Genomic DNA, 57,671 nt, shown 5'->3' with positions numbered 1-57,671 from the left:
AGGTCGTCGAGTTCGCGGGCGCCGCGACCGGCCACCGGGGTGCCGATGGCGATGTCGTCGGTGTGCGCGAGCCTGCTCAGCAGCACCGCGAACGCGGCGTGCACGACCATGAACTCCGAGGCGCCGCTGCGCTGGGCCAGCGTGGCGATCGCGGTGTGCACCTCGGCCGGGATCCGGAAGCCGAATTCGGCGCCACGGCCGGTGAACACCGGCGGGCGCGGGCGATCGGTGGGCAGGTCGAGCCGGTCGGGCAGCCCGGCCAGGGTGTCGCGCCAGAAGCCGATCTGGGCGGTGGCGACCGAGTCGGGATCGTCCTCGGCGCCGAGCAGTTCCCGGTGCCACAGCGTGTAGTCGGCGTACTGCACCGGCAGCGGCTGCCAGCTCGGCCGCGAGCGGTTGCGCCGGGCCAGGTAGGCGCCGAGCAGGTCGCGCAGCAGCGGCGCGACCGAGGCGCCGTCGGCGGTGATGTGGTGCAGCGCCACCGCGAGCACATGGTCGCGCGGACCGAGTTCGGCCAGCGCCACCCGCAGCGGGACGCCCTCGGCCACGTCGAAGCCGGTGGTGGCGAATTCGCCCAGCCACAGCGGCAATTCGTCCTCGGTGAGCTCGTCGACGAGCACATCGGGCACGGCGTCGGCCATCGGCAGCACCACCTGGTGGCCGACACCGTCGATCGCCGGGTAGTAGGTGCGCAGCGACTCGTGCCGCTGCACCAGGTCGGTCAGCGCGGAGTGCAGGGCACGCGCGTCGAACGGGCCGGACAGCCGCAGCGCGAACGGGATCGTCTCGGCGACCGAGGCCGGGTCGAACTGGTTGAGGAACCACATCCGCTGCTGAGCGGGCGAGAGCGGGATCAGCTCCGGCCGCTCACGGCGCGTCGGGGCGGACTGGCCGCCCGCGCCCTTGAGCGGCTCGAGCAGCTCGGCCAGACCGGCCACCGTCGGCCGTTCGAAGACATGACCGGCGGGCACCCGGGCCGACAGCTCGGCGCCGAGCCGGGCCGCCGCCCTGGTGGCCAGCAGCGAGTTGCCGCCGAGCGCGAAGAAGTCGTCGTCGGCGCCGATCGCGCGCTCGGGGGCGAGCAGCTCGGTGAAGATCTGCGCGACCAGCTCCTCCATCGCGCCCGACGGCGCGCGGAATTCCTCGGTACGCAGGGTCGGTGCGGGCAGCGCGGCCCGGTCCAGCTTGCCGACCGGCGTCAGCGGGATGGTGTCGAGCACGGTCAGCGCGGTCGGCACCATGTGCGCGGGCAGTCCGGCCCTGGCATGGGCGAGCAGCTCGTCGGAGTCGACCAGCGCGCCCGGCGCGGCGTGGACGTAGGCGGCGAGGATGGTGGTGCCGTTGTCGAGCTGGTGCCCCACGGTCACCGCGAAGTCGACGCTGTCGTGCGCGGAGAGCACCGCGTCGATCTCGCCCAGCTCGATCCGGAAGCCGCGGACCTTCACCTGGAAGTCGTTGCGGCCGACGAATTCCACCGCACCGTCGGCGCGCCTGCGCACCAGATCGCCCGTGCGGTACATGCGTCCGCCGGCGGGATCGAACGGGTCGGTGACGAAACGGGCCGCCGTCAGCGCCGGTCGCCCGTGATAGCCGCGGGCCAGCTCGTTGCCCGCGATGTACAGCTCGCCGATCATCCCGTCCGGCACCCGGACCAGGCGCTCGTCGAGCACGTACTCGGTGACCCCGCGCAGCGGCGGGCCGAAGTTCACGGCCGCGCCCGGCGCCAGCGCGGCGCTGATGTTGGTCATGATGGTGGTCTCGGTCGGCCCGTAGCCGTTGTGGAAACGCCGGGTGCCCGAGGGTAGTTCGATGGCCCAGCGGCGAACCATGGCGGGCGGGACGTCCTCGCCGCCGCTGGCGATCACGACCAGGTCGTCCAGCCCGGCCGGGTCGAGCGCGGCGAGCGCGGCGGCCGTGATGAACATGTGCGTCACCGACTCGCGGCGCAGCACCTCGGCCAGCTCGGCGCCGCCGAGCATCCCGGCGGGCGCGACCACCATGGTCGCCGCCGCCCCGACCGCCATCAGCAGTTCGAGCACGGCGCCGTCGAAGGAGGGCGAGGCGAAGTGCAGGGTCCGCGAGGTCGGCTCGACGTTGTAGAGCGCGCGCTGTTCGGCGCTGAATCCGGCCAGGCCGGCGTGGGTCACCACGACGCCCTTGGGCAGGCCGGTGGAGCCCGAGGTGTAGGTGATGTAGGCCGGGTGCGTCAGCCGCAGCGGGCGCACCCGGTCGGCGAAGGTCACCGGGTCGCCGGGCTGCTCCTCGGCGGCGCGGCGCACGGCCGGATCGTCGAGGCACAGCCAGTCGACGGTGCCGGGCAACCGGTCCAGCGCGGCGCCGACGGCGAGGCCGAGGACCGCGCCGGAATCGGCGAGCATGTGGGTCACCCGGGCGGGCGGATAGTTCGGGTCGACGGGCAGGAACGCGGCGCCCGCCTTGGTGACCGCCCACATGGCCAGCACGGAGTCGGCCGAGCGCGGGATGCCGATGGCGACGATGTCCTCCGGGCCGACCCCGCGCGCGATCAGCAGCCGGGCCAGCCGGTTGGCGCGTTCGTCGAGCTCGGCGTAGCTCCAGCGGACGGGCGCGGACACGCCGTCGTCCCAGGACAGCGCGACGCCGCCGGGGTTGGATTCCACGGCGACGGACAGCAGTTGCGGCAGCGACTTCCCCCGCTGCCTGGCACGGGCGCCGGACGCCCTGCTGGCCCGGGTCACGCCCGTTCCCTCCGCTCGACGGAGTCGACTAGCCGTTCCCCGGTCATGCGCACCTGCACCTATCCATCCATCCCGACCGCCGCTCGCCGCTGCTGCGGCACTCCGGCGTTGCCGATCATCTCACTCAAAGCCACGATCGTCGCACCGGTGCCGTCGCCCGGCGCGGCCACCGCGACCGCCGACTCGGTGAACACATGGCTCACCTCGTCCCCACCACCGTCATCCGGCGCCAGCACCAGCGTCGCGCCGGCAATTCCGGCCGCGACGATCTCCAGCACTCCGGCCACCGAATCCGGCCTGCCCGCCGCCCTGGTCCGCGACTCGAAATTGAGCCCGGTGCGCTGGGCCACCCGCTCGGCGGCACCGGCCAGCTCGTCGTAGCTGAGCGTGCGGCCGCCGCCGATGAAGGCGACATCGTCACCGCGCAGCGCCCTGGTGCGGTGCGCGTAGCCGATCGGGCGCGGCGATTCGGCCGCCAGCTCCGCGATCAGCGCCGGATCGGCCAGGTCGTACCAGTCCAGGCCGTCGGGCGCGTCGAGGATATCGATGGTCAGGCCCAGTTTCACCTCGAGCCGGTCGGGTAGGCCCGCGTCCAGCGTCATCAGCGGCACCACCGCGGCACCGGCCTTGAGCACCGCCCAGGTGGCGATCGCCGCGTCGACGCCCCGATCGAGGCGCACCGCGACACCGGTGCCGGGACCGGCGCCGCGCGCGATCAGCGACCGCGCCAGCTGCGAGGAGCGGGCGTCGAATTCGTGGTAGGTCAGCTCGGCGTCGCCCAGGTCGAGCGCGGGCGCCTCCGGGTCCTCCTCCACCGCGGCGGCCAGTTCCTGGGCCAGTGCGGCGCCGTTGGCCGACGGGGCCGGGGCGTACGCCGCCGCGGTCAGCTCGCGTTCGCGTTCCCTGGCGTCACGCAGGTCGATGTCGCCGATCCGGACCTTCGGGTCGGCCGCCACCGCGGCGACGATCTCGACGAGTCCGCGCGCGAAGGCCGCGACGGTCTGCTCGTCGAACAGGTCGGTGGCGTAGGTGAACACCACGCCGAGCTCGTCGGGCTCCCCGGACGCGGTGAGGCGCGGCTCCACATTGACCTGGAGGTCGAACTTGGCGGGCCGGGCCGCCAGGTCCATCGCCTCGACGGTGAGCCCGGGCAGCCGCAGGACCGGCGCCTCGGTGTTGTGGAACGACAGCACCACCTGGAACAGCGGGTTGTGCGAGACGGCGCCGCTGGGCGCCACCTCGTCGACGATCCGCTCGAACGGCAGGTCGGCGTTGGCGAACGCGGCCAGGTCGACCTCGCGGGCCAGGGTGACCAGCTCGTCGAAGCCGCGCAGCGGCGAGACCTCGGTGCGCAGGGTCAGGGTGTTGACGAACATGCCGACGAGGTCGTCGAGTTCCGGTTCACCGCGCCCCGCGATCGGCGTGCCGATCGCGATGTCGGTGCTGCCGGAGATGCGCGCCAGCAGCACCGCCAGCGCCGCGTGCACGACCATGAACAGCGACGCGTTGTGCGCGCGGGCGATCTCGGCCAGCCGCGCGTGCACGTCGGCGGGCAGGATGGTGGTCACGTCGGCGCCGCGCAGCGAGGCGTGCGGCGGCCGCGGATGATCGTGCGGCAGGTCGACGGTTCCCGCCTGGCCGGCCAGCGTGTGCCGCCAGAAGTCGAGTTGCCGTGCGGCGGTGGAGGTCTCGTCGGACTCCTCGCCCAGCACCGCGCGCTGCCACAGCGCGTAGTCGGCGTACTGCACCGGCAGCGGCGCCCAGCTCGGCGAGCGGCCCTCGACCCTGGCCCGGTAGGCGATCACCAGGTCGCGGGCCAGCGGCGCGAGCGAGGCACCGTCGGCGATGATGTGCTGCACCACCACGGCGAGCACGTGCTCTTCCTCGGCCAGCGGATCGGTATCCGGGACGGTGAACAGCCCGGCCCGCAACGGAACTCGCTCGGCGACATCGAATCCGCCCGCGAGCAGCCACATCACGCGATCGCGCGGATCGGCGCACTCCTCGATCACCAGCCCGGTCGGCAGCACCGCGCTGACCGGCAGGATCTCCTGGTACGGAGCGCCGTTCGCGTCGGCGGGGAACCGGGTGCGCAAGGCCTCGTGGCGTTCCAGCACGTCGGCGACCGCGTAGCGCAGCGCCGAGGTGTCCAGCGCGCCGCGCAGCCGCAGCACCAGCGGGATGTTGTAGGCGGGCGAGTCCGGGTCGATGCGGTTGAGCAGCCACATCCGCTGCTGGGCGGGCGAGAGCGGGATGACGCCCCGATCCTGCGCCGGGATCAGCGGCGGGCGCGGCGCGGTCACCGCGCCGGGGCGCACCCGGGCGGCCAGCGCGGCCACGGTCGGCGCCTCGAACAGGTCGCGGACCACCAGATCGGCGCCGAGCGCCTGATCGATGCGGGCGATGGCCCTGGTGGCCAGCAGCGAGTTGCCGCCACGGTCGAAGAAGTCGTCGTCCAGGCCGACCTCGGGGACGCCGAGCAATGTGGCGAACACCTCGGCGACGCTCAGTTCGATCGGCGTCGTCGGTGCCCGGAACGCCGCGGCCGCGGTGAACTCGGGCGCGGGCAGCGCGGCCCGGTCGAGCTTGCCGTTGGCGGTCAGCGGCAGCGCCACCAGCACCACGACGGCGTCGGGAACCATGTAGCCGGTGAGGAATTCGGCCACGGCGGCCCGCACAGCCACCGGGTCGAGGGCGGCACCGTCGATCGGGACGACATAGCCGATCAGCCGGTCGCCCGCGTGCTCGTCGGCCCGCACGACGACCGTGGCCTGGCCGACCCCGGGCACGCCGAGCAGCGCGGCCTCGATCTCGCCCGGCTCGATCCGGAACCCGCGCAGCTGCACCTGTTGATCGCCGCGGCCGCCGTATTCCAGTGCGGGCGTGCCGCGGAAGCCGATCCAGCGGCCGAGGTCACCGGAGCGGTAGCGGCGCGCACCGGGCGGGCCGAACGGGTCGGCGACGAAGCGCGTGGCGGTGAGCCCCGGCTTGCCGAGGTATCCGCGCGAGACCTGACCACCGGCGATGTAGAGCTCACCGGCGACACCGAAGGGCACCGGCCGCAGCCGGTCGTCGAGCACCGCCACCGACAGGCCGGGCAGCGCCCGCCCGATCAGGCTGCTCGGCAGCTCGGCGGCGCCCGCGTCCATGGTCAGATGCGAGACGTGCACCGTGGTCTCGGTGATGCCGTACATGTTCACCAGTCGCGGTGCGCCGGGCCCGGTTCCGTAGCGCGCGTACCAGCGGTTGAGCTTGCGCGGGTCGAGCGCCTCGCCGCCGAACACGACGTAGCGCAGCGGCAGCGGCGCGGCACCGGCGGCCTGGGCGGCCCGGTCGGCCTCGTCGAGCTGGGCGAACGCGGTGGGGGTCTGGCTCAGCACCGTCACCTGTTCGCGGGCGAGCAGTTCCCGGAACTCGATCGGCGAGCGCGAGGTGAGATGGTCGACCACGACCACCGACGCGCCACCGGCCAGCGCGCACCACAGTTCCCAGATCGAGAAGTCGAAGGCGAAGGAGTGGAACACCGTCCACACGTCGTCGACGTCGAACTCGAAGAGCCGATGAGTGTTGGCGAACAGCTCCAGCACATTGCGGTGGCTGACGCCGACGCCCTTGGGCAGGCCGGTGGAGCCGGAGGTGTAGATGACGTAGGCGAGGTGGTCGGGCCGCAGCGGCGCGCGCCGTTCGGCCGGACGCAGCGGCGCGGTCGAATACCCCAGCTGCTCGTCGAGCAGCACGACCGGCAGATCGGCGGGCACCAGCCCGCGCTCGGCCGAGGTCGTCAGCAGCACAGCGGGTTTCGCGTCGGCGAGCACGTACTCGAGTCGCTGCGCGGGATAGCCGGAATCGATCGGCAGGTACCCCGCGCCGGCGAGCAGCACCGCCAGCAGGGCGACCGGCAGCTCCTCGGTGCGCGGAACCGCCACGGCCACCAGGGTTTCCGGGCCTGCGCCGTTGGCGATCAGCGCGCGGGCCAGCGCCGAGGCGCGGCCGAGCAGGTCGGCGAAGGTCAGCGAATACCCGCCCGCCCTGACCGCGATCGCGTCCGGGCGCTGCTGGGCCTGCATGCAGATCAGGTCGGCCAGGGTCACCTCGGGCACCGCGATGCCGGGCGAATCCCCTTCGCGCAGTACGAGTTCGCGTTCACCGGGGGCGAGCACGTCGATATCGCCCACTGGCACCGACGGATCGGCGACCACCGCGGCGAGCACCCGCGACCAGCGGTCGGCGAAATCGGCGACGGTGGCGTGGTCGAACAGATCGGTGGCGTAGACGAACGCGGCGGTCAGGCCCTGCGGCGCGCCGTCGGCGCCGATCCGCTCGGCCAGTTCCACCTGGAGATCGAACTTCGCCAGCGGCACCGCGAAGTCGGCCGCCGAGACGGCGAGGCCGGGCAGCGCAAGATCGGAGCGGGCCAGGTTCTGGAAGGTCAGCATCACCTGGAACAGCGGGTGCCGCGCGGTCGAGCGCACCGGCTCCAGCAGTTCCACCAGACGCTCGAACGGCACGTCGGCGTGGCCGAAGGCCGCCAGGTCGTCGGCCCTGACCTCGCTGAGCAGCGCGCCGAAGCTCGCCGCCGGGTCGACCTGGGTGCGCAGCACCAGGGTGTTGACGAACATGCCGATCAGCTCATCGAGCGCCTGCTCGCCGCGCCCGGCGACCGGGGTGCCGATGGCGATGTCGCGGGTGCCGGAGAGCCGGGCCAGCAGCAGCGCCAGCGCGGTGTGCACCACCATGAACAGGGTGGCGTTGTGGTCGCGAGCCAGCCCGGACAGGCCGGCGTGCACGGAGGCGGGTATCTGCACGGTCAGCGTGCCGCCCGAGCGGCTGGCGACGGCGGGACGCGGCCGGTCGGTGGGCAGTTCCAGCTGTTCGGGCAGCCCGGCCAGGGTCCGCCGCCAGAACGCGACCTGCGCGGCCAGCAGCGACGACGGGTCGGTCTCGACGCCGAGCAGCGCGCGCTGCCACAGCGTGTAGTCCACGTACTGCACCGGCAGCGGCGGCCAGTGCGGCGCGCCGCCACCGCGACGCTCGGCGTAGGCGGTCAGCAGGTCCCTGGTCAGCGGCGCGAAGGAGAAGCCGTCGGCGGCGATGTGGTGCACCACGCAGACCACGACGTGCTCGGATTCCGACAGGGCCAGCACCCGCACCCGCACCGGCGGGGCGGCGGTGACGTCGAAACCGGTCAGCGCGGCCGCGGCGATGGCGTCGCCCAGCTCGTCCTCCGCGATCTCGACGACCTCGAACTCCGGCGCCGCAGCCGGATCACCGGGGGCGAGCACCACCTGATGGCCCTCACCGTCGAGCACCAGGCCATCGGCGGCCAGGCCGTCCGACACCGGGTACACGGTGCGCAGCACTTCGTGCCGGGCGATCAGGTCGGCGACGGCCGCGCGCAGGGCGGGCAGATCGAGCCGGCCCGACAGCCGCACCGCGACCGGGATGTTGTCGACCGCCGAGGCGGGATCGAAACGGTTGAGGAACCACATCCGCTGCTGGGCGTAGGACAGCGGGATCTGCGCTGGCCGCTGCTGCCTGGTCAGCGGCAGCGCGTGCGCCGAGACCCGCTGCTGTTCGGCCTTGTTCGCCAGCGCGGCCACGGTCGGCGCCTCGAAGACGGCCTGCACCGGCACCCGCACGTCGAGGGCGGCGCCGATCCGGGCGACGGCCTGCGCGGCGAGCAACGAGTCACCGCCGAGCTCGAAGAAGTCGTCGTCGGCGCCGACGCGGCCGGAGCCGTCGCGCAGCAACAGCGCGGCGAACACATCGGCGACGACCTGTTCGGCGGGCGTCGCCGGGGCGCGGAACCCGCGCGCGGTGAACACCGGCGTCGGCAGCGCGGCCCGGTCGAGCTTGCCGACCGAGGTCAGCGGCAGCGCGTCGAGCACCATGATGACGGCCGGAATCATGTACGCGGGCAACGAGGTGGCCAGGAATTCCGCCAGCGCCCCGGTGTCGACCGTGCGCCCGACACGCGGCAGCACGTACGACACCAGCGCGGTCGCGCCCGAGGGCATGGTCTTGCCGAGAGTCACCGCGTAGTCGAGATCGGGATGCGCGGTGAGCGCGTTGTCGATCTCGCCCAGCTCGATCCGGAAGCCGCGCACCTTGACCTGGAAGTCGGTGCGGCCCAGGTATTCCAGCGTGCCGTCGTGTCCGAGCCTGCGCACCAGGTCACCGGTGCGGTAGAGCCTGCCCGGCCCGAACGGCGAGGCGACGAACCGCTCTGCGGTCAGCCCCGGCCTGCCCAGATACCCCTGGGCCAGCGCGGGACCCGACAGATACAGCTCACCGACGACACCCGCGGGCACCGGCCGCAGCCGGGCGTCGAGGACATAGAGGCCCATGCCGGGCACCGCGTTGCCGATGGTGATCGGCGCGCGCGGATGCAGCGGCGCGGTGCTGGTGGCGAGGATGGTCGCCTCGGTCGGGCCGTAGCCGTTGTAGAAGGCGCGCCCGCCGGTCGCCCAGCGGCCGACCAGCTCCGGGCCGAACCGGTCACCGGCCACGACCACCGTCCGCAGGTCGGGCAGCCCGGCCGGGTCGACCGACTCCAGCGCGCCCGGCGTGATCAGCACATGTGTGATGCGTTCGCGCCGAAGCAGATCCGACAGCTCGAAGCCGCCGAAGATCCGCGGCGGCGAGATCACCAGGGTCGCGCCGGTCGCGAAGGTCAGCAGCAGCTCGAGCACCGACACGTCGAAGTTCGGCGAGCAAACGTGCAGCACCCGCGAATCCGGTTCGACGCCGAAGTGTTCGCGTTCGGCGGCGACCAGCGCGCCGAGCCCGGCGTGGGTCACGACGACGCCCTTGGGCTTGCCGGTGGAACCGGAGGTGTAGATGACATAGGCCGGGTGGCGATCGTCGATCTGCCGGACCCGGTCGGCGTAGCTCACCGCGTGCGCCGGGCGCGCGCCGATCCGCTCGGCGACCACCGGATCGTCGAGTTCGATCCAGTACAGGCCGGTCCCGAGCGCGGCCCGGTGGGTGGCGGTGGTCAGGCCGAGCGTCGCGCCGGAATCGGCGACGATGTGCGCGATCCGGTCGCTCGGATAGGCCGGATCGACCGGCACGTAGGCGGCGCCCGTCTTGGCGATGGCCCAGACCGCGAGGACCGACTCGATGGAGCGCGCGATCGCGATCGCGACCACGTCGCCGGCGCCGATGCCCCGGTCGATGAGTTCACGTGCCAGTCGCGAGGATTCCGCGTCCAGCTCGGAGTAGGTGAGCTGCCGCTCACCACCCGGCATTCCGGTCGGGTTGTAGCGAACAGCTATCGACCCGGCCGCGGATTCGACCGCGGCCGTGAGCAGTTGACCGAACAGCGGTGCGCCGGTCGTTCGTCGGCGACCGGCACGGCCAGTGCGGCGGGGGGTTTCCACAGACCAATACACCTCTCGCGTCCGGCAGCCGAGTCGGACACAGCATAGTCACACCTATATCGCTGTCGCCGACCGTCGCCGAGGTGTGCGCCACGACACACCAACTCTCTGCAACAGAATCGTAATCTGCGCGGAGCCTGTTACGTGGAGCTATCGATGGACCGCCCGGAAATGGCGATGACCTGCGCCGTTACCGGGCCGACTGTGGTGACTGCCACCGGGCCGAGCATCTGCTGATGACTCGCGTCGACCGGATGATCGGTGATGACCCCACTGAAATAGGGGCGCCAGCGCGACGCGCCACCCGGCGCTTTCCCGGCCGTTCGCAGGGCGGTGAAGAAGGTGAGATCACCCACGAATCGATCCGGCATCAGTTGGGTAACCAGTTCGACAGTCCGCAGCGCACCCCGGTACATCCCGACGAAGCGCGGCAGCGAGATCGGCGTCGACCCGGCCAGCGCGCCGTGCAGCGCGGCCAGGGCGTCGTCGCCGAGACCGACCAGTCGGTCTGCGTCGGGCAACTGCTGGTCGGGGATGCCGAGTTCCTGGAACGCCGCCCGCAATTCGGCGCCGAAATCGGCCAGGTCGGCGCCGGGCACGCTGTCCAGCAGGGTCAGCGAGGCCACCGTCTCCCCCGCCGCCTGCAACCGGGTGGCGACCGCCTGCGCGAGCACGCCGCCCAGCGACCAGCCGAGCAGGTGGTACGGCCCGTGCGGCTGGGTCGCGCGGATCTCGGCGAGGTAGTGGTCGATCAGCGCGTCCACCGTGGCGGGCCGGAAGTCCGGGTCGCTCAGGGCCGGCGACTGGATGCCGATGATCGGGCGGTCCTCGGGCAGGTGCGGGGCCAGACCCGCGTAGGCCCAGGCCAAGCCGGAGACCGGGTGCAGGCAGAACAGCGGCTCCCGGTCGCCGCCCCGGCGCAGCGGCAGCGTGGTGGCCAGCGCCGCGTCGAGGTCACCGCCGAGCCCGGCCGGACCGGCGGTGAGCCGGTCCGCGAGCCCGGCGACGGTCGGGTCGGCGAAGAAGGCGGCCACGGTCAGCTCGGTGCCGGTGCGCTCGCGCAGCCGGTGCACCACCCGGGTGGCCAGCAGCGAGTTGCCGCCGAGGGAGAAGAAATCGTCGTCGAGACCGGGCCGGGCGACACCGAGCACCTCGGTGAACACCTCCGCCACCGCGATCGCGCTGTCCCCCACCGGTTCCCGGTAGCGGCGCGGTTCGAGCACCGGCGCGGGCAGCGCGGCGCGGTCGAGCTTGCCGTTCGCGTTCAGTGGCAGGCGATCGAGGACGACGAAGGCGGCGGGCACCATGTACGACGGAAGCACCTGCGCCACCGCGGCTTTGGCCGCGCTCGCGGTGAGCTCGGTGTCCGGCGCGGGCACCACATAGGCGACGAGCCGGTCGCCGAGCTGCGCGTCGGACTGCGCGAGCACGGCCGCCTGCGCGACCTGCGGCGCAGCCAGCAATGCCGCCTCGATCTCACCGAGTTCGATGCGGAAGCCCCGGATCTTCACCTGGAAGTCTGTGCGGCCCCGGTATTCCAGCTCGCCGTCGGCCGTCCAGGCCACCAGGTCGCCGGTGCGGTACATCCGGGCGCCGTGGGGGGACCGCGTCTCACCACCCAAGTTCTCGGCGGCCCGACCGGACATGGCGAACGGGTCGGCGACGAAGCGGTCGGCGGTCAGGTCGGGGCGGCCGAAGTAGCCGCGCGCCAGCTGCGCGCCCGCGAGGTAGAGCTCACCCGAGACGCCCACCGGCACCGGACGCAGACGCGCGTCCAGGACGTAGACCCGGCTGTTCCATTCCGGCGCGCCGATCGGCACCGTCGCCCGGTCGGCCGTGGTCACCCGGTGATCGGTGATCGAGACGGCGGCCTCGGTCGGGCCGTACAGGTTGTGCAGCGCGGCGGAATTCGTGGCGACGAAGCGTTGCGCGGTCGCGGCGGGCAGGGCTTCGCCGATGGCGAGCACCCGGCGCAGCGCGGGCGGCAATGCCCCACCGGACTCGGTGAGCAGCGCGTCGAGCATCGACGGGACGACGTGCAGCGTGGTCACCGACCGACCGGCGAGCACGCTCAGCAGGTACGCGGGGTCGCGGTGCCCGTCGGGCGCGGCGATCACCAGCGTGCCGCCGCACACCGCGGCCGACCAGAACTCCCACACCGACAGGTCGAAGGTGGCGGCCGTCTTCAGCAGCACCGAATCCTCGCGGCCGAGCCCGAACGCGGCGGCCTTCCACCGCAGCTGGTTCACGATCGCGCCGTGCGAGACGGCGACACCCTTCGGCTTACCCGTCGACCCGGACGTGAAGATCACGTACGCCGTGTTCTCCGGGCGGAGCACGCCACGGCGCTCGTTCGCCGCGATCGGCTGATCCGAGAGCGCGGACAGATCCAGCGCGTCGACGACGACCACCGGCACCGCGCCGAGTCCGGCACCAGCGGTAGAAAGTTCACCACCCTGCGCGCCGTCGGCGGCAGACGACCCACCGGCCGACGTGTCCGCAGCGGCAGGCACGTTTGCAGCGGTGGCGGTGAATCCCGCCGCTGCCGTGGTCAATACGCAGACCGGGGCGGCCGTGTCGAGCACGTGCCCGATCCGGTCGGCCGGTTGCGACGGGTCGACCGGCACGTAAGCGGCACCGGTCGCTGTCACCGCGTACATCGCGACGACGAGGTCCACAGATCGTGGAATCGCCAGCGCGACACGGTCTTCCACGCCGACGCCCTCCGCGATCAGGTGTCGTGCCAGCCGATGAACGCGCGCGGCGAAGTCGCGATAGGTCAGGGGCGCGCCATCGGGATCGATCAGCGCGACACCGTCGGGGTGCCCGGCGGCGGTCTCGGCGAACAGCGAGGCCAGGGTGGCGGGCGGACACGGATGCCCGGTCGCGTTCCAGCCGTGCAGGATTCGCTCCCGCTCGCTGTCGGAGAGCAGCTCCAGCTCGTCGGCGGGCCGGTGCGGCGCGGCGGCCACGGCCGCGAGCACGCGCGCGAAGCGGTCCGCGTAGCCGGCCGCCGTCGCCTCGTCGAAAAGGTCGGTGGCGTAGGTGAAGACACCGCTGATGCCCTGGGCGACCCCGTCGGCGTCGTAGGTGTCGGCGACGACGGCGTGCAGATCGAACTGCGACACCGCCAGATCCACATCGACGCCCTCGACCGCCAGTTCACCGAGCTCGAGCCCGGTGCGGGTCAGGTTCTGGAAGGACAGACCCACCTGGAACAGCGGGTGCCGCGCGGTCGAGCGGGCCGGGTTGATCGCCTCGACGAGCCGCTCGAACGGCAGGTCGGCATTGGCGAACACCTGCAGGTCGGTGTCGCGCTGCCGGGCGAGCAGCTCGGTGAACGGCTCCCCCGGCCGCAGCGTGGTGCGGAAGACCAGGGTGTTGACGAACATGCCGATCAGGTCGTCGAGCGCGGCCTCGCCCCGGCCCGCGATGGGCGTGCCGATGGCGAGGTCGTCGGTGCCCGCCAGCCGGGCCAGCGTCACCGCGAGCGCGGTGTGCACCACCATGAACAGGGTCGCGCCCCGCTCGTGCGCCAGCGCGAGCAGCGCGCGGTGGGTCGCGGCGTCGATCTCGATCGGCACCCGGCCACCGGCGAAGGTCTGCACGGCCGGGCGCGGGCGGTCGGCGGGCAGGTCGAGCTGATCGGGCAGCCCGGCCAGCGCCTCGCGCCAGTAGGCCAGCTGGGCCGAGGCCAGCGATCGCGGATCGTCCTCGCTGCCGAGCAGGGCGCGCTGCCAGAGCGCGTAGTCCGCGTACTGCACGGCCAGCGGCGCCCACTCCGGTGCCGCGCCCGCCGAGCGCGCCGCGTAGGCGAGCATGAGATCCCTGGTCAGCGGGGTCAGCGAGGAGCCGTCACCGGCGATGTGGTGCACCACCACGGCGAGCACCGACTCGTCCGGGCCGAGCTCGAACAGCGCGACCCGCAGCGGCACCTGACCGCGCACATCGAAGCCGGACGAGCCGAGCGCATGCATGGCCGCGCCCAGGTCGGCGGGCTGGACCCGGCGCACCTCGAGCTGCGGCGTCGCGGCCGACTCGGACAGCACCCGCTGGATCGGGCCATCCTCGGTCTCGGGGTAGACGGTGCGCAGCGTCTCGTGCCGGGCGACCAGATCGCCGACCGCGGCCCGCAGCGCGTCCACGTCGATCGCGCCGCCGAGCCGCACCGCCATCGGGATGTTGTAGGCGACCGACTCCGGGTCGAACTGGTTGAGGAACCACATCCGCTGCTGCGCCAGCGACAGCGGAATCCGTTCCGGCCGTTCGGTCGCCACCAGCGCGGGACGCGCGCCCGCACCCGCGGACTCGGCGAGCCGCTGGGCCAGCGCCTCCACCGTCGGGGCCTCGAACAGCAGCCGGACCGGGAAGTCGGTATCGAGCGCGGCGCCGAGCCGGGCGGCGACCTGGGTGGCCAACAGCGAGTTGCCGCCGAGGGCGAAGAAGTCGTCGTCGAGGCCGAGCTGGGTGTCTTCGCCGAGGTCGAGCACCTGGGCGAAGGTCCCGGCGACGATCTGTTCCACCGGCGTCGCGGGCGCCCGGAACGCTGCGTGCTCGAGCACCGGCGCGGGCAGCGCCCGGCGGTCCAGCTTGCCGACCGGAGTCAGCGGGATGGTGTCGAGCTCCATCAGCACGGTCGGCACCATGTGCGCGGGCAGGCTGCGCTCGGCGAACGCCGTGAGCGCGGCGGTGTCGATCGTCGCGCCGGGCGCCGCGTGCACGTAGGACACCAGAATCGTGGCGCCGCTGTCGAGTTCGTGCCCGACGGTGGCGGCGAAGTCGAGGCTCTCGTGCGCGGAGAGCACCGCGTCGATCTCACCGAGCTCGATCCGGAAGCCCCGGATCTTGACCTGGAAGTCGTTGCGGCCCACGTATTCCAGCGCGCCGTCGGCGGTCCAGCGGACCAGGTCGCCGGTGCGGTAGAGCCGGGAACCCGCCGGATCGAAGGGATTCGGGACGAAGCGCGAGGCGGTGAGACCGGGCCGCGCGTGGTAGCCGCGGGTCAGCTGGGCACCGGTGATGTAGAGCTCGCCGGTGACACCGGGCGGGACCGGGCCGAGCCGGTCGTCGAGCACGTACTCCGCGACGCCGCGCAGCGGACCACCGATGGTCAGCGGGTCACCGGGCTTGAGCGGCACACTGATATTGACCACGATCGTGGTCTCGGTGGGCCCGTACACATTGTGGAACTGCCGCAGGGTGCCGTCGGCGAGCGGAATCGCCCAGCGCCGCAGCAGATCCGGCGGTACCGCCTCGCCACCGACCGCGACCACCCGGAAGTCGTCGAGGCCGTCGGGGTCGATCGAGGCCAGCGCGGCGGGGGTGATGAACGCGTGGCTCACCCGTTCCCGGCGCAGCAGCGCGGCCAGGTCGTCGCCGCCGTAGACACTCGGGTCGACGATCACCATCGTCGCGCCCGCGCCCACCGCGAGCAGCAGCTCCAGCAGCGAGGCGTCGAACGACGGCGAGGCGAAATGCAGGGTGCGCGAACCGATCTCGATGCCGTAGTGCAGCCGCTGTTCCTCGCAGAACCCGGCCAGCCCGGCCTGGCTCACCGCGACGCCCTTGGGTAGACCGGTGGAACCGGAGGTGTAGATGAGGTAGGCCAGGTCCTCGGCGCGGATCTGGCGCAGCCGGTCGGCATTGGTGACCGGGTCGCCGGAGACCTCGTCGAGCAGCGGGGCGAGGCCCGCGTCGTCGATGGCCAGCCAGTCCACCTGGGTGGGCAACCGGTCGGCGACCGCCGTCACGGTCAGCCCGAAGACCGCGCCGGAGTCGGACACCATGTGCGACACCCGATCCGGCGGATAGTTCGGGTCCACCGGCACGAACCCGGCACCCGTCTTGGCGACCGCCCAGACCGCCAGCACCGACTCGATCGAGCGCGGGATGCCGATGGCCACCAGGTCACCGGCCCCGATGCCGCGCTCGATCAGCAGCCGCGCGATCCGGCTGGAGCGCTCGTCGATCTCGGCGTAGCTCAGGCTGCCCAGCGTGCTCGCGGCGTCGGCGAGCACCACCGCGACACCGTCGGGATTGGTCTCCACAGCGGTGGCCAGCAGCTGCGGCAACGCGGTCACCCTGGCGCGGCGAGTCCGCACCGGACGTGTTCGTACCGGTCGTGTCATCGCGATTCCACCTCACCCATCACCGGAACTCGTCGCCCCGTCACCACGGTCACGGCTCAGGACACCGACGGACGCGGGTCCCCGAGCACCAGTACGACTTCGGCCGGGCCGGGGTTGCCCGGCGCGACCTCGTCGGCGATCAATGCCTGCAGGTCGTCGAGCCCGGCGGTGTCGACCGCCTCGAGACCGGCTCGATCACCGAACAGGTGGCTCACCCACTCCTCGGCCAGTACCGCCGACAGGTCGTCGCCCGCCGCGGGTGCCAGCACCATCGACGCGCCCGCGACACCGGCCGCGACCGGCTCGACGAGCACGGCGAAGCTGTCCGCCGCGCCGTTGCCGAAGGTGCGCGACTCGAAGGTCAGCGCGGCGTCGGCGCGCACGCGCGCACCCGCCGTGGCGAGTTCGTCGTAGCTGCGGACACCGTCGACGCCGACGAAGGCCGGGTCGCCGCCGCGCAGCGCCCTGGTGCGGTCGGCGTAGGTCACCGGGCGGGCCGACTGGGTCGACAGCTCGGTGCGGATCGCCGGGTCGTCCAGGACCACCCACTCGAAATCGCCGTCCGGCGTCGCGCCCGCGGTGATGCCGATCTTGGCGGCCGGTTCGGTGGGCGCCGCGCCGATGCCCGGCGCCGGCAGCACCGCGGCACCGGACTTGAGCACGGCCCAGACCGCCACCGCCCAGTCGACACCACGCGGAAGATCAACGGCCACACCGGCACCCGGCCCGAAGCCACGGCCGATCAGCAGGCGCGCCAACCGCGAGGAACGGGTGTCGAGCTGCTCGTAGGTGAGCGAGTCGTCGCCCCAGACCAGCGCGGGCCCGTCCGGATCGTCCTCGGCCGCGGCGGTGAACGCCTGCGCCAGCGTGGTGCCGCCCGACGGCGCGACCGGTGCCGGCGCCTGGGTGGCGCCCGCGAGCAGCCTGGCCCGCTCCTGCTCGTCGAGGATGTCGATATCGCCGACCCGGATCTGCGGATCGGCGGCCACCGCGGTCAGGATGCGGGCGAAGCGCGCGCCGATGGTGCGCACCGTGGCCTCGTCGAACAGATCGGTGGCGTAGTTGAACAGCGTGACCAGCTCGTCCGGCGCGCCCTCGGCGGTGAACCGGGGCTCGACGTCGACCTGCAGATCGAACTTCGCCGCCACCGCGGTCTCCAGCGCGGTCACGCTGAGACCGGGCAGTTCGAGCGCGGCCGCTTCGTTGTTGCTGAAGGTCAGCGCCACCTGGAACAGCGGGTTGTGCGCGCTGCCCTTGCCCGGCGCGACCACCTCGACGACCCGCTCGAACGGCAGGTCGGCGTGCGCGAAGGCACCCAGGTCGGTCTCGCGGGCCAGGTCCACCGCCTCGTCGAAGGACCCGGCCGGGTCCAGGGCGGTGCGCAGGGTCAGGGTGTTGACGAACATGCCGACCAGCTCGTCGAGGGCCCGCTCACCGCGCCCGGCGACGGCGGTGCCGATGGCGATGTCGGTGGTGCCCGAGAGCCGGGCCAGCAGCACGGCCAGCGCCGCGTGCACGACCATGAACAGCGACGACTTGTGCTCGCGCGCGAGGTGGTTCAGCTGCGCGTGCACCTCGGCGGGCAGCCGCAGCTCGGTGGTGGCGCCCCGCAGCGTCGGCGTCGCGGGACGCGGGCGGTCCTGCGGCAGTTCCAGCAGCGGCGGCACGCCGGCCAGCTGGGTCCGCCAGTAGTCGAGCTGCGCGGCGGCGACCGAGTCCGGCTCGTCGTCGGCGCCGACGACCGCGCGCTGCCAGAGCGCGAAGTCGGCGTACTGCACCGGCAGCGGCGTCCAGGCCGGGGCCTGCTGTCCGGCGCGGGCGACGTAGGCCGTCATCAGGTCGCGGGCCAGCGGGGCCAGCGACGCGCCGTCGGCGGAGATGTGGTGCACCACGAACACCAGCAGCCAGTCGGCCGCCGATCCGTCGGTGAGCAGCCGCGCCCGCACGGGCACTTCCCTGGTGACGTCGAAGCCGGCCTCGGCCAGCGCGGCGGCGCGGGCGAGCACCTCGGTCGTGGTCTCCACCTCGAGCCCGGCGGGCAGCACCTCGGCGACCGGCAGGATCTCCTGGACCGGGGTGCCGTCCTGTGACGGGAAACGGGTGCGCAGGGATTCGTGGCGGGTGAGCACGTCGGTCACCGCGGCGTCGAGCGCGGCCACGTCGAGCGCGCCGGTCAGCCGGATGGCGAACGGGATGTTGTAGGAGCCCGACGCCGGGTCGAGCTGGTTGAGCACCCACATGCGCTGCTGGGCCAGCGACAGCGGAATGCGTTCCGGCCGTGCGGTGGCCACCAGCGCGGGCCGGGCCGCCGCGCCGCCGAGGGCGCCGACACGCGCGGCCAGCGCGGTGACGGTCGGCGCTTCGAACAGGTCGCGAATGGTCACCTCGGCGTCGAGCGCTTCGTTGATCCGGGCGATCGCGCGGGTGGCCAGCAGCGAGTTGCCGCCGAGTGCGAAGTAGTCGTCGTCGGCGCCGACGCGCGCCATGCCGAGCAGCTCGGCGTAGACGCCCGCGACGATCTCCTCGGTGGGCGTGGCCGGTGCGCGGAACTCGCCCGCGGTGAACGTGGGCGCGGGCAGCGCCTTGCGGTCGAGCTTGCCGCTCGGGTTCAGCGGGAACGCGTCCAGCTCGACCAGTGCGGCCGGAATCATGTACGCGGGCAGCGAATCACCGATCGCGGCGAGCAGGGCCGCCTGCTCGATCCGCTCCCCCGGCTTGGGCACCACGTAGGCGACCAGCTGTTCACCGGCGGGCGAGTCGGCGACGACGGCGACGGTCTGGCTGACCGACGGCTGCGCCAGCAGCGCCGTCTCGATCTCGCCCAGCTCGATGCGCTGACCGCGGAACTTCACCTGGAAGTCGGTGCGGCCCAGGTATTCCAGGACCTGGCCGGTATCGGCGGGCGTGCGCCAGACCACCAGGTCACCGGTGCGGTACATCCGCGCGCCGGGCGTGAACGGGTTGGCCACGAAGCGATCCGAGGTCAGATCCGGCCGGGCGACGTACCCGCGCGCGAGCTGATCGCCCGCCAGGTACAGCTCGCCGACCACCCCGGCGGGCACCGGCCGCAGCCGCGCGTCCAGCACATAGACCTGGGTATTCCACTGCGGCACACCGATCGGCACCGAGCCGCGGTCGGTCTCGCCCGCGGGCCAGTAGGTCACCGACACCGCGGCCTCGGTCGGGCCGTAGAGGTTGTGCACCTGCGCGGGCGAGACCGCACGCAGCGCCGCGACGGTCTCCGGCGGCAGCGCCTCACCGATGGCGAACACGTCGCGCAGGGTGGGGATGGCGCCGGGCGCGGTGTGCGCGGCGAACACCGTGAGCATCGACGGCACGAAGTCGGTCATCGTGACGCCCTGCGCCGCAATGGTTTCGGCGATGTAGGCGGGATCGCGATGGCCGTCGTGGGTCGCGACGACCAGCTTCGCGCCGGTGCGCAGCGGCATGAAGTAGCCCCACAGCGACACGTCGAAGGTGGTCGCGGTCTTCTGCAGGTACACGTCACCGGGCGCCAGCGGGTACTCCGCCAGCATCCACGCGATCTGGTTGTCGATCGCCCGGTGCGAGACCGCGACGCCCTTCGGGCGGCCGGTGGAACCGGAGGTGAAGATGACATAGGCCGGGTGCTGCGGCAGCACCGGACGGACCAGCTCGGCCTGGCTCAGCGGCGCACCCGAGAAGCCGTCCAGCGCGACGGTGTCCATGGTGATCACCGGCGTCGACACCGGCACCTCGACGGCGTCGGCGGTGGTTGTCAGCACGCACACCGGCCGCGCGGTGTCGAGGATGTGCGCGATCCGCTCGGCCGGATGATCCGGGTCGAGCGGCACGTACGCGCCACCGGCGGTGACGATCGCGTACATGCCGACGACCAGATCCAGCGACCGGCGCACCGCCAGCCCGACCAGCGACTCCGCGCCGACCCCGCGCCGCACCAGCAGCCGGGCCAGCCGGTTCACCCGCTCGTCGAACTCGCGGTAGGTCAGCTCGGCGCCCTCGAAGGACAGGGCGATCGCGTCGGGCCGCGCGGCGACGGCGGCGCGGTAACCGTCGAGCAGCAGCGCGGGCGCGAGCTCGTGCCCGGTGTCGTTCCACCGCTGCAGGATTCGCTCGCGCTCGACGGTTTCGAGCAGCTCGATCGCGCCGACCGGGCGGGCTGGATCGGCCACGACCTCGGTCAGCAGACGCACCAGCCGGTCGGCGAACCCGGCGACCGTGGCCTCGTCGAACAGGTCGGTGGCGTAGGTGAAGGCCGCCGACACCCCGCTCGCGACACCGTCGGTCTCCAGCGGGACGAGGGTGAGCTCGAGGTCGAACTTGGCGAACGGCACGGCCAGATCGACACCGGCGACCGTGAGGCCGGGCAGTGTCAGCTCGGCGCCCGCGAGGTTCTGGAAGGTGAGCATCACCTGGAACAGCGGGTGGCGCGCCATCGACCTGGCCGGGTCGAGCAGCTCGACCAGCCGCTCGAACGGCACGTCGGCGTGCCCGAAGGCGGCCACGTCGGTGCCGCGGACGCTGCCGAGCAGTTCGTCGAAGCTGCGGGCCGGGTCCACCTCGGTGCGCAGCACCAGGGTGTTGACGAACATGCCGATCACGTCGTCGAGCACCGCTTCGCCACGACCGGCGACGGGGGTGCCGACGGCGATGTCGGTGGTGCCCGACAGGCGCGCCAGCAGCACGGCCAGCGCGGTGTGCACGACCATGAACAGCGTCGAATTGTGTTCGCGGGAGAGCCGATCCAGCGCGGCGTGGGTGTCGGCGTCGATCCGGAAGTCGTAGCTCGCGCCGCGGTTGCTCATCGCCGCGGGACGGGGCCGGTCGGCGGGCAGGTCCAATTGCTCGGGCAGCCCGGCCAATTCGTCCCGCCAGAACGAGATCTGCTGGGCCAGCAGCGAATCCGGGTCGGACTCGGCGCCGAGCGTGGCCCGCTGCCACAGGGTGAAGTCGGCATACTGCACCGGCAGCTCACGCCAGGCGGGGGCACTGCCGCGCAGCCGGTCGGAGTAGGCGGCGATCAGGTCGCGGGTCAGCGGCGCCATCGAGAAGCCGTCGGCGGCGATGTGGTGCACCACGCACAGCAGCACGTGTTCCTCGGCGCCGAGGCGGAACAGCCGCACCCGCACCGGCGGCGCGACCGCGACGTCGAAACCGGCCACCGCCTGCTCGGCGATCAGGCCGGGCAGCTGCTCGGGAGTCGCCTCGACCACGTCGACCTGCGGGACGGCACGCGGATCACCCACCGGCAGCACCAGCTGCACGGCGTCACCGTCGACCTCCGGGTAGATCGTGCGCAGCACCTCGTGCCTGCCGACCAGGTCGGCAACGGCGGCGCGCATGGCGGCCACGTCCAGCGCGCCGGACAGCCGCACGGGCAGCGGAATGTTGTTGGCGCCGCTGTGCGGATCGAAGCGGTTGAGGAACCACATCCGCTGCTGCGCGTAGGACAGCGGGATCTGCTCGGGCCTGGTCTGCGCGGTCAGCGGGTTACCGGTACCGGCGCCGACGTGCGATTCGACGCGCGCGGCCAGCGCCGACACCGTCGAAGCCTCGAACACCAGCTGCACCGGCACCCTGGCGTCGAGCGCGGTGCCGATCCGGGCCACAGCCTGGGCGGCCAGCAGCGAGTTGCCGCCGAGCTCGAAGAAGTCGTCGTCCGCGCCGACCTGCTGGTTGTCGTCCGACACCAGCAGCGCCGCGAACACCTGCGCGACGATCTCCTCGATCGGCGTGCTCGGCGCGCGGAACTCGCGGGCGGTGAAGGTGGGCTCCGGCAGGGCCTTGCGGTCGAGCTTGCCGACCGGGGTCAGCGGGATCTCGTCGAGCAGCACGATCGCCGCGGGCACCATGTACGCGGGCAGCAGACCCGACAGGTGGTGGGCCAGATCCGCCGGGGTCACCGCGGCGCCCGCGCGGGGCAGCACGTAGGCGACCAGCGAGGTCACGCCGTTGGTCAGGGTGCGGCCGAGGGTGGCCGCGAAGTCGACGTCCGGATGGGTCGTCAGCGCGTTGTCGATCTCGCCGAGCTCGATGCGCAGGCCGCGGATCTTGACCTGGAAGTCGGACCGGCCCAGGTACTCGAACTCACCGGAAGTGTTGCGGCGCACCAGGTCACCGGTGCGGTACAGGCGTCCGCCGGGCGCGCCCGCGTCGGCGCCGAACGGGTTGGCGACGAAACGCTCGGTGGTGAGCTCGGGGCGGTCCAGGTAGCCCTGGGCCAGCGCGGGCCCGGCCAGGTACAGCTCGCCGACGACACCGGCGGGCACCGGGCGCAGCCGCGCGTCCAGCACGAAGGCCGCGACACCCGGGATCACCGAACCCAGCGTCACCGCTTCGCCCGCGGTCATCTCGCCGGTGGTCACCATGACGGTGGCCTCGGTGGGACCGTAGGCGTTGAACACCGAACGGCCCTGGGCCGCCCAGCGATCCACCAGTTCGGGGCCGAGCTTGTCACCGCCGGTGACCACCACGCGCACGGTGTCGACCCGGGTGGAGTCGACCGATTCGAGCGCGCCCGGGGTGATCAGCAGATGCGAGACCTGTTCGCGGCGAACCAGATCGGCGAGTTCGTCGCCACCGAACACGGTCGGCGGGACCACGACCAGGGTCGCGCCCGCGGTGAAGGTGAACAGCATCTCCATCAGGGAGAAGTCGAAGCTGGGCGAACTCAGGTGGGTCACCCGCGAACCCGCGTCGACCCGGTACTGCCTGCCCACCGCGGCCATCGTCGACAGACCGGCCTGGGTCACCACGACGCCCTTGGGCAGACCGGTGGAACCCGAGGTGTAGATGACATAGGCCGGGTGCCGCTCGTCGAGCGTGCGCACCCGGTCGCTGTAGGAGATGGCGTGCGCGGGCTGGGCCGCTACGCGCGCCGCGACGGCCGGGTCGTCGAGCTCGAGCCACTCGGTCGACGTGCCGAGGGCGGGCCGGTGCGCGGTGGTGGTGACGCCGAGGACGGCGCGTGAGTCGGTGACGATGTGGGCGATGCGCTCGGCCGGGTAGGCCGGGTCGATCGGCACGTAGGCGGCGCCGGACTTGGCCACCGCCCAGACGCTGAGTACCGATTCGATCGAGCGGGTGATCGCGACGGCGACGATGTCGCCGGGGCCGACGCCGCGGGCGATCAGTTCCCTGGCCAACCGGGAGGATTCCTCGTCCAGCGCGCGGTAGGTGAGTTCGCGCTGGTCGGCCTGGTCGCCGGTGGGGTTGAACCGGATGGCGGTGGCGTCGGCGGCCGATTCGACGGCGGCCGTCAGCAACTGACCGAATGTCGGACTGCTCGACCGGCGACGGCGGTTACCGCGGGCAGAACGACGGGCGGTTTCCATTCGGGTTCATTCACCTCTCATCGAGCATGGACGCGCCGACAGCCGCCCCGTGCAGATCGAGCCATCATATCGAGCGACCACAGACCGGCCGAACGTCGTGCCGACAGCCCCCGATTACGGGGCCCCCGGTTCCACGGGCCCTGAGGAGTATCGGCCCGTCGATCAGGCGTGTTGCCGGATCACACAGCAAAGTGACGGGGCTCATACTGAACCACCGTCACTCGGCTTTCGCGGAGAAGTCCGCGACTCGAAGAACTCAGTGCGCGGACGGGCCCCACTCGAGCGGCACACCCTTGGCGGCGAGGTAGGGAATGGGGTCCATCTTGCCGCCACCCTGATCCCAGATCTCCAGGTGCAGGTGCGGGCCGGTGGACTGGCCGCGGTTGCCGACGGTCGCGATGACATCGCCCGCGTTGACCCGCTGACCCTGGGTCACCAGCATCTCGTTGACGTGGCCGTAGACGGCGGTGGTGCCGTCGTCCTGCAGCACGCGGACCCACAGGCCGAAGCCGGAGGCCGGGCCCGCCTCGATGACGGTGCCGCTGGACACGGAGTGGATCGGGGCGCCGATCGAGTCGGCGAAGTCGACGCCGTAGTGCATGGCGCCCCAGCGGGCGCCGTAGCCGGAGCTGATCGGGCCCGCGACCGGACGGGCGGCCTGCGGCGGCGCGACCTGGTGCTGGATGCCCTGGATGATGTCCTCGACCTGGGCCAGCGGGCCCGCGATCTCGGGCGGCAGGTTGCCGATGCCGAACGGGGCGGCGACCGGGGCCGCGATCGGCGCGGCGACGGCGTCGACCTGCGCGGGCGCCTCGGCGGGCGCGGTGACCTGCTTGGCGGCGACGAAGTTCACGTCGGCGGCCTGGCGAGCGGAATCGGGGACGACGGATTCCTCGACGTCGTCGTTGTGCGTCGGTAGCAGCGGGGCCGCGTAGGCGATCGTCGGAGCGATCGAGGCGGCGGTGCCGACGATGGCGCCCGCGGCGACCGCGGCGCTGGCGGCGACCCGCATCCGGTCGGAACGCGACGGTTCGGCGCGGTGCCGGCTCGGGCGCCCGGCGCCTCCGTCACCCAGCAGGGCCTTGACGGAGATGGATTCGGGGCCCATACGGTGCTGCGACAAAGTCTCGTCCTAGCGTCCGACAACAAGGAAACGAAACCGGCTTGCGACCGGCCCGGAATCCGCCTGAGCGGTTCCCGCCACCTCACCGTGTGTAACGGTTCGGCATCCGTTGTGACGGGAACTCTACCCCGTCGTGATCATTCCGCAACCTTCTGGATCGAACTCGCAGGTGGGAGGCCCGTCGCACAGTAACGATCCCGTTGCCGAGCGGGTCACACGCGCCCATCCGAGCGCCGCACCCGGCGCCGACCGGACAGACTCGGGACATGGTGATCGAGAGCTTGCGTGTCCCCATCGTCGCCGCGCCCATGGCGGGCGGCCCGTCCACCCCGGAGCTGGTGGTCGCCGTCTCGAACGCGGGCGGGTTCGGCCAGCTGGCCGCCGGCTACCTCGCGCCCGCGGCGATGGCCGACCAGATCGCGGCGACCAGAGCCGTGACCGCCGCGCCGTTCGGCATGAACCTGTTCGCACCCGGCCCGGTCGCCGAGCCGGCGACCTACGCGGCCTACCTGGCCGAACTCGGCGAGGAGTACCCGCTCGGCACGCCAAGGCACGACACCGACGGCTGGGCCGAGAAGATCGACCTGTTGGTCGCCGACCCGGTCGCGGTGGTGTCGACGACGTTCGGCTGCCCCACCGCCGTCGAGGTCGACCGGCTGCACGCGGTCGGGACCGAGGTCTGGGTGACGGTCACCTCCCCCGCCGAGGCGGCGATCGCCGTCGACGCGGGCGCCGACGCGCTCATCGCCCAGGGCGCCGAGGCGGGCGGGCACCGCGCGAGCTTCCTCGACGATCCCGCCGACGACCAGGTCGACCCGCTGAGCCTGCTGGCCCTGCTCCAATTGCTCACCGCGAGCACCGATCGTCCGATCATCGCCGCGGGCGGCATCGCCACCGGCGCGGGCCTGGCCGCGGTGCTCGCCGCGGGCGCGTCAGCCGGGCAGCTGGGCACCGCGCTGCTGCGCTGCGCCGAGGCGGGCACCAACGCCGCGCACCGCGGCGCGATCGGGTCGCCGGAACCGACGATGCTCACCCGCGCCTTCACCGGACGACGTGCGCGCGGAATCCGCAACCGTTTTCTTCGGGAGCACACCGCGACCGCCCCGGCCGCCTACCCCGAAATTCATTACGCCACCGCACCGTTGCGGGCCGCCGGACGGGCCGCGGGCAACACCGACGATGTGAATCTGTGGGCGGGGCAAACGCATTCACTGGCGACCGAGCTATCGGCAGGCGAACTGATCGCCGACCTGGCAGCCGACGCGAAAAGCGCACTACGGAAAGCACTTTCAGAATGAATCCAGGGTTATTGACAACGGATTTCGTTTAGACTCGAAGGGGCATCGCATCCCGCCGACCACCACCAAGCAGGAGGAGAGCGCCATGTCCCTCGATGTTCCCGCAGCATTGCTCGAGCGCGCCGAACAGGGCGATATCGACGACGCCGAATTCGTCGAATGCGTCCGCACATCACTGCCCTACGCCTGGGAAGTGGTGAGCCGGGTAGCCGGCGACCTGCGGGCGGGCGACGCGGAATTCGCCGACAACGTGGTGCCGCCGCCGGACGAGGTCGCTCGCGGCCAGCTGCTGCGCGCCCTGGCCTCCGACGCGATCCGCGGCGGGCTGGAACGGCACTTCGGCGTGAAACTCGCCTTCCAGAACTGCCATCGGGTCGCGGCGTTCCCGCTCTCGGCGGTCGGCGGCGAGACCTACAGCCGCTACATCAGCCCGCGCGCCCAGCTCCTCAACCAGAGCCCGGAACTCCGGAACTGTTGAGCACCAGCGTTTCTGTCGACAACTGAATATCGACAACTGCATCGCACAACAGGATCCGACAACAGAACAAACAACTGAATGAGAACGGCGGGCGTGGAAGTGATTCCACGCCCGCCGTCGTTCTTCCGGAGGGGTCAGCCCACCGTCGTCACGTCCAGCTCACCCTCGGCGTACTGCGCGCGCAGCCGCTTCTTGTCGAACTTGCCGACGCTGGTCTTGGGCACCTCGGCGATGAAGGTCCAGCGCTCCGGCAGCTGCCACTTGGCGAACTTGTCGGCCAGGAAGTCACGCAGTTCGACGGCCTCGGCGGCGGCACCATCGGCCAGCACGATCGCGACCAGCGGGCGCTCGTCCCACTTCTCGTCCGGCACACCGATCACGGCGGCCTCGGCGACGGCCGGGTGGCCCATCACCGCGTTCTCCAGGTCCACCGAGGAGATCCACTCGCCACCGGACTTGATGACGTCCTTGGAGCGGTCGACCAGGGTGAGGTAGCCGTCGGGGCTGATCTTGCCGACGTCGCCGGTGCGCAGCCAGCCGTCGTCGAACTTGTCCGGGTCGATCTCCGCGCCGGTCGGCGAGTAGTAGGAGCCGGTGATCCACGCGCCGCGGACCTCGAGCTCGCCGAGCGACTCACCGTCGTTCGGGACGACCTTGCCGTCGTCACCGACGAGCCGGGCCTCGACATTGGCCGGGAAGCGGCCCTGGGTGTAGCGGTAGGCCCAGGCCTCGTCGCCATCGACACCGGCGGGCGCGTGCGCGACGCTGCCCAGCGGGGAGGTCTCGGTCATGCCCCACGCGTGCAGGATGCGCACCCCGTGCTTCTCCTCGAACGCGCGCATCATGGCGGGCGGCACCGCGGAACCACCGACGACGGCGGTGCGCAGGTGCGAGATGTCCTGCGGCTGCGCGGCCAGGCCGGCCAGCACGCCGCCCCAGATGGTCGGCACGGCGGCGGCGAAGGTCGGCTTCTCGGCCGCCATCATCTCCAGCAGCGGGCCCGGCTGCAGGAAGCGGTCCGGCATCAGGATGTTCGCGCCCGACATCAGCGCCGCGTACGGCAGGCCCCACGCGTTGGCGTGGAACAGCGGCACGATCGCGAGCACGTAGTCCGAGCCCTGGAAACCCATGCCGTTGGGCTGATTCACCTGCATGGCGTGCAGCCAGTTGGAGCGGTGCGAGTAGACGACGCCCTTCGGGTCGCCGGTGGTGCCGGAGGTGTAGCACATCGCGGCGGCCGACCGCTCGTCCACGACCGGGAAGTCGAATTCGGCGGGCTGGCTGTCGAGTAGCTCGCGGTAGGAGTGCACCTGCACCCCCTCGGGCGCGGTCAGCGCGGCCGCGTCACCGTTGACGACGATCACGTGCTGCACGGTCTTCAGGTTCGGCAGGTACTGCGCGAACAGCGGCACGAGGGTGCCGTCGACGAGGACGACCTTGTCCTCGGCGTGGTTGGCGACGAAGACCAGCTGCTCCGGGAACAGGCGGATGTTGAGCGCGTGCAGCACCGAGCCCATCGCGGGCACCGCGATGTAGGCCACCATGTGCTCGTTGTTGTTCCACATGAAGGTGCCGACGCGGTCACCCTCTTCGACGCCGAGACCACGCAGCGCGTTGGCCAGCCGCGCGGCGTCCGCGCCGAGCTCGCGGAAGGTCATGGTGCGCACACCGTCGCCGGTCCAGGTGGACACGGTCGAATTGCCCTGGAAGGTGGCGGCATAGTTGAGCAGTTTGGCCAGCGACAGCTGGTCGTCCTGCATGGTGCTCAGCATCGAAAACTCCTTCGGTCCCGCCGCGGCATGAGCCACGTCACAAGCGGATGCTACCGAAGGGAGAGCGGGCGGCAACCGTTTCCCAGCGTAACTTTTCCTGGTGAACGGCGTGTTCAGCGTCAGCCCTCTTGCGCCCGGTGCGGCGGCTGCGCGTCGGGTCCGCGATGATGCGCCGGCACGCCCGGACCCGCGTGCTCGGCGTTGTACACCGCGTCGAGGACCAGTTGGCGGACATGATCGTTCTCCAGGCTGTAGAAGATCGTGGTGCCCTCGCGCCGGGTCCGCACCAGCCGGGCCATCCGCAACTTGGCCAGATGCTGCGACACCGACGGCCCCGGCTTACCGACCGCGGTCGCCAGTTCGTTCACCGACAATTCACCGTCCGCCAGCGCCCACAGCACCTGGACCCGGGTCGGATCGGCCAGCATCCGGAACACCTCGACGACGAGTCCCACCTGGTCGTCGGCCAGCGGCGCGCGGCCCGGTCCGCCGTCTGCGTTCATGCGCAGATGATAGGCCCGCTCAGCGCAGGGCGAGGTCGGCCAGCGCGGTCCAGTCGGCCAGCACCTGCTTGCGCCGGACCCGGTCGCGCCCGACCATCTCGTCGAGGGTGGCGCCGCGGACCAGGTTGATGGTGAGCCAGAAGGTGCTCTCCAGCCGCTCGCGGGTGATCGCCGGGTCGATCAGCCCGGCGCAGCGGTCGAGCAGCTCGACGGTCAGCTCGTGCTGGACCCGCAGCATCTCGCGGCGCAGCGGCGGGTCGTTGGCGATGCCGACGTAGAGCTCGACGGCGGCGCGACCGAGCTGCCCGGCGAACGTCGCGGTGACCAGTTCGACCAGCACCGCGCCCGCCGCGCTGTCGCCGGGCAGGGCTTTCGCCTTGCGCTGCATAGCCTCCCGCTGCCGCTCGGTGAGATGACCGATGGTCTGCGCGAACAGCTCGCTCCTGGTGTGGAACTGGTGCAGCTGCGCGCCCCGGGTGACCCCGGCCCTGGCGGTGATGTCGGCGATCGAGGCGCCCGCGTAGCCGACCTCGGCCAGGCTCTCGATCGCGGCATCGAGCAGCAGCGTCCGCGTTCGCAGACTCTTCTCCTGATGCTTGTTCGGTGGCAGCTCGGGCATCGACCCAGTATAGGGGGTGAAAATTCCGTGCTGCCTTGCACGCAATTCAATGCTGGACGTACTGTGTCGAGCATGGCTGTTGACCGGATGCTGCCCACCGACGAAGCGCGCGAGCTGATCGAGCTGACCCGCGACATCGCCGACAAGGTGCTCGAGCCGCGCGTCGCCGAGAGCGAGAAGACCGGCGTCTTCCCCGACGGCGTCTTCCCCGCCCTCGGCGCGGCCGGGCTGCTGAGCCTGCCGTACCCGGAGGAGTTCGGCGGCGGCGCGCAGCCCTACGAGGTGTACCTGCAGGTGCTCGAGGAATTGGCGAGCCGCTGGGCCGCCGTCGCGGTCGCGGTGAGCGTGCACGGCCTGTCCTGCCACCCGCTGTTCACCTACGGCACCGACGAGCAGAAGCAGCGGTGGCTCGCGGGCATGCTCTCCGGCGAAACCATCGGCGCCTACAGCCTGTCCGAGGCGCACGCGGGTTCCGACGCCGCCGCCCTGCGCTGTCGCGCCACCCCGGTCGACGGCGGCTACCGGCTCACCGGCACCAAGGCGTGGATCACCAACGGCGGCCGCGCCGACTTCTACACCCTGTTCGCCCGCACCGGCGAGGGCTCGCGCGGCATCTCCTGCTTCCTGGTCCCCGCCGACACCGCGGGCCTGAGCTTCGGCAAGCCCGAGGAGAAGATGGGCCTGCGCGGCATCCCCACCACCACCGCCGCCTACGACGACGCCTTCCTGCCCGCCGAACGCCGCGTCGGCGACGAGGGTCAGGGCCTGTCGATCGCCTTCAGCGCCCTGGACGCGGGCCGCCTCGGCATCGCCGCGGTGGCGACCGGCGTCGCCCAGCGCGCGCTCGACGAGGCCGTCGCCTACGCCAAGGAGCGAGAGGCGTTCGGCCGCAAGATCATCGACCACCAGGGCCTCGGCTTCGTGCTCGCCGACATGGCGGCCGCCGTCGACACCGCCCGCGCCACCTACCTCGACGCGGCCCGGCGCCGCGACGCCGGTCTCCCGTACTCGCGCCAGGCCAGCGTCGCCAAGCTGGTCGCCACCGACGCCGCGATGAAGGTGACCACCGACGCGGTCCAGGTCTTCGGCGGCTACGGCTACACCCAGGACTTCCCGGTGGAGCGCTACATGCGCGAGGCCAAGGTCATGCAGATCTTCGAGGGCACCAACCAGATCCAGCGGCTGGTGATCGCCCGCCACCTCGCGAGGTGAGCTACCCCGCAACGCGCTGATCAAGCAGCCTCAGCCCGATCCGGCAACCGGCCAGTAAACTGGACGGCGTCTCGAGACCTCGGGCGAAAGAGGTGCGCGATGCTGTGGTGGTTGATCGTGATCGTCATCGTGTGCGTGGTGGCACTGCTGTATCTGCGCGCCGAGCAGAACAAGCGGAACGCGCGCGAACTCGACGAAGCGCAGGCCGACGCGCGAGTGACGATCGAACGGCTCGGCGGCCAGGTGTACCAACTGTCGCCGCGCAACGAAGCGGCCCGGCAGGCGCTGGCCGACGCCTCCGAACGCTACAACGCGGCGGGCGGGCAGATGGACAGGGCGAACTCGCCCGCCCAGGCCCGCCTGGCCAAGCAGACGGCGATGGAAGGGCTGTACTACATCCGGGCTGCGCGCACCGCGATGAATATGGACCCGGGCCCACCGGTACCGGCCCTCGATGGTCAGGACATCGCGGGACAGGTCGACGAGCTACGGGTCGTCGAGCACAACGGCCGCCGCATCGCGGCTTCCCCCGCCCCGTCCCAGGGCACGCCGAACTACTACCCCGGCGGGCGGGTGGCCGGTCGGCCGGTCCCCGCGGGGTGGTATTCGGAGCCGTGGTGGAAGCCCGCGCTGATCGCCGGCGCCTGGGGCGCCGGTTCGGCACTGCTGTTCACGACATTGTTCGCCGGGATGTCCGGAGTCGGCTACGACGCCCAAGCGTTCGAGGACGGCACCGGCGAGGCGGCGCTCGACCAGGATGCCGGTCAGGGCGAGGTCGGCCAGGATCCGGGGTACGACCCGGGTCAGGATTCAGGTGGGTGGGGCGGCTCCGAGGGTTTCGACGGTGGTGGATACGACAGCGGCGGGTTCGACGGCGGCGGACTCGACTCGTTCTGAACCAGCCGGTGGTCCGGGACCGGCTCTGGCGCCGCCGAGATAGCCGGGGCCGTGGAGGGTGAGGGGTGTCTCGCGGTGGTGAGTCGGGTTGTCGTCCGGGGCTCGGCCTTCGGCCCAGTTCACGTGACGCCGGTGCCGACCGTCGGCGCGACTGATCGCCGGCTCTGCCCGGATACCGGGGAACAGCCGGTGGACCCCGGCGACCAGGTCACCTCGATCCACCCAGGGCAGGGGCACACCGCTCACCGATGGACCGACCTGCGCCGGAATCTTCCAGAGTCCGCCTGGGCCGAGGTCGATCGCATCAACGCCGACCTGGCCTCGCTCGATCCCGCCGAACCCGATCCGGCCAGAGTCGATCGCACCGAGGCAGACCGGTCCGCCGGCCCCGATCGGCAGCTGACCCAGCCGACCGTCAACCGCCAACGGCCTCGATCCACCCTCGATCCCCGCCCGGGCAACTCCCGCATCCCGGGCCGACTCCGCCGGACCATCCCTGACGGTCGACCCAGAAGGCCCGGCCCCCGTTGCCGTCCCGTCCTCGCGCGTCGGCAACGTACGACAGCCCGCAATCGATAGCTCGGCCCCGATCGGCTGCCCTGCACCTGCCCCGGCCGCCGACTCCACAGCAACACCCTCGGCCACCCCCGCAGGTCCAGCCCCGACCGTCGACTCGGCAGGAGCACCCTCGATCGTCGGATCCGCGGAATCGCCCCCGGCAGGCGGGTCGGCAGGCTCGGTTCTTGCACGGGGTCGGGGCGGACCGTCCTTGGATGCCGGTTCGGCATAGCCAGGTCCGGGACCACTCTCGGTCGACGGCTCGGGCGACTGGGCCTCAGCCGCGGGCTCGGATGAATCGGCGCCGGGAGCGGGCTGGTCAGGGTCGGCCTGGTGCGGTATTGCGATGCCGAATGTGTTGAGCAGCGACAGGATCGGCTCGATCGGCGATGGGCCGACAGGGAGGATCTGGTCCAGTGCGGGGCCGGAAACCGGCGGTCCGAGTTCCGATGGCGGAATATCTTCCGCTGTCGCGTCTTCCGTGCGTCCGGGCTCCGGAACGATGGGCACGATCGCGTCGACGATCGGCGGCGACAAAGACGGACCGAACGCGGTGACCAGCGCAATGGTCGGAGTGTGGTCGTCGGCGGCGGCCACACCGGCCACCGACAGGGCAGCGAACACCATGCCTGCCAGCAGCCCGCCACGGAGGAAACCGGCTGCGCGCATCACACACTCCTTCCTTTCTCCTCAGGACTGGTTCTCTCGGGCTATCGACAGACCACGCTCAGCTGGGCGTCCGGCACTCGGTCAACTCCCCCGCGTCCCGCCGCACCTGCTTGGACGCGGGTAGCCGCTGGGCGACGACCCGGATGCGCGGGTTCTCGTTCTCGATCTGCTGCGCCGAGGCGGCCAGTAGGTCGCGGGCGACGCCGCGCAGCCGGTCGGTATCGGCGAGGTCGGCACCACCCATCTCCCCCGCCCGCACCCGGTCCGCCTGTCCGAGCCGATCGAAGAGCCCAACCAATTCGCCCTGCGCGGAACGCCATTCATCGGGAAACAGATCCGGGATCGGCAAGCGGTTCGCGGTGTCGCGCGCACCGTCGGCCGCGGCGGCCCGGCCACCGAGGATCATCGCGGCAACGTCGCGGTACTGCGCCGGGGTGAGGGTCCCGGCGTCCCGGTCGGCGGCTTTGAGGTCCGCGCGATATCGCGTCTGCAGGGCACAGGCAGACCGATAGAACGCGAGCATCGTCGATTGCGTCGCCGCGCTCGCGCCCTCGATCTCCTCGGTCCGCGCCGCGGCCGCCCGATCCGCCTGCGCCGACGGCGAATCCGCATCGACCAGCCCACCGTCGACCGCGCACCCGGCCAGCCCGGCGCACACCGCCGCGGCCAGCACGAGCGCCCTCACCACCTGCGCACGTCGAGCACCGTCTTCGACACGAACAACCCCGGCGGCACGGCGCGCCTCAACACGCCGTGCCGCCGTAAGCGGAACCCCACAACCATGACCACGTACTCCTCTAACGAAGGCAGAAAGTCATTGCGTGCACGAATGCCCGGCCGGCCGGGCGGAAACCACCGGGAACGCTAGAACACCGAAACCCCACCTCAGGGGCCCACACCCGTTTCAGATCAGCGTGTCGCCAGGATCCCCACCAGGATGGGTAGATGTTCTTCGAAGACCTCAGCGAGTACACCTACGAAGACGAGGATTCGTTCATCGATATCGAGTCCGGCTACAAGGCCGCCTGGTTCCGCCCGACCTACACCCGGCTGAACGTCGGCTGGCTGGAATTCGGCCGCCCGTATCCGACCGGAACGGTCCCGCACGAGTTCGTCGAGAAACTACACGCCGTGCAGCGGGTCCAGATGATGAACTACTGCCTAGGCCTGCACGCCTGCGACCTGTGCCCGGCAGCCGGGGCCCCGGAGCACTCGGGCGAGGTCCGCATCCCCGGCGCCCCGGGCACCACCTACGCCCCCCGTCCATGATCCGGCACTACATCACCACCCACGCCTACCGCCCACCCCGGGCCTTCATCGACGCCGTCCTCGCCATCGACCTCACCACCTGGCCCACCGCCCGCTGGCCCGACCTCCCCTTCCCCTGGATCCCCGCCGACGCCGAACGCCAGCTCGACTAGCCATCCCCAGCTTTGCTTCCCCATACCCCCCGCACGCTATACTCGGCACGGTCGAACCGGGCCCAACCCGACCCCGACCAACCCCGCCTTCGTAGCTCAGGGGATAGAGCACCGCTCTCCTAAAGCGGGTGTCGCAGGTTCGAATCCTGCCGAGGGCACTTACCTGTCGCCGCGTAACTACAGCTCAGAGCTGGTTTTGCGCCGCACATTGGATTCCCCGATGGCTGCCGTTCGTCTGCGATTTCCCCAAGCGAAACGATGGCCATCCTGAGTTGATCTCCGCATCGCCGTATTGCGCAGAACCCTACCTAACTGGATCAGAGCGGCACCAGCACCAACTGGGAGCAAGGGTGGGTGAGGGACAGTCCTGAGCGCGGTTCGGGAACTTACCTCCGGGTTAACTGCCCGGTGAGCGACGCAGACACGCGCCGCGACGGCGATGATCCCGAACTACATGACTCCGGATCCCGAAGCTGAGATTCAGACCGCGGAGCCAACCGAGGTTTCGGGCGGTAGGCTCCAGCCATACGTCCGTTGATACATAGGATCGCGCACGAGGGGTAGTCGAACACGTTGAGCGAGTTTAAAAGTGAGATCCGACAGAGCGACATCGATGACCTGGCAGCGAAGGTTTCCAAGGGCAGCTATGGCAAGTACCTCAAGCGAGTTACGTTGCGACGGATTCGCGGTTTCATCGATCGCGAGGTGACCTTCGACTTCCCGGTGACTGCCTTGGTCGGACCCAACGGAGGCGGGAAGACGACGGTCCTTGGATCTGCCGCTTTGGTATACCGCGATGTGCCGCCTAGTAGGTTCTTTGCAAAGAGTGGCAAATACGACGCCAGTATGCAGAACTGGTCCGTAGAGTTCGAATTGATCGACCGAAGCCTCAATCCGCGACTGCCAATCGCACGCACCGCCAGCTTCAAGCAGTTGAAGTGGAACCGCAATGCGGTCGAGCGAGACGTCTTGATCTTCGGCGTTGAGCGAACCGTCCCTGCCACCGAACGACAGAATCTCAAGAAGGCTGTCGGTGGTTCGTTCCAGGCAGCCAAGGAAGTTCAGTTGCCATTGGAGGTAACCGGGGAAGTCGAGAAGATTCTCGGCAAGCCGATCGCCGGATTCCAGCAGTTGTATCTTGATTCAGCCGACCGGGTCAGCATGTTCTCTGGGATCACAGGCCTCGGCGAGGGTTACTCGGAGTTCCACTTCGGTGCGGGTGAAGCCAGCGTCATCCGAATCGTCGCGGAGATCGAGGCCGCCTCCGACAATGCGATCATCTTCATCGAAGAGATCGAGAACGGACTGCATCCGGTAGCCACGCGCCGGATGGTCGAATACCTCATACTTGTTGCACGCCGAAAGTCTTGCCAAGTTATCTTCACAACGCACTCTAATGATGCTCTCGCCCCGCTGCCCCCTGTCGCCGTCTGGTCAGCGCTCAGCGGCGACGTCCTTCAAGGCAAGCCAGATGTCAGGGCGCTCCGCACAATAACCGGGCAGATCGAAGCCGAGCTGGCTATCTTCGTCGAGGACAAATTCGCCGAGACTATGGTTCGTACGATCTTGCGTACCCACGGAGGCATCGAGATGGACGCAATCAAGATCCACGCGATGGGCGGAGCCTCACCAGCAATGAAGGTGACCGAGCAGCACAACGCCAACCCAACGACCACCTTCCCCGCGATCTGTCTTCTCGATGGCGATCAGGCCGAACATGTCGATCCAACGCGAAAGGTCTACGCGCTGCCGGGTACCGCAGCGCCCGAGGCTCACGTCTTCCAGCAGGTCCTCGACAGTCTCGATGAGCTCGCCGCGAAACTGACTGTGGCACTTCATCTTCCGATCAATCGACAGGAAGAAGTGATCGCGGCGGTGCAGAACCGCGCATCGACCAATCGCGACAGGCACGTCATCTGGGAACAGATCGGCGAAGACCTGGACTTCCTCTCCGGGCACACAGTGGCCACGGCTTTCTTGGCCATTTGGGCTCAGGCACAACCCGCCCAGGTGTCCGAATTGGTCGATTCAATTGGCGATGCACTCCCACGGCGTGGACGTCTCACCTAGTCATCCGAACTTCGCCAGGCACACGTTCAGACATCGCCAAAATTTCGACCACCCGTCGCCAGATCGTGCGTTCGGGGCTCAGATGACGTAACCCATGACGATGGACACGGTGACCGTCAGCCGAGGCGGTAGGCCAGGGTCGCCGCGAGGGTGACGACGGTCAGTGTCAGGAAGGCGGAGACGGGGCCCAGCGCGTAGTCGCGGACGCGGAGGTGGGCGATGACGGCGCCGAGGAAGTACAGGACCAGACAGGTCGAGGCGGCGATGCCGAGGACCGGAACGGTGAGGCCGGCGAGCAGGCCGAGGGCGCCCGCGCCGAGGAGGGTGCCCATGACGGGAATCCAGGACTGGGGCACCTGGACCACCTTCGCCGCGGCGACCGGGATGGGGTGGCGGGCATAGTTCATCCAGCACCCGACGAAGGCGGCGGTCGCGGTGAGCAGGGTGCAGACGACGTAGGCGGCGAACATCGGGTCTCTCCTTCGGTGGTGCGAAAACGGTTCAGCCGGGCGAGCACTCGTCGCGGGACGGCGCGCCGACCGCGCGGACGAACGCCTCGGCGAGTTCCCTGGCGATCGGCTCGAAGTCGGCTGACGACAGCGGCTGACGATTCACGATGTGGGCCATGTTGAACAGCACGATCGGGCCCGCGAACAGGCTCAGCAGCACCGACGGTGGCAGGGGCCGGATCCGGCCGGACTCCAGGAACGGGCGCAGCCACGCTTCGAGTGCGGCGGCCGAGCGGGGCGCGTAACTGGACCGGAGGTAGTCGGCCATCGGACCGTCGGGGCGCGACAGCATCTCGGCGATCAGGGCGATCACCACCGGCGGGTCGCCGAACACCGATTCCATGATCCGGCGATAGCGGGCCAGCGCCCCGGAGGCCAGGTCCGCGGCCGGCTCGGCCAGCGCCCGCTCGATCTCCGGTAGCGGGCTGTACCGGTCGGCGACCGCGAGCAGCAGCGCTTCCCGACCACCGATCTGCCCGTAGATCGCCTGCACGGTGCAGCCGGCCTCGGCGGCGACATCGTCCAGGCTCACCGGGCCGACACCACGTTCCGCGTACAGCCGCGCCGCGGCCGCGATCGCCCGGTCGGCGGCGGTGCTCCGCCGACTCGCCTCGCCCATTCCCCGCGCTCGCAGCGCATCCTCCAGCGCGCCCCGGCTACCGATCCGCCGGATGAGCGTCGACCGCGAAACGCCCGCCGCCGTGGCGATCTCCGCCAGGGTGAGGTCCGCGACGGGGCGGTTCAGCCGCTCGGCTTCCCGGACCGCGCGCTCGGCGATCTCGTCCAGCGTGGTCATGACACTGACCCTATAACTTGAGTGAACCTAAAGTCCAGTGTCACACCCGGGGTGCGCGCGGTGAAGCAAACGGTGCGCGGGATTACCCCGCGTGGAAGACTGCTGAACATGCGATGTTCGGCATCGGTGGCGCTGAAAGCGGTTGAGACCGTGCGGGTTCGACCCGGTACCGCGGGCGTCGACACGTCGCGTTGCGAGTTCTTTGCGATGGATCGAGGGTTTGATGAACGTAGGGCATGCGGTCAGATGGGCGGCTGAGCACGGGTTGCCGCGGCTGGGGCTGATGGCGCTGCACCGCAAAGGTGACACGTTCGCGCAGTTGCTCAGCGGCGACGAGGGACGCAACGATCCGTACACGCTGATCGATCAGCTGCGCGGGGAGGGCGGGGTGCAGACCGTCAAGACCGGCTACGCCGTCTTCGAGCACGGGCTGTGCAAGGAGATCCTGCGGGACCGGCGCTTCGGCGTGCGGACCCCGATCGATCCGATGCTGCCGGGACCGATCCGCCGCTACGTCGAGTCGATCGAGTTGCCGCCCAATCCGATCGAAGCGCCGTCGATGTTCATGATGGACCCGCCCGAGCACAGCAGGCTGCGCAAGCCGGTCGCCTCGGCGTTCACCCCGCGCGCGGTCGCCCGGCTGGGTGACCGGGTCCGCGAGGTCACCACCGAGTTGCTCGACTCGATGGCGGCCACGGGATCGGCCGAGCTGATCAGCGAATTCGCCGCGCAGGTCCCGGTGGCCGTGATCGGCGAGATGCTCGGATTCCCGGACTCCGACCGCGAGATGTTCCTGGCCTGGGGCGAAGTGGTCACCCCGCTGCTCGACGTCGGCATCTCCTGGGAGACGCACCAGCGCGCGATGGCGGCGACGGCGGCGATGAAGACCTACCTCGCCGACCACATCGAGAAGGTGCGCCGCGACCCCGGCGACGACATCTTCAGCACCCTGGTGACCTCGGGCGAGCTGAACACCACCGAGCTGATGGCCAGCGCGAACGTGCTGATGGGCGCGGGTTTCGAGACCACGATGAACCTGCTCGGCAACGCGATCCCGCTGCTGCTGGCCCATCCCGACCAGCTCGAGCTCCTGCGCGCCGAGCCGCAGCACTGGCCCAACGCGATCGAGGAGATCCTGCGGTTCGAGCCGCCGGTGCAGCTCACCGCGCGCCGGGTGCTGGAACCCGTCGAATTGGGCGGCGCGCCACTGCAGCCGGGCAAGTCGGTCATCATGTCGCTGGCGGGCGCCAACCGCGACCCCGCGAAGTTCGAGGATCCGCATCGCTTCGACGTCACCCGCGCCAACGCCAAGGAGCACCTGGCGTTCGGCAGCGGCGTGCACGCCTGCATCGGCGCGAGCCTGGCCAGGCTGGAAGGCATCAACGCGCTGCCCGCCCTGTTCGAGCGCTTCCCCGACCTGCGGCTCGACGGTGAACCGCACCGTCGCGGGCTGTCGACGCTGCACGGTTTCGATCGCATGCCCGCCATGCTGAGCCAAGCGGCGGAGGTGGTGCCCGCCGCCACCGCCGCGTCCGAGGACTGAGCGCCCGCCTCAGAACTTGCCGGTGTGGTGCCCGATTCGATGACCGAGTCGGGCACCCAGCTCGGCGACGAACTCGTCGCTGAGCGGCGGCCAGCCCCAGAAGTCGAAAGCGAGAGCGCCGAGGGCGAAGTCGTCGGCCCACTCCCACTCGGTGACGGGACTCGCGGTGCCGCAGGACGCGCAGGTCGCCGCGCCGGAGCCGGTGTCGCGCCAGGCGTCGATCGCGTCGGCGAACGGCTGCCAGACCGCCTCGTCCGCCTCCCACCGCTGCGGGTAGTCGATGATCACGGTGGTGGCGCGGCAGCGCGGACAGTCGGTGGCGGAGGGTTCGATGGCGCCCTGCCCCGGGAAGTGGGGATGCCTGCCGACGATGACGGCGACCGGGCCCGGCATCCAGTCCGCGCCCCAATCCTGGGTGATCCGTGACCATTCGGGGCCCGGCCGATGGCCTTCGTCGACCTGGAGGCTGTACATCGCGTCCCGCGAGGTCTCGCGCAGCAGCCAGCCGCGCGCCACCATCCAGTCGACCGTCCGCGCCGCCAGCGCGCCCGCGTCGGACGCGGTGACGTCGATGTCGATGATGCGTTCGAAATAGTCACCCACACCGGCATCGTGCCATCGGGCGCCGACAACAACCCCGATACCGAGGTCAGCGCACCGCCTTGCGCACCAGTTCGGCGATGCGGGCTTCGTCGGCGGGAGTCAGGGCGGTGAGACCGAAGGCGGTGGGCCACATGGTGCCGTCGTCGATGGTGGCGGTGTCACTGAAACCCAGGGTCGCGTAGCGGGTCTTGAACTTGGCCGCCGACTGGAAGAAGCACACGACCTTGCCGTCCTTGGCCCAGGCGGGCTGGCCGTACCAGGTCTTCGGGGTGAGGTCGGGTGCCTCGGTCATGACGATCTCGTGGATGCGGGTGGCGATCGAGCGGTCCGGTTCGGGCATCTCGGCGACTTTGGCGAGCAGGTCCGCCTCGCCGTCGGCCTTCGACGTCTTGCCCCGCCGGGCCGCGGTCTTCAGCTCTTGGGCGTGTTCCTTCATCGCGGCGCGTTCCTCGGCGGAGAACGCGGCGGCGCTGCGAGACTTCGAGGTAGCCATGGACATTCCTCCTGGTCGATCAGCGACGGCGGCTCGCCGTCACGAACAGGGCGATTCCGGCCGCGAGCGCGAGGACGATCGCGACCGTCAGCAGGATGAGCGGTGTCGTCGCGGCGCCGGCGCCGGGCGCGCCGCTGCGGTGGATCAGCAGGGCCGCGACGAGCGGGCCGATCATCGCCAGGCTCGCGGCGGTCAGCAGGAGACCGACGGTCGTCAGTTCGACCGAGCTGAACGACCACTTGCCGCCCCGAGAGCCGGTGTGTAGCAAACGATGCTCGACAGTCATGCCATCCCCCTTCGGGAACCCACTCGGAAGTGCATCTGAACCGCGCACCAACGGTACCGCGCCGAACCGCCGAACCGGGTGAGGCGAGCCTCGGCCACCTACCGTCGATGTTGACACCGATTCTCGGTGACGAACAGGATCGTTCTCATCGTGTCCGCCGCTCGACCCTGTTTCGTGCCCGGTCGTGGGCGGTGCGCAGGAGGTCCCGGACGACGGCTTCGGTGCGCGCGCCGGGGTTCACGACGGCGAGCCAGTTGGCCGCGGCGTAGACCGGGTGGGCGATCACGGTGTCCTCGGTGGCGGCGTCCACCTGGGGATTCGCCCACTCGCCGAACGCCTCCCGGCCCGCGGAGATATTGAGCCGGAAGGTGCCGGGACGGTCCAGGCGCGAGTCGCGGTCGTCCGGGTAGTCCTTGGTCACGATGGTGGCGAAGGGCTGGGTGGTGGTCGGGACGACGCCGTCGGGGGCGTAGTAGAAAAAGGAGTCGCCCCAGCTGATCTCGGGCCATTCGCCGCCGGGGCCGGGGGCGAGGTGCAGGACACCGCCGAGGCCGGTCACGTATTCGATGATCTCGTCTATCGTCATGGTTCGAGCGTCTCATTGAAGTGCTTGTGTGGACTTTTTCGCCGATGACGAGGAGTTTCCGGTGGCAAACCTCAACTCGCCTGTCGGCCGCACGATCGACGTGGCCCGGCGGGCGGGGTACTCGGTCCAGCAGGTGCGCAATCTCGAACGCGACGGCGTGCTGCCGCCCGCCGACCGTTCGCCGGGCGGGCATCGGAGCTATCGCGAGATCCATGTGCGGTCGGCGCTGGCCTACCGCGCGCTCGCGGCGGGGGTCGGTCCGGTCGAGGCCAAACGGATCGTCCGCACCGTGCACACCGGGGACCGGGCGGAGGTGCCGGCGCTGCTCGATGCCGCGCACGCCGGGCTGCACACCGAACGCGCCGAGCTGGCGCTGGCGAGGCAGGCCGCCGAAGCCATTGCGGCGGAGCCGATCACCGAGGTGCGCGGTTCCGACGCGATGAGCGTCACCGAGCTCGCCGCGGCGCTCGGGCTGCGGACCTCGACCCTGCGGCATTGGGACGCCGAGGGTTTGGTGGTGCCCGATCGCGCGGCGGCGGGCCGCCACTACTCCCCCGCGCAGGTGCGCGACGCGCGGATCGTCCACCAGCTGCGGCGGGCGGGTTACCGGATCGCGCAGGTGCGCGCGGTCATGCCGGAGTTCCGGCGGCATTCGGGACAGGTGCGGGCGGCGCTGGCCGCCAGGGACGCGGCGATCACCGCGCGTTCGCTCGCGCTGCTCGACGGCGCGGCGGCGCTGCGCGAGCTGCTCGCCGAGTGATCAGGGCGCGTCGGCGGTGCTGCCGGACAGCGGCATGGCGGGCAGGCCGAGCTTGCGGTGGTCCCAGGACCGCACGCGGGTCGGCTCGACCCGCACGACCACCCGGTTGTTCATCATGGCCTCGACGAACGGCCGGACCTCGGGGCTGTACGGACCGACGTAGCGCTCGTAGATGTCGATGCCCGCCTTCCAGTACTCCTCGTCCTCGGTGTCCTCGATCAGGTGCGCGGTGCCCTCGATCGAGACCCCGCGCAACTGGTCGTAGGTGTCACCGGCCTCGGCCATGCAGGTGATGGTGGGATCGCGGCGCAGATTGACCGCCTTCTGCGACTTCGACTTGGTCTCGAAGTAGAGGACGCCGTCGATGTGCCCGAACCACATGGCCGTCAGATGCGGCTTGCCGTCGGCATTCAGCGTGGCCAGCGTGAGCACCCGGCTCCGGTCGAGAAACGCCGCGATCTCGTCCGCGCTCATCTGCACCACGGCCCGCTGCTTGATCCCCACCACATCCACCTTTCCGGCCACAACCATTCCCGCCGACCATACCGAGCCGCCCGCCACCCCGAACCCGAACCGGGAACACCGTCGAGCCGGTCACCGTTTGGCGCGGTGCGCCTCGGCCAGCGCCGCCGCGATCTTGTCGGCGCCCGCGCGCCGCTGCACCCGCGCGGACAATCCGGGCGCGATGCCTGCCAAGAGGGCGCCGACGCGCACCTGCGGCGAGGCCACGTCGATCTCGCCGACATTGCGCTCGACCGCGCGTCGGACCGCGGCCGCCACCTGGGCGGGTGTGGAGGTGCCGGTGCCGAACGCGGCGGGAACGCCCGCGTCGGCGAACATGCCCGCGTCGCGGACGAAGCCGGGGAACACCGTCGATACGCCGACACCGTGCGGTGCGAGGTCCTGGCGCAGCGCCTGGGCGAAGCCGCGCAACCCGAACTTGGTGGCGTTGTAGAGCGAGGCTTGGGGTGAGGCGAGCTTGCCCGCGATGGAGGAGATGAACACCAGGTGCCCGTGCCCCTGGGCGATGAGGGATTCGGCGAGCAGGCGGGCGGTGAGGATCGGGGCGCGCAGATTCACGTCGAGTGCGCGGTCGATCTCCTCGATGGAGTAGTCGGTGAGCAGTCCGCTGGCGGGCACGGCCGCGTTCGCGACGACGACGTCGACCGGGCCAGCCGCGGCGAGCAGCGCCGCCACGCCATCGCGGTCGGCCAGATCGGCGGGCACGGCGCGCGCGCCGGTCTGCTCGGCCAGCGGGGCGAGCACGTCGACGCGGCGGCCGGTGAGCAACAGCTCGGCGCCGCGTTCGGCGAAGGCGTGGGCGATGGCGTGCCCGATGCCGCCGGTGGCGCCCGTGATCAGAACTCGTGAACCTTCGATCTTCATCGGCTGTACCGTCCCCTGTCGCCGCGGTGCTCGGATCGCGGCTGTTGTCCCGTGTCTGGGAGCACGGTAGCGAGCCGACCGGGTCGAACACATCCGCGCGCGGTCGGATCTGTGGCTCCTACCCCGGTAGTGGTTGTGCTAGCCCACCGGTGGGTGTTCGGGGAGGTCGGCGGCCGCGGCGGCGACCGTCGGGTAGATGCCGATCGGGGTGTCGCCCGCCTCGGCCGAACCGAGGGCTTCGCCGAACTGGGCCACCGAGCGGGCGATGCGGAAGTCGATGCGCCGGTGGGCCAGGGCATTGCGCAGGTCGAGCAGCATCGCGGTGGCGGTGACGTCGAGGGCGGGTGAGGTCTCGGCGTCGAGCACCACCAGGCGGGTGGCGTCGGTGCACAGGGCCTCGATCCGCGACCGGACGTAGTCGGCGTTGGCGAAGAACAGGCCGGACTCGACGCGCACCACCAGCAGATCGGGGCGCGGGGTCAGGTCGGGGTGGCGGACCGTATCCACCCACAGCGAGCCCTTTTTCGCGAGCGCGGCGACGTGCGGCTGCGAGGCGCGGTAGACCAGCAGCAGCACCGAGACGCCGATGCCGATGAGCAGGCCGGGCAGGGTGTCGAACAGCAGCACACCGAACATGGCGGCGAGGGCGGCGAGGAAGTCGGCGCGCGCGGCCTTGCCGTAGATGCTGCCGAGCAGCTGGGTCCAGACCCGGTACAGGCGGCGCAGGGCCGCGATGTCGACGAGTTCGATCACCGCGGCGATGACCACCGCGGCCAGCGTCGCCTCGGGCAGCTTCTCGAACAGCCCCGTGAGGAACAGCAGGGTGAGCACCGTCAGGGCGGCCACGATGAGCCCGCTGGCCTGGGTTTTCGCGCCGGCCCCACCGTTGACGGCGGTCTTGGACAGGCTCCCGTTGACCACCATGCCCGAGCCGAGCCCGGACCCGAGATTGGCCGCGCCGAGGCCGAGCAGCTCGCGGTTCGCGTCGATCGAGTAGCCCGCCTTGGCCGCATAGGTTTTCGCGGCGCCGAGTCCTTCCGCGAAACCGATCAGCAGCACGCCGACGGCGGGACCGAGCAGGTCGAGGTAGTCGTCGAAGCCGACGCCGGACGGCAGCCCGATCGACGGCAGGCCCGCGTCGATGTGGCCGACGATGTCGACGCCCTTGTCGTCGAGGTCGAACAGCCGCACCGCGAGGATGCCGAGCAGCACGGCCAGCAGCGAGCCGGGTACCAGGGGCAGCCAGCGCTTGAAGCCGAGCACGACCGCCAGGCTCAGCAGGCCGATCAGCAGGGTGCGCCACTGGGTGTCACCGAGGTGGCCGAGCACGCCCCAGACCTGTTCGAAGAAGTCGCCGTCGTGCTTGTCGATGCCGAGCAGCTTGGGCACCTGGCCGATGATGATGGTCAGGGCCAGCCCGACGATGAAGCCCTTGAGCACCGGCTCGGAGATGAACGCGGCGATGAACCCCAACCGGATCAACCCGGCCAGCAGGCCGACGATGCCGGTGGCGATGGCCAGCGCCGTCGACAGCGCCAGGTAGCGACCGGCGTCGGCGCCCGCCAGCGGGGTGATGATCGCGGCCGACAGCGCCGCCGTCGCCGACATCGGGCCGACGACGAGATGCCGCGAGCTCCCGGCCAGGGCGTACAGGACCAGCGCGGGCACCGCCGCGTAGAGGCCGATGACCGGCGGCACCCCGGCGATCGAGGCATAGGCGAGGGCCTCGGGCACCAGCACCGCCCAGACGGTGAGCCCGGCGATGACGTCGGGCCGCAGCCACGACCGCTGATAACCGTGCAGCGATTCGAAGATCGGCGGCCGGCGCACCTCAGAGACCGCCGATGCCCTTGCCGACCACGACGGCGCCCATCACCAGCAGCACGATCGCCATCACCGCGTGGTTGTTGGTTTGCAGCCACTGCCTGGCGCTGTCGAGGGTGGGGCCGAGGCTGTCGGCGGCCAGCGCGTAGCCGAGCACCACCGCGAGCACCGTGGTCGAGGCGAGCAGGGTGAACACCACGATCGCGACGAGGTCGCCGCCCGCGCTCAGCCCCGCCGAACCGATGACGACACCCGCGGACAGGCACAGCAGCAGGTTCTTCGGATTCACCGCCGACAGCAGCGCGCCGAGTCCGGCCGCCTTGACCACGGTGAGCGTGTCGATCGCCTGCATCCAGGCGGGCACCGCGGTGTCCGACCGCGCGTGCCACTGTTCGGCCGCGAGGACCAGAAGCAGTACGCCCAGCACGATTTTCAGCCAGGACGCCACCGCCGACGGTTCCTTCTCACCCGAATCGCCCAGCGCCCCGGCCAGCAGCGTCACCACGGCGGTCACGATCAGGATCCCGCCGACCCAGCCCACCGCGAATCCCCGCGCCGCCCCGCCCGCGTTCTTGGACAGGATCATGAGGATGGCCGCGACGATGGGGATCGGCGAGATCGCCACACCCACGGCCAGCGGAAGCAGATCACCGATGACTGAGCCCATCCGGTCACGCTAGGTCGGGCCGAGGGGAAGACGCGTCACACATTGTGGGTGAGATCGGCACCGATGCCGCGCCGGTGTGCGCTGATCAGCCCGCGAGCAGGTCGTAGAGGGCGGTGACGCTCTGGTCGCCGCGGCCCGCGTCGACGGCGCGGCGGAGCAGCTCGTGCATGGGCGCGTGCCAGGACAGGTCGACGCCGGTCTCGGCGGCCAGCTGCGGGTCGTCGACGAGGGCGGTGTGGAACAGATCGACGCTCGCGCCGAGGCGGGTGAAGTCCTTACTGTCGATCTCCTCGGCCAGCACCGGCAGCAGCGACTCGATCATCTGCAACCACTTCACCGAGTACGGCACCATCGTGCGCGCGGGCAGTCCGCGCGAGGCCAGCACCGCGGCGCCCTCGGCGAAGCCGAGCAGCGCGGGCAGCAGGGTGGCGCCGACCGCGGCTTCGTAGAGCGCGGCGAGATCCGGTTCGGCGCCGAGGAAGTCGAGTTCGCCGCCGAGCACGCGCAGGGCGGCGGCATGGGTGTCGAACACCGCGCGGTCGCCGCCGAAATACAGCAGGGTGTCGCGCAGGCCGACCGCGGCGGGCACGTTCTTGATCGCGCCGCCGAGGAACCGGGCGCCCGCCTCGCGCGCCCACTGCGCGAATTCCCGGGCCTGGGCGGGTGTTCCGCTGTTGAGCGTGATGATGTCGCGGCCCGCGAGCGACGCGGAGGCGAGCGACATGCTCGTGCGGGTGGCGGCGAAGGTCGTCAGGGCGCTGAGGGTCACCGAGCCCGCCGCGATCGCGTCGGCGATGTCGCGATGGGCGGTCGCGCCCGCGGCGGCCAGGGTCGTCGTGCGCTCCGGGCTGCGGTTCCACACGTGCGTCGGGTGGCCCGCGGCGAGGAGGGCCTGGGCGAGCGCGCCGCCCATCGAGCCCGTGCCGAGCACTGTCACCGGCGGTTTGTCGGTTGCGGTCATCTGCGACTCCGATCCACTGCGCGGCGCCCGGTGTGGGCCGCGGTGTTCCGAGTGTCGGCGCGGGCCGCGCGGGCCGACAAGTACGCACTTCTGCCGTCAGTTGCGCACCTTCGGGTAAACATCCAGGTCAGTGCGATGGCTCCGGTACGGCTGTGCCGGGGGTCACCGGCGGCCGGGCGGACCGGGCCGGTCTTTGTGAAGATCGCCAAGGTCGCGTCGGGCCGACCTGCGGTTCGAGCGCGCGTCGTAGAGTTTCGCTCATGTCGGATGCCGAAATGACCGAGCTGGTGCAGCGCAGTGTGGAGGAGGCGCTGCTCGGCGGACCGCGCCGCTACACGCGCACGCAGGTCGCCGAGCAGTCCGGTGTGCCGGAGGCGGAGTCGCGGCGGCTGTGGACGGCGCTCGGCTTCCCCGCCACCGACGACAATCAGGTCGACTACACCCAGACCGACATCACCTCGGTCACCAACTTCCGCAGCATGATCGTCGTCGCCGCCTCCGATATCCGGCAGCAGGCCGCCGCCGCCCGCACCATCGGCCAGGGCATGGCGCGGCTGGCCGAATGGCAGGCCGACCTGGTACTGGCCGAGATCAAGGCGCGCGCCGCCGCGGCCGATCCGGCGCTGCCGCTCGACGAACGGGTCAGGGCGGCCACCGAATCCACCATGGCGGGCATCGAGCAGTTGCAGTCGTATGTGTGGCGCAGGCACCTGGCGGCCGCGGTCGCCCGGTCGGTGGACGCCACCACCGGCGAGGACTCGACGCGGACGCTGGCCGTCGGATTCGCCGACATGGTCGGCTTCACCCGGCTCACCCGGCACCTGCATCCCGACGAATTGTCCACGCTGCTGGAGGCTTTCGAGTCGACCACGACCTCGGCGATCACCGACAACGGCGGCTGGGTGATCAAGAACGTCGGCGACGAGGTGATGTTCGCCGCCGAGACCGCCGACGACGCGGCCCGGATCTCGCTGGCCATCCAGGAGTCGACGATGCTGGTCGGCGGAACGCCGGAACTGCGGGTCGCCTTCGCCTACGGCGAGGTGCTGCAGCGCTTCGGCGACCTGTACGGCTCGGTGGTCAATATCGCCGCGCGGCTCACCGGCGTCGCCAGGCCGGGCAACATCCTGATCGACGACGCGGCCGCCGAGGCGCTCGCCGGCAACCGCGAGTTCGCCATCCGGCATCTGCGCAGCGTGCGGGTGCGCGGCTTCAACCGGCTGCGCCCGCACCGGCTGCGCCAGGCCTCCTGACCGCCGGGCCACACACCGTTCTCTAGGGTGTCGACGTGGAGATGGACTGGCAGAGCGTGCGCGAGCGGTACACCGTGTTCGCCGACGACGCCGTGCTCGCGCTGAACAAGCCGGCCGGGATCTCGGTGACCGGGGAGCGGCACGACACCGACCTGGTCGAGCTGGCGCAGGCGGCGGGCACCCAGCTGTATCCGGTGCACCGGATCGACAAGGTCACCTCCGGGCTGGTCCTGCTGGCTGTCGACCTGGCCGCGCACGGCCAGCTGACCAGGCAGTTCACCAAGCAAACCGCGCGCAAGGCGTACCTGGCGATCGTGTCGGGCACCGACCTGCCCGAGCGGGGTGAGATCGATCTGCCGCTCAGTGTCGGGCGCAAGAACCGGGTGCGGATCGCCGCGCCGCGCGAGGCGATCCGCCGCGAAGGCGAGCGCTGGTCCGTCGACGACGCCGATCTGCTGCCCGCGAAGAACTACCCCTCGCTCACCAGATTCGCCACCGTCGCCCGGCACGGTGAGCACACCCTGCTCGCCGTCGCACCGGTCACCGGCCGACGCCACCAGATCCGGGTACAGCTGGCCTGGATCGGCCACCCGATCCTGGGCGATCCCCTCTTCGACCGCACCGCCACCTTCCCCCGCACCCACCTGCACTCCTGGCGGTTGGGCCTCGACGCCGACTGGCTCACCCCGCCGGTCCTCGACCTGACCGCCACCCCCGGCCCCGACTTCTGGGAACCGCTGGCCGCCGACCCGGACGCGGCGGAGCAGTTGCTCCGCACCGCGTCCGAGCGGCTGGCCGAACTCGCCGTGTGATCCCCGGCAGAATCCTCTCCACCGCCCGGCTCGACCGACCGGGCAGGTAGCCGACTTCGCCGACCGTCACTGAGCGACGAACTGGTCCGTTTCGGCCGCGGTCGTGATGATCCGGCGGCGACGGCTCGGCATCATCAGGGTCGGGTGGCTGACGCTCCAGGCGGCGCCCGCGCAGATGAACTCCTTGACGCGGGCACCGAGCCGACCGGTCAGCACGGTGGAGGTCGGCTGATCGTCGAAGGTCACCTTCTGGAGGATGCCGTCGCGGCGTCCGAGGCTGATGCACTGGGTGGCATAGCCGATCTGCTCGTCGGGGACCGGTCGCCCGGTCAGGCGCGCGGCGATGGCGTCGCCTGCCCGCCAGGCCATCGGGCTGCCGGTCGCGCACGCCATCCGCAGCGGCACCCCGCCGGGACCGTCGGCGAGGGCGGCGTCGCCCACGGCATACACGTCGGGATGCGAGACCGAGCGCATGGTGGCGTCGACGACGATCCGGCCGGTGTCCGACACCGTCAGCGTGGTGGCCGCGGCGATCGGATGCACCGCGAAGCCCGCGGTCCACACGGTCAGCGCCGCCGGGATCTCGGTATCGCCCGCGACGACGGCGTTCTCGGTCACGCGGGTGACGCCGGCGTGGTCGTGCACCGTGATGCCGAGCCGGTCCATCACCGTGCCCAGGTGCCGCTGCGCCTTCTCGCTCAGCCAGCCGCCGACACCGCCGCGGGCGGCGATCGACACGGCGAGATCCGGGCGGGCCTCGGCGATCTCGGTCGCGGCCTCGATGCCGGTCAGGCCACCGCCGACGACCACCACCGGCGCGCCCGCGGGCAGTTCGCCCAGCCGCGCCCGCAGCCGGAGCGCGGCCTGCTTTCCGGCGAGGCTGTGCGCGTGCTCGGCGACACCGGGGACGCCCTGATCGGTGCCGGTGCTGCCCAGCGCGTAGACGAGGGTGTCGTAGGCGATGGTCGTGCCGTCGGCCAGGGTGACGTGCTTGCGCTCGACGTCGACCGCGGTGACCCGGTCGACCACGACCTCGACGCCCGTGCCCGCGTACACCTCACGCAGCGAGCGGGTGCGCAGTTCCTGACCGGTCGCCAGCTGGTGCATCCGCACCCGCTCGACGAAATCGGGGTCGGCGTTGACGACGGTGATCGCGACATCATCGCGATGCAGCCGCTTGGCCAGACGTCCGGCGGCGATGGCTCCGGCGTACCCGGCGCCGAGGACGACAATGCGGTGCTTCATGGCTCGCTCCTATCGGGATGGACTCCCCTCCTGAACCGGACAGGCGCGCGAACCCTGACACTTCACTGATGTGATCTGGGTCACCAGGCGAAATCGAGCGGGGTATGCGGCCCCTCGGCCGTCCACTGCTGGGTGACCCGGGCCAGCTTCGCCGGGTTGACCTGGATCTGCACCCCGGCGATGCCGTCGGGCGTGACGTCGAGCCCGACCACCGCGATCACCTCGTCGCCGACCATCGCCAGCGCGCCGGGCCCACCGTTGACCACACAGGCGTAGAACACCGGCGTCCCACCGACATAGGCGCGCTTGGCCGCCGTCGGCCGGAACACGTGGCTGAGGTAGCGGGCGATGCCGAGCGCGCCGAGGACCGGCGACTTGCGGGCCGGAATCCGGCCGCCGCCGTCGGCGATGCCGACCGCGTCGTCGACCAGCAGCCGGACCAGCGGGTCGGTGTCACCGCTGAGCACCGCCGCGAGGAACTCCTCGACGATCCGCTCCGCCGTGGCCGCGTCGACGGTGACGCGCGAGCGCCCGCCGACATGCTGCTTGGCCCGCCGGTAGATCTGCTGACAGTTCGATTCGCCGATCTCGAGCATCTCGGCGATCTCGCGGTGCTGGTACCCGAACGCCTCGCGCAGCACGTACACCACGCGCTCGTTGGGCGAGAGCCGTTCCATCACGGCGAGCATCGCGAGCGAGACGGACTCGCGCTGCTCGACGGTGTCGGCCGGGCCGAGCATCCGGTCACCGGCCAGCACCGGCTCCGGAAGCCACTGTCCGACATAGGTTTCCCGCCGCGCCCTGGCCGAGGTGAGCTGGTTGAGGCAGATATTGGTGAGGACCTTGGTCAGCCACGCGACCGGGGTCTCGATCCGGTCCCGGTCGGCCGCGTGCCAGCGCAGGTAGGTGTCCTGTACCGCGTCCTCGGCGTCACCGGCCGAGCCGAGCAGCCGGTAGGCGATCGCCTCCAGGCGGCCACGGGAGGCCTCGAACACATCGGCCTGGTCGGTACTGAGCATCATCTCCCCATGGTCGGCCATCCGGGCGGGCCGCCGCTACCCGGTGCGAGGTCACCGGCCGGACGGCCGCCAGTGCGGCGAACGGCCGAGGGCACGCAGGATGCGGTCGAGCGTCGCCTCGTCGTCAGCAATCTCGAGCGCTGGGGCGAAGGCCGCGCCGGGGCGCTGACGCGATTTTCCGGTCGGGACGGCCAGGGCGACGCGCAACGCGGTCGGGGCCAGGTCGGGGTCGAGATCGATCGTGCCGCCGACGGATCGGGCGACATCCCACGCGTGCACGACGCTGTCGATGAGATGAAAGCCGAGGGCGACGGTGGCCGGGAACCGCCCGGGCGGAATCTCCGGCAGGGCCAGGGTGCGGGTGAGCGCGCCGGGTGCGGCGAAGGCGGCGAGCACCTCGTCGGCCGAGCGCAGGTAATCACCGACCGGGTCGGCGGCGCGCCGGACTTCCCACACTCCCGGGTCGTCCTCGCCACGCGCCGCGGCCGCGAAGCCCCGGTTCTGGGTGCCCATGTGTTCGAGCAGGTCGCGCAGATCCCACCCGGCGCACGGCGTTTCGCAGGTCAGCGAGGCGTCGGCGACCGGCGAAACCGCGTCGACGCTCAACCGGACGGCGCGCCGATGCCTGGCGAGCAGGAGTTGATCTTCCGAAATGGTATGCATATGTAGATCGTATGCACATGCTTACAATCTGCCAAGGCGATCACCCCGGTAGATTTCGACCATGCCGAAAGCGACCCGCCCCGACCTCGCGGCCATGCTCGTGCCGCTCGGCCGCGCGCTGACGGAGGCGGAACGGCCCGTCCTCGACCGGCACGGGCTCACCATGTGGGCCTACGTGGTGCTGCTCGGACTCGACGAACAGCCGGTCCACACCCAGGCCGCGCTGGCCAAGGCGGTCCGCGCGGACAAGACCAGGATCATCCCGGTCCTCGACGACCTGCAGCGCCGCGGCCTGATCCGGCGCGAACCCGATCCGACCGACCGGCGTGTCAACCTCGTCCGGCTGACCCCCGCCGGAGCGAGCCTGCGCGACCGCGCCCAGCATGACATCCAGGCCCAGGAACAGCGGCTGCTCGCCGACCTCCCCGCCGCGGATCGGCACACCTTCCTGCGAGTACTACAAACGCTGTCCGAACGCAGCGGAACGCCGATCTCCGACGCGTGATCGATGACACAGACCGGCGATGAGGTTACCGGCCGTGGTACGCCTCATGAAGACGGATAAGCCCAGGTCATCTAGCCTTGAGAGGTGCCGAAGACTCATACCGGCACACTCTGACGCAACGGAGCGATCCCAGAGAAGAAAGCGACTGCCGATGATCCTGGCGGCTCAGCTCAGCGACACCCACTTCGACCTCACCCCGCGCAACACCGAGCGCGTGGAACGAGTGATGGCCTATCTGGCCGACCTCCCCCGCAAGCCCGACGTCATCCTCGTCACCGGCGACATCACCGACTCCGGCAAGCCGGAGCAGTACGCCGAAGCCCGCCTGGCCCTGGCGGCCGACATCCCCGTCTACCTGCTGCCGGGCAACCACGACGACCGCGTCGCCTTCCGCACCGATCTGCTGGGCGAACCGCCGTCCACCGCGCCGATCAACAGCGTCCACCGCGTCGGACCGCTCACCGTGATCCTGCTCGACTCCAGCGTTCCCGGCGAATCGGGCGGCCTGCTCGCCGACGAGACCTTCGACTGGCTGCGCGCGACCCTGGCCGCCGCGCCGGCCGACGGCCCCATCCTGGTGGCGCTGCATCATCCGCCGAAACCCGTCGCCAGCCCGGTCGTCGACGTGATCGCGCTGGCCGAGCCGGACCGCCTCGCCGCCGTCGTCGCGGGCGATCCGCGCATCATCGGCGTCCTCACCGGCCACGCGCACTCCCCCATCGCGACCACCTTCGCCGGAAAACCCATGGTGACCTGCCCGAGCACCGCGTCCGTGCTGGGCGGCGCCTGGGAGGTGACGCTGCCGCACAAGGTGATGGACTACGCGCCCGATCCGGCCGTCGCCCTGCACGTCATCGATGAGACCAATACCCTCACAACTCATTTCCGCACGGTGGCGATGGGCGGCTGGCTGGCCGAACCGCCGGTCTGAGCCCGGTTTCTCCACCGATTCCTCACACAACCGCTACACGAGGTCACAGACCGGCCACATACACCCCTGGCAGACTGGGACAGGTGAGAGACACGCCCGCGGAGCTGCCCCGCGGACCCCTGCGCCCCATCGAACTGGCCACCGGTGCCGTGATGGCCGGTCTGACCGTCGGCCTGATCACCGTCGGTTCCCTGGTGCCCATGGCCGCGGCCCTGCAACTGGTCGCGGCGGTTCCGCTGGGTCTGCTCGCCCACCGCTATCGCCTGCGCGCGCTGGTCACCGCCAGCGTCGCGGCGGGGCTGGTCACCTTCGTCGCCGCGGGCATCATGCCCGCGCTCGGCGTGTTCGGCGCCGCGACGCTCGCGGGCATCATCGGCATCGTGAAGCGGCGCGGCGGCGGGCTGCCCGCGGTGCTGGCCCTCGCGACGCTGGCCGGGGTGGGCTGGGGCCTGTTCTCGGTCGGCAGCCTGCTGCTCTTCGCGCGCACCAGGGAGCTGTTCTTCGAGGCCATCCGCAATACCGCCAAGGGCATCCAGAACCTGGCCGCCCGGCAGCCCGCGCTCGAGCCGCTCGGCCGCGCCGCCGCCGACCTCACCGACGCGCTGCTCCGCAATTGGTGGCTCTACCTCGGCGGATCGGTCTTCCTCGGGGTGCTGGTGAGCGCGATCGTGTCGTGGTTCGTGCTCGGCTCGGTGCTCGACCGGCTGGCCTGGCTGCCCGGCAGCGACCGCCTCGACGCCCCCGACGACGACCGCGCGATCGGCCCGCTGCCGGTCACCCTGCACGGCGCCGGCTACCGCTATCCCGGCGCCACCGCCGACGCGCTGTCCGGCATCGACCTGACCATCCACCCGGGCGAGTTCGTCGCCGTGGTCGGTCACAACGGCTCGGGCAAGTCGACGCTCACCCGCGTGCTCGCCGGCAGGCCGCCGACCTCGGGCGCGGTCAGCAGGCCGGGCTCGGCCGGACTGGGCGAGCTGGGCGGCACCGCGCTGGTGCTGCAACGCCCGGAGAGCCAGACCCTCGGCGTCTCGGTGGCCGACGACGTCGTGTGGGGCCTGTCGGCTGAGCTGGCCGCCGAGGTCGACGTCGACGCGCTACTGGCTGAGGTCGGCCTGACCGGCATGGGCAGGCGCGAGACCGCGACCCTCTCGGGCGGTCAGCAGCAGCGCCTCGCCGTCGCCGCAGCGCTGGCCCGGCGTCCCGCGCTGCTCATCGCCGACGAGGCGACCTCGATGATCGACCCCGACGGCCGCCGCGACCTCGTCGCGCTGCTGGCCGAACTGCCGCGCAGGCACGGCACCGCCGTCGTCCTGGTGACCCACCACGAGGCCGACGCGAGCGCCGCCGACCGGGTGATCCATCTGGCGAACGGCCGCATGGTCGACCACCTCGCCCGCTGGCCGCAGCCCGCCCGCGACCAGCGCCGCGGCCCGATGGGCGCGACCATCCTGGAACTGACCGACGTGCGCCACACCTATAACCGCGGCACGCCGTGGGAGGCGCCCGCGCTGCACGGCGTCGACCTGTTGGTGCGGCAGGGCGAGGCGCTGCTGATCGTCGGCGGCAACGGGTCCGGCAAGTCGACGCTGGCCTGGATCATCGCCGGGCTCATCGCGCCCAGCTCGGGTCGCTGCGAGCTGCGCGGCGATCCGGTGGACCAGCAGATCGGCCGGGTCGCGCTGGCCTTCCAGCATTCCCGGCTGCAATTGCAGAAGCAGACCGTCGGCGCCGAGATCGCCGACTGGGGCGGCCGGGCGACCGGCTCCGGCGCGGTCGGCCGGGCGCTGGACGCGGTGGGCCTGGACCGCCGCCTCGCCGCCCGCTCGGTCGAGGAACTCAGCGGCGGGCAGGCCAAGCGGGTGGTGCTCGCGGCGATGGTGGCCAGTCATCCCCAGGTGGTGGTGCTGGACGAGCCGCTGGCCGGACTCGATCCGCAGGGCCGCGCCGAGATCGTCGAACTGCTCGCCCGGCTGCGCGACGCGGGGCAGACGCTGATCGTTATCTCCCACGACGTGGCCGATGTGACCGCGGTGTGCGACCGGACCGTGCACCTGGACGCCGGCGTCGTCGTCGAGACCGCGGGCGCGCGGCGCCCGGTCGGCGCGCAGCCCGCGCCGCTGCTGCCGGGACGCCCGGAAACCGTCTGGCGACTGGACAATCCACCGCACAACGAACCGGGAAGCGGGGTCGTCCGATGAGTACCGTGCTGCTGCGTGAGGTTCCGGTCGACAGTGTCGTGCACCGGTTGTGGGCGGGGACCAAGATGATCGCCGCCTTCCTGATCAGTCTGCTGCTGATGTTCCTGCCGACCTGGCCGGTGCTCGGCATGATGATCGCGTTCCTGGTGCTGATCTGGGTGGTGGCCCGCCTGCCGCTGGGCGCGCTGCCCCGATTGCCCTGGTGGTTCTGGGGTTTGGTGCTGCTCGGCGGACTGATCAACGCGCCGATCGGGATGAAGGCGGTGCTCGGGTACGCGCAGGTCTTCGTGTTCGGCATGGTGCTGGTGGCCGCCTCGTTCCTGATCGCCTACACCACCCCGATGGGCGAGGTGGCGCCCGCGCTGGCGAAACTCGGTGCGCCGCTGCGCAAGCTGCGCCTGCCGGTGGACGAGTGGGCGGTGGTCGTCGCGCTGACGCTGCGTGGCCTGCCGCTGTTGCTCGACGAGATCCGGGTGCTGCGCGCGGCGCGCAAGCTGCGCCCGAAGGAGAACCTGCTGCATCGCGCCGCCGACGCCAACCCGCTCATCGACATCCTCACCGCGTGCATGGCGGTATCCACCCGCCGCGCGGGCGAACTCGGCGAGGCGATCACCGCGCGCGGCGGCACAGGCATGCTCACCGCGCACCCCAGCGCGCCCACCCGCCGCGACGCGATCGCCCTCGGCGTCGTCGTCGCGGTCTGCGCGGGCGCGATCGCGCTGACCATCGTGCTCTGAACCCCGCCGGGCGTCCTGCGCCGCGCGGGGCGCGGGCCGGGCGATACTGGCTGGCGTGACCCACAGCGAGCGCGCGGTACCCGCCTGGCGCGAGCCCACCGAGGGCGAGTCCCGCTTGGCCGCCACCGCGGCGATCCTGACGATCGTGGTCGTCCAGGTGCTGCTGCCGAGCGAGTTCCTGCCCGCCCCGGTGTGGTTGCTGCCGATGCTCGAGCTCGGCGTGATGGCGGTGCTGCTGATCGCCAACCCGAGCCGGATGGATCGCGAGGAACCCTGGATCCGCCGGCTCAGCCTGCTGCTGTCCGGCCTGATCAGCTTCGCGACGACGGTGTCGGCGCTGCGCCTCGTGCAGACCATCTTCACGGGCGAGGACAACCGCGGGGCGGGGACGCTGCTCGGTAGCGGGGCGATGATCTGGGCGACCAACATCATCGCCTTCTCGCTGTTGTACTGGGAGTTCGATCGGGGCGGTCCGGCCGCGCGCGCCAACGGCCGGAAACCTCTACCAGACTTCTTGTTTCCGCAGATGCAGGACGAGCGGCTCGGCGGCAAGGATTGGCGGCCGGAGTACCTCGACTACCTCTACCTGGCCTTCACCAACGCGGCCTCCTTCGCCCCGGCCGACGTGCTCCCGCTGTCGCGGTGGTGCAAGGTGCTGATGATGGCGCAATCCGCCATTTCCGTGGTCATCGTCGTCACGATCGTCGCGCGCGCGATCAACATCATCGAGTAGTGGGCGAGCACGGTTCGTGATAGCGAATAACTATGAAAGATTTGATGTTTAAAACCCGAATTCACTGTTCAGCTACCCTCGGGCAGGCTATGGTTCATCTCGACATCGAGCTGGACCGCTTTACGCGCCGTCACTAGCTTTCTCGGGGGAGCCATGATCACGGCGCATTTCGTTTGGGCACGTCACCTGATGAACCAGATGGGAACGTTCACATGATCATCCGCAAGATCGCCGCCGCGGCCATTCCGGTCCTCGCGGTCGCGCTCGTCGGCACCGGTGTGGCAGGGGCGGATCCGGTAACACCGGACGTCGAGTACCGCACCGACCTGGTCGGCAACAAAGTCATCACCACCCTCACCCACGGCACCTTCGCCATCGACGGCGGCACCGTCCACGTCCGTGACGAAGCGGGCGCAACCTTGGTCTCGCTGCCGCTCTCGATCCGTGACGGCAGCCTGGAATACCCGCTGCCGCACACGGTTCGTGAGGACAGCCGCGTCCTCGAACTGACCGCGGTCAAGGACGTCGCGGCGGCCAGGCCCAACCTGACCCCGGTCGCCTCGCCCGCGGAAAACTATGCGGCACAGGCGAACTTCGCCTCCACCTTCGGCCTGGCCACCGCCATCGGCAGCTTCGTCGGCATGGCCGTCGGCGCGGTCATCGGCCTGGTGATCGGCGCGGCCGCGGGCGGCGTCGGCGCGATTCCCGGCTTCATCACCGGCGCCACCGTCGGCGGGATCATCGGCACCCTCGTCGTCGGCGGACCCACGCTGGCCGTCGCGGGCTTCGACCTGATCAACACGCTGCTGGCGCCGCCGGGCACCACGCAGTGGGCGCAGCAGACCAAATAGTCTGCGCAACAGCCCTATTGCCGGTCGCATCGACGCCTACACTGGCGTCGGTGCGACAAGGCAACGGACTCGACATTCCCGACACTCTCGGCGATCTGTGCGCGCCCGACCGGATGGCGCTGATCG

General features: G+C 71.0%; 42 protein-coding genes and 1 tRNA gene (2 of these 43 cut by a window edge). 19 read left to right on the top strand and 24 right to left on the bottom strand.

Annotated elements, in window-relative coordinates:
* The 5 genes from AB0H54_RS17675 to AB0H54_RS17655 all read right to left on the bottom strand — a co-directional run.
* On the bottom strand, positions 1 to 2,717 hold the beginning of the coding sequence (locus AB0H54_RS17675) for an amino acid adenylation domain-containing protein (RefSeq protein WP_357346423.1). It extends 13,957 nt beyond the left edge of the window; only the first 2,717 of its 16,674 coding nucleotides appear in the window; the start codon lies at positions 2,715 to 2,717; its stop codon lies beyond the left edge, outside the window.
* A gap of 59 nt (positions 2,718 to 2,776) precedes the next feature.
* Positions 2,777 to 10,099 carry an amino acid adenylation domain-containing protein gene (locus AB0H54_RS17670; RefSeq protein ID WP_357346422.1) on the bottom strand — a complete coding sequence of 2,441 codons (7,323 nt, stop codon included), beginning with the start codon at positions 10,097 to 10,099 and terminating at the stop codon, positions 2,777 to 2,779.
* A gap of 140 nt (positions 10,100 to 10,239) precedes the next feature.
* Complete coding sequence (locus AB0H54_RS17665; protein WP_357346421.1) at positions 10,240 to 16,200, bottom strand: amino acid adenylation domain-containing protein; 5,961 nt, start codon at positions 16,198 to 16,200, stop codon at positions 10,240 to 10,242.
* Between the two features lie 83 nt (positions 16,201 to 16,283).
* Positions 16,284 to 23,492 (bottom strand): amino acid adenylation domain-containing protein, encoded by a 7,209-nt coding sequence (locus AB0H54_RS17660; protein ID WP_357346420.1) that lies wholly within the window; start codon positions 23,490 to 23,492, stop codon positions 16,284 to 16,286.
* Positions 23,493 to 23,817: 325 nt separating this feature from the next.
* The gene (locus AB0H54_RS17655) at positions 23,818 to 24,684 is read right to left on the bottom strand and encodes a M23 family metallopeptidase (protein ID WP_357346419.1); all 867 of its coding nucleotides are present in this window, start codon (positions 24,682 to 24,684) and stop codon (positions 23,818 to 23,820) included.
* A 266-nt stretch (positions 24,685 to 24,950) separates the two neighbouring features.
* On the opposite strand from AB0H54_RS17655, the gene AB0H54_RS17650 reads away from it, so the two are divergent.
* Both AB0H54_RS17650 and AB0H54_RS17645 read left to right on the top strand, forming a co-directional pair.
* Positions 24,951 to 25,982: a nitronate monooxygenase gene (locus tag AB0H54_RS17650; RefSeq protein ID WP_357346418.1), complete on the top strand. Its 1,032-nt coding sequence runs from the start codon at positions 24,951 to 24,953 to the stop codon at positions 25,980 to 25,982.
* An 85-nt stretch (positions 25,983 to 26,067) separates the two neighbouring features.
* Positions 26,068 to 26,460 (top strand): SCO5389 family protein, encoded by a 393-nt coding sequence (locus tag AB0H54_RS17645; protein ID WP_218720750.1) that lies wholly within the window; start codon positions 26,068 to 26,070, stop codon positions 26,458 to 26,460.
* Between the two features lie 134 nt (positions 26,461 to 26,594).
* Here AB0H54_RS17645 and AB0H54_RS17640 read toward each other — a convergent pair whose 3' ends face one another.
* The 3 genes from AB0H54_RS17640 to AB0H54_RS17630 form a co-directional block, all read right to left on the bottom strand.
* Positions 26,595 to 28,232 (bottom strand): long-chain fatty acid--CoA ligase, encoded by a 1,638-nt coding sequence (locus AB0H54_RS17640; RefSeq protein WP_355271196.1) that lies wholly within the window; start codon positions 28,230 to 28,232, stop codon positions 26,595 to 26,597.
* Positions 28,233 to 28,351: 119 nt separating this feature from the next.
* Entirely contained in the window at positions 28,352 to 28,735 is a 384-nt protein-coding gene (locus AB0H54_RS17635) for a metalloregulator ArsR/SmtB family transcription factor (RefSeq protein WP_355271195.1), read from the bottom strand.
* Between the two features lie 19 nt (positions 28,736 to 28,754).
* Positions 28,755 to 29,354 (bottom strand): TetR/AcrR family transcriptional regulator, encoded by a 600-nt coding sequence (locus tag AB0H54_RS17630; protein ID WP_218720753.1) that lies wholly within the window; start codon positions 29,352 to 29,354, stop codon positions 28,755 to 28,757.
* A 72-nt stretch (positions 29,355 to 29,426) separates the two neighbouring features.
* Between AB0H54_RS17630 and AB0H54_RS17625 the strand changes: the two genes are divergently transcribed.
* A complete protein-coding gene (locus AB0H54_RS17625) occupies positions 29,427 to 30,566 on the top strand; it encodes an acyl-CoA dehydrogenase family protein (protein WP_357346417.1) in 1,140 nt (379 codons plus the stop codon).
* A gap of 99 nt (positions 30,567 to 30,665) precedes the next feature.
* Positions 30,666 to 31,463, top strand: coding sequence for a DUF1542 domain-containing protein (locus AB0H54_RS17620; protein ID WP_355271191.1), 798 nt, complete (start codon positions 30,666 to 30,668; stop codon positions 31,461 to 31,463).
* Here AB0H54_RS17620 and AB0H54_RS17615 read toward each other — a convergent pair.
* Complete coding sequence (locus tag AB0H54_RS17615) at positions 31,377 to 32,690, bottom strand: hypothetical protein (RefSeq protein ID WP_357346416.1); 1,314 nt, start codon at positions 32,688 to 32,690, stop codon at positions 31,377 to 31,379. The two genes, AB0H54_RS17620 and AB0H54_RS17615, sit on opposite strands and share 87 nt — an antisense overlap.
* 58 nt (positions 32,691 to 32,748) lie before the next feature.
* The gene (locus tag AB0H54_RS17610; RefSeq protein ID WP_357346415.1) at positions 32,749 to 33,378 is read right to left on the bottom strand and encodes a hypothetical protein; all 630 of its coding nucleotides are present in this window, start codon (positions 33,376 to 33,378) and stop codon (positions 32,749 to 32,751) included.
* Between the two features lie 257 nt (positions 33,379 to 33,635).
* On the opposite strand from AB0H54_RS17610, the gene AB0H54_RS17605 reads away from it, so the two are divergent.
* The 4 genes from AB0H54_RS17605 (at position 33,636) to AB0H54_RS17590 (ending at position 36,181) form a co-directional block, all read left to right on the top strand.
* Complete coding sequence (locus AB0H54_RS17605; protein WP_357346414.1) at positions 33,636 to 33,959, top strand: hypothetical protein; 324 nt, start codon at positions 33,636 to 33,638, stop codon at positions 33,957 to 33,959.
* A complete protein-coding gene (locus tag AB0H54_RS17600) occupies positions 33,956 to 34,111 on the top strand; it encodes a hypothetical protein (protein WP_357346413.1) in 156 nt (51 codons plus the stop codon). Before AB0H54_RS17605 ends, AB0H54_RS17600 begins: the two co-directional genes overlap by 4 nt.
* A gap of 85 nt (positions 34,112 to 34,196) precedes the next feature.
* Positions 34,197 to 34,269 (top strand) — tRNA-Arg (locus AB0H54_RS17595).
* Positions 34,270 to 34,684: 415 nt separating this feature from the next.
* Positions 34,685 to 36,181 (top strand): AAA family ATPase, encoded by a 1,497-nt coding sequence (locus tag AB0H54_RS17590; protein ID WP_357346412.1) that lies wholly within the window; start codon positions 34,685 to 34,687, stop codon positions 36,179 to 36,181.
* Between the two features lie 116 nt (positions 36,182 to 36,297).
* Here the strand turns inward: AB0H54_RS17590 and AB0H54_RS17585 are convergent, their stop codons facing one another.
* Positions 36,298 to 36,651 (bottom strand): DoxX family protein, encoded by a 354-nt coding sequence (locus AB0H54_RS17585; RefSeq protein WP_357346411.1) that lies wholly within the window; start codon positions 36,649 to 36,651, stop codon positions 36,298 to 36,300.
* 31 nt (positions 36,652 to 36,682) lie between these two features.
* On the bottom strand, positions 36,683 to 37,486 hold the full coding sequence (locus AB0H54_RS17580) for a TetR/AcrR family transcriptional regulator (RefSeq protein ID WP_357346410.1): 804 nt from the start codon (positions 37,484 to 37,486) through the stop codon (positions 36,683 to 36,685).
* 223 nt (positions 37,487 to 37,709) lie between these two features.
* On the opposite strand from AB0H54_RS17580, the gene AB0H54_RS17575 reads away from it, so the two are divergent.
* Positions 37,710 to 39,029: a cytochrome P450 gene (locus AB0H54_RS17575; RefSeq protein WP_357346409.1), complete on the top strand. Its 1,320-nt coding sequence runs from the start codon at positions 37,710 to 37,712 to the stop codon at positions 39,027 to 39,029.
* 9 nt (positions 39,030 to 39,038) lie between these two features.
* Here the strand turns inward: AB0H54_RS17575 and AB0H54_RS17570 are convergent, their stop codons facing one another.
* From AB0H54_RS17570 to AB0H54_RS17555, 4 genes are all read right to left on the bottom strand, one after another.
* Positions 39,039 to 39,632: a hypothetical protein gene (locus tag AB0H54_RS17570; protein WP_357346408.1), complete on the bottom strand. Its 594-nt coding sequence runs from the start codon at positions 39,630 to 39,632 to the stop codon at positions 39,039 to 39,041.
* Positions 39,633 to 39,678: 46 nt separating this feature from the next.
* Complete coding sequence (locus AB0H54_RS17565) at positions 39,679 to 40,125, bottom strand: DUF1801 domain-containing protein (RefSeq protein WP_357346407.1); 447 nt, start codon at positions 40,123 to 40,125, stop codon at positions 39,679 to 39,681.
* 19 nt (positions 40,126 to 40,144) lie between these two features.
* Positions 40,145 to 40,411, bottom strand: coding sequence for a hypothetical protein (locus tag AB0H54_RS17560; protein WP_355271177.1), 267 nt, complete (start codon positions 40,409 to 40,411; stop codon positions 40,145 to 40,147).
* Between the two features lie 145 nt (positions 40,412 to 40,556).
* On the bottom strand, positions 40,557 to 40,997 hold the full coding sequence (locus AB0H54_RS17555; RefSeq protein WP_357346406.1) for a DUF6194 family protein: 441 nt from the start codon (positions 40,995 to 40,997) through the stop codon (positions 40,557 to 40,559).
* A gap of 61 nt (positions 40,998 to 41,058) precedes the next feature.
* On the opposite strand from AB0H54_RS17555, the gene AB0H54_RS17550 reads away from it, so the two are divergent.
* Entirely contained in the window at positions 41,059 to 41,757 is a 699-nt protein-coding gene (locus tag AB0H54_RS17550) for a MerR family transcriptional regulator (RefSeq protein ID WP_357346405.1), read from the top strand.
* Here the strand turns inward: AB0H54_RS17550 and AB0H54_RS17545 are convergent, their stop codons facing one another.
* The 5 genes from AB0H54_RS17545 to AB0H54_RS17525 all read right to left on the bottom strand — a co-directional run bounded on the left by AB0H54_RS17545 (position 41,758) and on the right by AB0H54_RS17525 (position 46,595).
* Positions 41,758 to 42,261: a PPOX class F420-dependent oxidoreductase gene (locus tag AB0H54_RS17545; RefSeq protein ID WP_355271730.1), complete on the bottom strand. Its 504-nt coding sequence runs from the start codon at positions 42,259 to 42,261 to the stop codon at positions 41,758 to 41,760.
* Positions 42,262 to 42,351: 90 nt separating this feature from the next.
* A complete protein-coding gene (locus tag AB0H54_RS17540) occupies positions 42,352 to 43,143 on the bottom strand; it encodes an SDR family oxidoreductase (RefSeq protein WP_357346404.1) in 792 nt (263 codons plus the stop codon).
* A gap of 138 nt (positions 43,144 to 43,281) precedes the next feature.
* Positions 43,282 to 44,973 (bottom strand): SulP family inorganic anion transporter, encoded by a 1,692-nt coding sequence (locus tag AB0H54_RS17535; RefSeq protein WP_357346403.1) that lies wholly within the window; start codon positions 44,971 to 44,973, stop codon positions 43,282 to 43,284.
* A 1-nt stretch (position 44,974) separates the two neighbouring features.
* Positions 44,975 to 45,634, bottom strand: coding sequence for a GAP family protein (locus AB0H54_RS17530; RefSeq protein ID WP_357346402.1), 660 nt, complete (start codon positions 45,632 to 45,634; stop codon positions 44,975 to 44,977).
* Positions 45,635 to 45,719: 85 nt separating this feature from the next.
* Entirely contained in the window at positions 45,720 to 46,595 is an 876-nt protein-coding gene (locus tag AB0H54_RS17525) for an NAD(P)-binding domain-containing protein (RefSeq protein ID WP_357346401.1), read from the bottom strand.
* Between the two features lie 260 nt (positions 46,596 to 46,855).
* Here AB0H54_RS17525 and AB0H54_RS17520 point away from each other — a divergent pair, with 260 nt between their 5' ends.
* The gene (locus AB0H54_RS17520; protein WP_357346400.1) at positions 46,856 to 47,848 is read left to right on the top strand and encodes an adenylate/guanylate cyclase domain-containing protein; all 993 of its coding nucleotides are present in this window, start codon (positions 46,856 to 46,858) and stop codon (positions 47,846 to 47,848) included.
* Positions 47,849 to 47,889: 41 nt separating this feature from the next.
* Positions 47,890 to 48,660: an RNA pseudouridine synthase gene (locus tag AB0H54_RS17515; RefSeq protein ID WP_357346614.1), complete on the top strand. Its 771-nt coding sequence runs from the start codon at positions 47,890 to 47,892 to the stop codon at positions 48,658 to 48,660.
* A gap of 66 nt (positions 48,661 to 48,726) precedes the next feature.
* On the opposite strand, the gene AB0H54_RS17510 is transcribed toward AB0H54_RS17515, so the two are convergent.
* The 3 genes from AB0H54_RS17510 to AB0H54_RS17500 all read right to left on the bottom strand — a co-directional run bounded on the left by AB0H54_RS17510 (position 48,727) and on the right by AB0H54_RS17500 (position 51,587).
* Positions 48,727 to 49,905 carry an FAD-dependent oxidoreductase gene (locus tag AB0H54_RS17510; RefSeq protein ID WP_357346399.1) on the bottom strand — a complete coding sequence of 393 codons (1,179 nt, stop codon included), beginning with the start codon at positions 49,903 to 49,905 and terminating at the stop codon, positions 48,727 to 48,729.
* An 80-nt stretch (positions 49,906 to 49,985) separates the two neighbouring features.
* Positions 49,986 to 50,927 (bottom strand): RNA polymerase sigma factor SigJ, encoded by a 942-nt coding sequence (sigJ, locus tag AB0H54_RS17505; RefSeq protein WP_357346398.1) that lies wholly within the window; start codon positions 50,925 to 50,927, stop codon positions 49,986 to 49,988.
* Positions 50,928 to 50,975: 48 nt separating this feature from the next.
* Positions 50,976 to 51,587 carry a TIGR03086 family metal-binding protein gene (locus AB0H54_RS17500; protein WP_357346397.1) on the bottom strand — a complete coding sequence of 204 codons (612 nt, stop codon included), beginning with the start codon at positions 51,585 to 51,587 and terminating at the stop codon, positions 50,976 to 50,978.
* Between the two features lie 61 nt (positions 51,588 to 51,648).
* Between AB0H54_RS17500 and AB0H54_RS17495 the strand changes: the two genes are divergently transcribed.
* The 7 genes from AB0H54_RS17495 to AB0H54_RS17465 form a co-directional block, all read left to right on the top strand.
* Positions 51,649 to 52,092 carry a MarR family transcriptional regulator gene (locus AB0H54_RS17495; protein WP_357346396.1) on the top strand — a complete coding sequence of 148 codons (444 nt, stop codon included), beginning with the start codon at positions 51,649 to 51,651 and terminating at the stop codon, positions 52,090 to 52,092.
* A 151-nt stretch (positions 52,093 to 52,243) separates the two neighbouring features.
* Positions 52,244 to 53,023 (top strand): metallophosphoesterase, encoded by a 780-nt coding sequence (locus AB0H54_RS17490; protein WP_355271157.1) that lies wholly within the window; start codon positions 52,244 to 52,246, stop codon positions 53,021 to 53,023.
* A gap of 83 nt (positions 53,024 to 53,106) precedes the next feature.
* Positions 53,107 to 55,224 (top strand): ATP-binding cassette domain-containing protein, encoded by a 2,118-nt coding sequence (locus AB0H54_RS17485; protein ID WP_357346395.1) that lies wholly within the window; start codon positions 53,107 to 53,109, stop codon positions 55,222 to 55,224.
* The gene (locus tag AB0H54_RS17480; protein ID WP_357346394.1) at positions 55,221 to 55,961 is read left to right on the top strand and encodes an energy-coupling factor transporter transmembrane protein EcfT; all 741 of its coding nucleotides are present in this window, start codon (positions 55,221 to 55,223) and stop codon (positions 55,959 to 55,961) included. The genes AB0H54_RS17485 and AB0H54_RS17480 overlap by 4 nt, the downstream gene beginning before the upstream one ends.
* Positions 55,962 to 56,016: 55 nt before the next feature.
* Positions 56,017 to 56,694: a hypothetical protein gene (locus tag AB0H54_RS17475; RefSeq protein ID WP_357346393.1), complete on the top strand. Its 678-nt coding sequence runs from the start codon at positions 56,017 to 56,019 to the stop codon at positions 56,692 to 56,694.
* Between the two features lie 212 nt (positions 56,695 to 56,906).
* Complete coding sequence (locus AB0H54_RS17470) at positions 56,907 to 57,545, top strand: ammonium transporter (protein WP_355271151.1); 639 nt, start codon at positions 56,907 to 56,909, stop codon at positions 57,543 to 57,545.
* Positions 57,546 to 57,595: 50 nt separating this feature from the next.
* Positions 57,596 to 57,671: the 5' portion of an isochorismatase family cysteine hydrolase gene (locus AB0H54_RS17465; protein ID WP_357346392.1), read on the top strand. Its footprint extends 572 nt past the window's final position; only the first 76 of its 648 coding nucleotides appear in the window; its start codon is at positions 57,596 to 57,598; the stop codon falls past the right edge of the window.

It is taken from the genome of Nocardia sp. NPDC050718 (assembly GCF_040654235.1).
Lineage (GTDB): Bacteria > Actinomycetota > Actinomycetes > Mycobacteriales > Mycobacteriaceae > Nocardia.
Note: the sequence above shows the minus strand (reverse complement) of the source record. Positions and strands in the feature narration are given on the sequence as shown.

What these genes read in the sequence shown, in the direction of transcription:
- AB0H54_RS17650 (WP_357346418.1), top strand. Translation starts at nt 24,951, where the DNA reads ATGGTGATCGAGAGCTTGCGTGTCCCCATCGTCGCCGCGCCCATGGCG.
- AB0H54_RS17645 (WP_218720750.1), top strand. Translation starts at nt 26,068, where the DNA reads ATGTCCCTCGATGTTCCCGCAGCATTGCTCGAGCGCGCCGAACAGGGC.
- AB0H54_RS17640 (WP_355271196.1), bottom strand. Translation starts at nt 28,232, where the DNA reads ATGCTGAGCACCATGCAGGACGACCAGCTGTCGCTGGCCAAACTGCTC.
- AB0H54_RS17635 (WP_355271195.1), bottom strand. Translation starts at nt 28,735, where the DNA reads ATGAACGCAGACGGCGGACCGGGCCGCGCGCCGCTGGCCGACGACCAG.
- AB0H54_RS17630 (WP_218720753.1), bottom strand. Translation starts at nt 29,354, where the DNA reads ATGCCCGAGCTGCCACCGAACAAGCATCAGGAGAAGAGTCTGCGAACG.
- AB0H54_RS17625 (WP_357346417.1), top strand. Translation starts at nt 29,427, where the DNA reads ATGGCTGTTGACCGGATGCTGCCCACCGACGAAGCGCGCGAGCTGATC.
- AB0H54_RS17620 (WP_355271191.1), top strand. Translation starts at nt 30,666, where the DNA reads ATGCTGTGGTGGTTGATCGTGATCGTCATCGTGTGCGTGGTGGCACTG.
- AB0H54_RS17615 (WP_357346416.1), bottom strand. Translation starts at nt 32,690, where the DNA reads ATGCGCGCAGCCGGTTTCCTCCGTGGCGGGCTGCTGGCAGGCATGGTG.
- AB0H54_RS17605 (WP_357346414.1), top strand. Translation starts at nt 33,636, where the DNA reads ATGTTCTTCGAAGACCTCAGCGAGTACACCTACGAAGACGAGGATTCG.
- AB0H54_RS17600 (WP_357346413.1), top strand. Translation starts at nt 33,956, where the DNA reads ATGATCCGGCACTACATCACCACCCACGCCTACCGCCCACCCCGGGCC.
- AB0H54_RS17585 (WP_357346411.1), bottom strand. Translation starts at nt 36,651, where the DNA reads ATGTTCGCCGCCTACGTCGTCTGCACCCTGCTCACCGCGACCGCCGCC.
- AB0H54_RS17580 (WP_357346410.1), bottom strand. Translation starts at nt 37,486, where the DNA reads ATGACCACGCTGGACGAGATCGCCGAGCGCGCGGTCCGGGAAGCCGAG.
- AB0H54_RS17575 (WP_357346409.1), top strand. Translation starts at nt 37,710, where the DNA reads ATGAACGTAGGGCATGCGGTCAGATGGGCGGCTGAGCACGGGTTGCCG.
- AB0H54_RS17565 (WP_357346407.1), bottom strand. Translation starts at nt 40,125, where the DNA reads ATGGCTACCTCGAAGTCTCGCAGCGCCGCCGCGTTCTCCGCCGAGGAA.
- AB0H54_RS17560 (WP_355271177.1), bottom strand. Translation starts at nt 40,411, where the DNA reads ATGACTGTCGAGCATCGTTTGCTACACACCGGCTCTCGGGGCGGCAAG.
- AB0H54_RS17555 (WP_357346406.1), bottom strand. Translation starts at nt 40,997, where the DNA reads ATGACGATAGACGAGATCATCGAATACGTGACCGGCCTCGGCGGTGTC.
- AB0H54_RS17540 (WP_357346404.1), bottom strand. Translation starts at nt 43,143, where the DNA reads ATGAAGATCGAAGGTTCACGAGTTCTGATCACGGGCGCCACCGGCGGC.
- AB0H54_RS17530 (WP_357346402.1), bottom strand. Translation starts at nt 45,634, where the DNA reads ATGGGCTCAGTCATCGGTGATCTGCTTCCGCTGGCCGTGGGTGTGGCG.
- AB0H54_RS17525 (WP_357346401.1), bottom strand. Translation starts at nt 46,595, where the DNA reads ATGACCGCAACCGACAAACCGCCGGTGACAGTGCTCGGCACGGGCTCG.
- AB0H54_RS17520 (WP_357346400.1), top strand. Translation starts at nt 46,856, where the DNA reads ATGTCGGATGCCGAAATGACCGAGCTGGTGCAGCGCAGTGTGGAGGAG.
- AB0H54_RS17515 (WP_357346614.1), top strand. Translation starts at nt 47,890, where the DNA reads ATGGACTGGCAGAGCGTGCGCGAGCGGTACACCGTGTTCGCCGACGAC.
- AB0H54_RS17510 (WP_357346399.1), bottom strand. Translation starts at nt 49,905, where the DNA reads ATGAAGCACCGCATTGTCGTCCTCGGCGCCGGGTACGCCGGAGCCATC.
- sigJ (WP_357346398.1), bottom strand. Translation starts at nt 50,927, where the DNA reads ATGATGCTCAGTACCGACCAGGCCGATGTGTTCGAGGCCTCCCGTGGC.
- AB0H54_RS17500 (WP_357346397.1), bottom strand. Translation starts at nt 51,587, where the DNA reads ATGCATACCATTTCGGAAGATCAACTCCTGCTCGCCAGGCATCGGCGC.
- AB0H54_RS17495 (WP_357346396.1), top strand. Translation starts at nt 51,649, where the DNA reads ATGCCGAAAGCGACCCGCCCCGACCTCGCGGCCATGCTCGTGCCGCTC.
- AB0H54_RS17490 (WP_355271157.1), top strand. Translation starts at nt 52,244, where the DNA reads ATGATCCTGGCGGCTCAGCTCAGCGACACCCACTTCGACCTCACCCCG.
- AB0H54_RS17480 (WP_357346394.1), top strand. Translation starts at nt 55,221, where the DNA reads ATGAGTACCGTGCTGCTGCGTGAGGTTCCGGTCGACAGTGTCGTGCAC.
- AB0H54_RS17470 (WP_355271151.1), top strand. Translation starts at nt 56,907, where the DNA reads ATGATCATCCGCAAGATCGCCGCCGCGGCCATTCCGGTCCTCGCGGTC.